The 57,671-nt window shown below is 26.9% G+C and carries 57 protein-coding genes, 2 tRNA genes, 1 pseudogene and 1 riboswitch (1 of these 61 running past the window's edge); of the genes and pseudogenes, 45 read left to right on the top strand and 15 right to left on the bottom strand.

All coding sequences use genetic code 11. The annotated features are described in order from the left end of the window. The 4 genes from QK892_RS11540 to QK892_RS11525 form a co-directional block, all read left to right on the top strand. Positions 1–497, top strand: partial view of a Tex family protein gene (locus QK892_RS11540; protein WP_317273701.1) — the final stretch only. Its footprint begins 1,678 nt before the window's first position; only the last 497 of its 2,175 coding nucleotides appear in the window; its start codon lies beyond the left edge, outside the window; the stop codon is at positions 495–497. 51 nt (positions 498–548) lie between these two features. Continuing rightward, a riboswitch (FMN riboswitch) is annotated at positions 549–666 on the top strand. A 202-nt stretch (positions 667–868) separates the two neighbouring features. Next, complete coding sequence (locus QK892_RS11535; RefSeq protein ID WP_317273700.1) at positions 869–1,471, top strand: ECF transporter S component; 603 nt, start codon at positions 869–871, stop codon at positions 1,469–1,471. A 165-nt stretch (positions 1,472–1,636) separates the two neighbouring features. Beyond that, on the top strand, positions 1,637–2,050 hold the full coding sequence (locus QK892_RS11530) for a MarR family winged helix-turn-helix transcriptional regulator (protein WP_317273699.1): 414 nt from the start codon (positions 1,637–1,639) through the stop codon (positions 2,048–2,050). Positions 2,051–2,108: 58 nt separating this feature from the next. Then, a complete protein-coding gene (locus QK892_RS11525) occupies positions 2,109–3,485 on the top strand; it encodes an MATE family efflux transporter (RefSeq protein WP_317273698.1) in 1,377 nt (458 codons plus the stop codon). 87 nt (positions 3,486–3,572) lie between these two features. Here the strand turns inward: QK892_RS11525 and rimI are convergent, their stop codons facing one another. Genes rimI through tsaE form a run of 3 tightly spaced genes read right to left on the bottom strand, consistent with a single transcriptional unit; the run spans position 3,573 to position 5,183 of the window. Further along, positions 3,573–4,025 (bottom strand): ribosomal protein S18-alanine N-acetyltransferase, encoded by a 453-nt coding sequence (gene rimI, locus QK892_RS11520; protein ID WP_317273697.1) that lies wholly within the window; start codon positions 4,023–4,025, stop codon positions 3,573–3,575. Further along, positions 4,009–4,725, bottom strand: a complete 717-nt coding sequence (gene tsaB, locus QK892_RS11515; protein WP_317273696.1) for a tRNA (adenosine(37)-N6)-threonylcarbamoyltransferase complex dimerization subunit type 1 TsaB — start codon at positions 4,723–4,725, stop codon at positions 4,009–4,011. The genes rimI and tsaB overlap by 17 nt, the downstream gene beginning before the upstream one ends. Continuing rightward, positions 4,722–5,183, bottom strand: coding sequence for a tRNA (adenosine(37)-N6)-threonylcarbamoyltransferase complex ATPase subunit type 1 TsaE (gene tsaE / locus QK892_RS11510; RefSeq protein ID WP_317273695.1), 462 nt, complete (start codon positions 5,181–5,183; stop codon positions 4,722–4,724). Before tsaE ends, tsaB begins: the two co-directional genes overlap by 4 nt. A gap of 188 nt (positions 5,184–5,371) precedes the next feature. Here tsaE and QK892_RS11505 point away from each other — a divergent pair, with 188 nt between their 5' ends. The 7 genes from QK892_RS11505 to trhA all read left to right on the top strand — a co-directional run bounded on the left by QK892_RS11505 (position 5,372) and on the right by trhA (position 13,755). Next, entirely contained in the window at positions 5,372–6,253 is an 882-nt protein-coding gene (locus QK892_RS11505) for a metal ABC transporter substrate-binding protein (protein ID WP_317273694.1), read from the top strand. Positions 6,254–6,292: 39 nt separating this feature from the next. Next, positions 6,293–6,368 (top strand) — tRNA-Trp (locus tag QK892_RS11500). Positions 6,369–6,448: 80 nt separating this feature from the next. Next, a tRNA-Trp gene (locus QK892_RS11495) sits at positions 6,449–6,524 on the top strand. A 146-nt stretch (positions 6,525–6,670) separates the two neighbouring features. Beyond that, positions 6,671–9,901, top strand: coding sequence for a ligand-binding sensor domain-containing protein (locus QK892_RS11490; protein WP_317273693.1), 3,231 nt, complete (start codon positions 6,671–6,673; stop codon positions 9,899–9,901). Between the two features lie 152 nt (positions 9,902–10,053). Further along, positions 10,054–10,899 carry a BglG family transcription antiterminator LicT gene (licT, locus tag QK892_RS11485; RefSeq protein WP_317273692.1) on the top strand — a complete coding sequence of 282 codons (846 nt, stop codon included), beginning with the start codon at positions 10,054–10,056 and terminating at the stop codon, positions 10,897–10,899. A gap of 88 nt (positions 10,900–10,987) precedes the next feature. Continuing rightward, positions 10,988–13,036 (top strand): glucose-specific PTS transporter subunit IIBC, encoded by a 2,049-nt coding sequence (gene ptsG / locus QK892_RS11480; protein WP_317273691.1) that lies wholly within the window; start codon positions 10,988–10,990, stop codon positions 13,034–13,036. Positions 13,037–13,071: 35 nt separating this feature from the next. Further along, complete coding sequence (gene trhA / locus QK892_RS11475) at positions 13,072–13,755, top strand: PAQR family membrane homeostasis protein TrhA (RefSeq protein ID WP_317273702.1); 684 nt, start codon at positions 13,072–13,074, stop codon at positions 13,753–13,755. A 91-nt stretch (positions 13,756–13,846) separates the two neighbouring features. On the opposite strand, the gene QK892_RS11470 is transcribed toward trhA, so the two are convergent. Continuing rightward, entirely contained in the window at positions 13,847–14,764 is a 918-nt protein-coding gene (locus tag QK892_RS11470; RefSeq protein ID WP_317273690.1) for a phosphatase domain-containing putative toxin, read from the bottom strand. Between the two features lie 216 nt (positions 14,765–14,980). On the opposite strand from QK892_RS11470, the gene QK892_RS11465 reads away from it, so the two are divergent. From QK892_RS11465 to QK892_RS11425, 9 genes are all read left to right on the top strand, one after another. Further along, positions 14,981–15,163, top strand: coding sequence for an alpha/beta-type small acid-soluble spore protein (locus QK892_RS11465; RefSeq protein WP_317273689.1), 183 nt, complete (start codon positions 14,981–14,983; stop codon positions 15,161–15,163). Positions 15,164–15,467: 304 nt separating this feature from the next. Then, positions 15,468–15,833, top strand: a complete 366-nt coding sequence (locus QK892_RS11460; protein WP_317273688.1) for a GntR family transcriptional regulator — start codon at positions 15,468–15,470, stop codon at positions 15,831–15,833. Position 15,834: 1 nt separating this feature from the next. Beyond that, on the top strand, positions 15,835–16,533 hold the full coding sequence (locus tag QK892_RS11455) for an ABC transporter ATP-binding protein (RefSeq protein WP_317273687.1): 699 nt from the start codon (positions 15,835–15,837) through the stop codon (positions 16,531–16,533). A gap of 18 nt (positions 16,534–16,551) precedes the next feature. Further along, positions 16,552–17,250 carry a hypothetical protein gene (locus QK892_RS11450; RefSeq protein WP_317273686.1) on the top strand — a complete coding sequence of 233 codons (699 nt, stop codon included), beginning with the start codon at positions 16,552–16,554 and terminating at the stop codon, positions 17,248–17,250. Between the two features lie 11 nt (positions 17,251–17,261). Next, on the top strand, positions 17,262–18,059 hold the full coding sequence (locus QK892_RS11445) for a DUF4097 family beta strand repeat-containing protein (RefSeq protein ID WP_317273685.1): 798 nt from the start codon (positions 17,262–17,264) through the stop codon (positions 18,057–18,059). 796 nt (positions 18,060–18,855) lie between these two features. Continuing rightward, positions 18,856–19,986, top strand: coding sequence for a metallophosphoesterase family protein (locus tag QK892_RS11440; protein WP_317273684.1), 1,131 nt, complete (start codon positions 18,856–18,858; stop codon positions 19,984–19,986). Then, positions 19,973–22,708: an AAA family ATPase gene (locus QK892_RS11435; RefSeq protein ID WP_317273683.1), complete on the top strand. Its 2,736-nt coding sequence runs from the start codon at positions 19,973–19,975 to the stop codon at positions 22,706–22,708. Before QK892_RS11440 ends, QK892_RS11435 begins: the two co-directional genes overlap by 14 nt. 90 nt (positions 22,709–22,798) lie before the next feature. Then, a complete protein-coding gene (locus tag QK892_RS11430) occupies positions 22,799–23,740 on the top strand; it encodes a metal ABC transporter substrate-binding protein (protein WP_317273682.1) in 942 nt (313 codons plus the stop codon). 123 nt (positions 23,741–23,863) lie between these two features. Continuing rightward, on the top strand, positions 23,864–25,675 hold the full coding sequence (locus tag QK892_RS11425) for a MutS-related protein (protein WP_317273681.1): 1,812 nt from the start codon (positions 23,864–23,866) through the stop codon (positions 25,673–25,675). A gap of 219 nt (positions 25,676–25,894) precedes the next feature. On the opposite strand, the gene QK892_RS11420 is transcribed toward QK892_RS11425, so the two are convergent. Next, positions 25,895–26,353 carry an NUDIX hydrolase gene (locus QK892_RS11420; protein ID WP_317273680.1) on the bottom strand — a complete coding sequence of 153 codons (459 nt, stop codon included), beginning with the start codon at positions 26,351–26,353 and terminating at the stop codon, positions 25,895–25,897. Positions 26,354–26,781: 428 nt separating this feature from the next. Here QK892_RS11420 and QK892_RS11415 point away from each other — a divergent pair, with 428 nt between their 5' ends. The 3 genes from QK892_RS11415 to yaaA all read left to right on the top strand — a co-directional run bounded on the left by QK892_RS11415 (position 26,782) and on the right by yaaA (position 28,996). After that, positions 26,782–27,699 (top strand): 3'-5' exonuclease, encoded by a 918-nt coding sequence (locus QK892_RS11415; RefSeq protein WP_317273679.1) that lies wholly within the window; start codon positions 26,782–26,784, stop codon positions 27,697–27,699. Positions 27,700–27,788: 89 nt separating this feature from the next. Beyond that, positions 27,789–28,205 carry a CBS domain-containing protein gene (locus tag QK892_RS11410; RefSeq protein ID WP_317273678.1) on the top strand — a complete coding sequence of 139 codons (417 nt, stop codon included), beginning with the start codon at positions 27,789–27,791 and terminating at the stop codon, positions 28,203–28,205. 23 nt (positions 28,206–28,228) lie between these two features. After that, positions 28,229–28,996 carry a peroxide stress protein YaaA gene (gene yaaA / locus QK892_RS11405; RefSeq protein WP_317273677.1) on the top strand — a complete coding sequence of 256 codons (768 nt, stop codon included), beginning with the start codon at positions 28,229–28,231 and terminating at the stop codon, positions 28,994–28,996. 18 nt (positions 28,997–29,014) lie between these two features. On the opposite strand, the gene QK892_RS11400 is transcribed toward yaaA, so the two are convergent. The 3 genes from QK892_RS11400 to QK892_RS11390 are packed head-to-tail and all read right to left on the bottom strand — an operon-like array spanning position 29,015 to position 30,907. Continuing rightward, entirely contained in the window at positions 29,015–29,665 is a 651-nt protein-coding gene (locus QK892_RS11400) for an ABC-2 transporter permease (protein WP_317273676.1), read from the bottom strand. Positions 29,666–29,668: 3 nt separating this feature from the next. Continuing rightward, positions 29,669–30,520, bottom strand: a complete 852-nt coding sequence (locus tag QK892_RS11395) for an ABC transporter ATP-binding protein (protein ID WP_317273675.1) — start codon at positions 30,518–30,520, stop codon at positions 29,669–29,671. Positions 30,521–30,532: 12 nt separating this feature from the next. Beyond that, the gene (locus QK892_RS11390) at positions 30,533–30,907 is read right to left on the bottom strand and encodes a GntR family transcriptional regulator (RefSeq protein ID WP_317273674.1); all 375 of its coding nucleotides are present in this window, start codon (positions 30,905–30,907) and stop codon (positions 30,533–30,535) included. Positions 30,908–31,079: 172 nt separating this feature from the next. On the opposite strand from QK892_RS11390, the gene QK892_RS11385 reads away from it, so the two are divergent. The 4 genes from QK892_RS11385 (at position 31,080) to QK892_RS11370 (ending at position 35,405) form a co-directional block, all read left to right on the top strand. Beyond that, the gene (locus tag QK892_RS11385; protein ID WP_317273673.1) at positions 31,080–31,904 is read left to right on the top strand and encodes a MerR family transcriptional regulator; all 825 of its coding nucleotides are present in this window, start codon (positions 31,080–31,082) and stop codon (positions 31,902–31,904) included. Positions 31,905–31,951: 47 nt separating this feature from the next. Further along, positions 31,952–32,929, top strand: coding sequence for a serine hydrolase domain-containing protein (locus QK892_RS11380; protein WP_317273672.1), 978 nt, complete (start codon positions 31,952–31,954; stop codon positions 32,927–32,929). Between the two features lie 420 nt (positions 32,930–33,349). Beyond that, on the top strand, positions 33,350–34,522 hold the full coding sequence (locus QK892_RS11375) for an RNA-guided endonuclease InsQ/TnpB family protein (RefSeq protein WP_317273671.1): 1,173 nt from the start codon (positions 33,350–33,352) through the stop codon (positions 34,520–34,522). 160 nt (positions 34,523–34,682) lie between these two features. Then, positions 34,683–35,405 carry an MBL fold metallo-hydrolase gene (locus QK892_RS11370; protein ID WP_317273670.1) on the top strand — a complete coding sequence of 241 codons (723 nt, stop codon included), beginning with the start codon at positions 34,683–34,685 and terminating at the stop codon, positions 35,403–35,405. Positions 35,406–35,530: 125 nt separating this feature from the next. Here the strand turns inward: QK892_RS11370 and QK892_RS11365 are convergent, their stop codons facing one another. Beyond that, on the bottom strand, positions 35,531–35,986 hold the full coding sequence (locus QK892_RS11365) for a hypothetical protein (protein WP_317273669.1): 456 nt from the start codon (positions 35,984–35,986) through the stop codon (positions 35,531–35,533). 63 nt (positions 35,987–36,049) lie between these two features. Next, positions 36,050–36,604, bottom strand: coding sequence for a CDP-alcohol phosphatidyltransferase family protein (locus QK892_RS11360; RefSeq protein WP_317273668.1), 555 nt, complete (start codon positions 36,602–36,604; stop codon positions 36,050–36,052). A gap of 245 nt (positions 36,605–36,849) precedes the next feature. Here QK892_RS11360 and QK892_RS11355 point away from each other — a divergent pair, with 245 nt between their 5' ends. Genes QK892_RS11355 through QK892_RS11345 form a run of 3 tightly spaced genes read left to right on the top strand, consistent with a single transcriptional unit; the run spans position 36,850 to position 38,786 of the window. Beyond that, a complete protein-coding gene (locus tag QK892_RS11355) occupies positions 36,850–37,275 on the top strand; it encodes a helix-turn-helix domain-containing protein (protein ID WP_317273667.1) in 426 nt (141 codons plus the stop codon). A 54-nt stretch (positions 37,276–37,329) separates the two neighbouring features. Further along, positions 37,330–38,058 carry an ABC transporter ATP-binding protein gene (locus QK892_RS11350; protein WP_317273666.1) on the top strand — a complete coding sequence of 243 codons (729 nt, stop codon included), beginning with the start codon at positions 37,330–37,332 and terminating at the stop codon, positions 38,056–38,058. Beyond that, a complete protein-coding gene (locus tag QK892_RS11345; protein WP_317273665.1) occupies positions 38,055–38,786 on the top strand; it encodes an ABC transporter permease in 732 nt (243 codons plus the stop codon). The genes QK892_RS11350 and QK892_RS11345 overlap by 4 nt, the downstream gene beginning before the upstream one ends. 210 nt (positions 38,787–38,996) lie before the next feature. On the opposite strand, the gene QK892_RS11340 is transcribed toward QK892_RS11345, so the two are convergent. After that, on the bottom strand, positions 38,997–39,872 hold the full coding sequence (locus QK892_RS11340) for a DMT family transporter (RefSeq protein ID WP_317273664.1): 876 nt from the start codon (positions 39,870–39,872) through the stop codon (positions 38,997–38,999). Between the two features lie 212 nt (positions 39,873–40,084). On the opposite strand from QK892_RS11340, the gene QK892_RS11335 reads away from it, so the two are divergent. The 13 genes and pseudogenes from QK892_RS11335 to QK892_RS11275 all read left to right on the top strand — a co-directional run bounded on the left by QK892_RS11335 (position 40,085) and on the right by QK892_RS11275 (position 54,041). Next, positions 40,085–41,008, top strand: a complete 924-nt coding sequence (locus tag QK892_RS11335; protein ID WP_317273663.1) for a MerR family transcriptional regulator — start codon at positions 40,085–40,087, stop codon at positions 41,006–41,008. A 633-nt stretch (positions 41,009–41,641) separates the two neighbouring features. Beyond that, positions 41,642–41,920: pseudogene (locus QK892_RS11330) on the top strand (ABC transporter ATP-binding protein); the annotation flags it as partial. Between the two features lie 375 nt (positions 41,921–42,295). After that, positions 42,296–43,546, top strand: a complete 1,251-nt coding sequence (locus QK892_RS11325) for an AAA family ATPase (RefSeq protein WP_317273662.1) — start codon at positions 42,296–42,298, stop codon at positions 43,544–43,546. Between the two features lies 1 nt (position 43,547). Then, positions 43,548–44,309, top strand: a complete 762-nt coding sequence (locus tag QK892_RS11320; protein ID WP_317273661.1) for a retron system putative HNH endonuclease — start codon at positions 43,548–43,550, stop codon at positions 44,307–44,309. A gap of 273 nt (positions 44,310–44,582) precedes the next feature. Continuing rightward, positions 44,583–44,837, top strand: coding sequence for a hypothetical protein (locus QK892_RS11315; protein WP_317273660.1), 255 nt, complete (start codon positions 44,583–44,585; stop codon positions 44,835–44,837). Positions 44,838–45,007: 170 nt separating this feature from the next. Further along, positions 45,008–46,444: an SIR2 family NAD-dependent protein deacylase gene (locus QK892_RS11310; protein WP_317273659.1), complete on the top strand. Its 1,437-nt coding sequence runs from the start codon at positions 45,008–45,010 to the stop codon at positions 46,442–46,444. A gap of 243 nt (positions 46,445–46,687) precedes the next feature. Further along, a complete protein-coding gene (locus tag QK892_RS11305) occupies positions 46,688–47,662 on the top strand; it encodes a hypothetical protein (RefSeq protein WP_317273658.1) in 975 nt (324 codons plus the stop codon). A 356-nt stretch (positions 47,663–48,018) separates the two neighbouring features. Then, positions 48,019–48,687, top strand: coding sequence for a response regulator transcription factor (locus QK892_RS11300; protein WP_317273657.1), 669 nt, complete (start codon positions 48,019–48,021; stop codon positions 48,685–48,687). Further along, positions 48,687–49,706: a sensor histidine kinase gene (locus QK892_RS11295; protein WP_317273656.1), complete on the top strand. Its 1,020-nt coding sequence runs from the start codon at positions 48,687–48,689 to the stop codon at positions 49,704–49,706. Before QK892_RS11300 ends, QK892_RS11295 begins: the two co-directional genes overlap by 1 nt. A gap of 91 nt (positions 49,707–49,797) precedes the next feature. Then, positions 49,798–50,550, top strand: a complete 753-nt coding sequence (locus tag QK892_RS11290; RefSeq protein WP_317273655.1) for an ABC transporter ATP-binding protein — start codon at positions 49,798–49,800, stop codon at positions 50,548–50,550. Beyond that, positions 50,550–52,493: an ABC transporter permease gene (locus tag QK892_RS11285; protein WP_317273654.1), complete on the top strand. Its 1,944-nt coding sequence runs from the start codon at positions 50,550–50,552 to the stop codon at positions 52,491–52,493. The genes QK892_RS11290 and QK892_RS11285 overlap by 1 nt, the downstream gene beginning before the upstream one ends. Positions 52,494–52,610: 117 nt before the next feature. Beyond that, entirely contained in the window at positions 52,611–53,441 is an 831-nt protein-coding gene (locus QK892_RS11280; protein WP_317273653.1) for an undecaprenyl-diphosphate phosphatase, read from the top strand. A 399-nt stretch (positions 53,442–53,840) separates the two neighbouring features. Further along, entirely contained in the window at positions 53,841–54,041 is a 201-nt protein-coding gene (locus tag QK892_RS11275; RefSeq protein WP_317273652.1) for a hypothetical protein, read from the top strand. Positions 54,042–54,338: 297 nt separating this feature from the next. On the opposite strand, the gene QK892_RS11270 is transcribed toward QK892_RS11275, so the two are convergent. Further along, the gene (locus QK892_RS11270; protein ID WP_317273651.1) at positions 54,339–54,506 is read right to left on the bottom strand and encodes a hypothetical protein; all 168 of its coding nucleotides are present in this window, start codon (positions 54,504–54,506) and stop codon (positions 54,339–54,341) included. Positions 54,507–54,732: 226 nt separating this feature from the next. Here QK892_RS11270 and QK892_RS11265 point away from each other — a divergent pair, with 226 nt between their 5' ends. Together QK892_RS11265 and QK892_RS11260 are read left to right on the top strand one after the other, a co-directional pair. Next, positions 54,733–54,981 carry an RpnC/YadD family protein gene (locus tag QK892_RS11265; protein ID WP_317273650.1) on the top strand — a complete coding sequence of 83 codons (249 nt, stop codon included), beginning with the start codon at positions 54,733–54,735 and terminating at the stop codon, positions 54,979–54,981. Between the two features lie 16 nt (positions 54,982–54,997). Further along, entirely contained in the window at positions 54,998–55,330 is a 333-nt protein-coding gene (locus QK892_RS11260) for an inorganic diphosphatase (RefSeq protein WP_317273649.1), read from the top strand. Between the two features lie 232 nt (positions 55,331–55,562). Here QK892_RS11260 and QK892_RS11255 read toward each other — a convergent pair whose 3' ends face one another. From QK892_RS11255 to QK892_RS11245, 3 genes are read right to left on the bottom strand one after another with little or no spacing between them, the layout of a single operon-like run. Further along, complete coding sequence (locus QK892_RS11255; RefSeq protein WP_317273648.1) at positions 55,563–56,210, bottom strand: DUF1292 domain-containing protein; 648 nt, start codon at positions 56,208–56,210, stop codon at positions 55,563–55,565. 8 nt (positions 56,211–56,218) lie between these two features. Beyond that, the gene (locus tag QK892_RS11250; RefSeq protein WP_317273647.1) at positions 56,219–56,872 is read right to left on the bottom strand and encodes a PspA/IM30 family protein; all 654 of its coding nucleotides are present in this window, start codon (positions 56,870–56,872) and stop codon (positions 56,219–56,221) included. Between the two features lie 14 nt (positions 56,873–56,886). Continuing rightward, positions 56,887–57,573, bottom strand: coding sequence for a hypothetical protein (locus tag QK892_RS11245; protein WP_317273646.1), 687 nt, complete (start codon positions 57,571–57,573; stop codon positions 56,887–56,889). Between the last annotated feature and the right edge of the window lie 98 nt (positions 57,574–57,671).

The raw sequence follows: 57,671 nt of genomic DNA, 5'->3' as shown, positions 1-57,671 counted from the left end.
ATCCAGAGTCATATGAAGTAGCTAGAAACTTAATAGCTTTACTTGGATATAATGATTATGATTTGAAAGAAAACAATCTTAAGGATATAGATGAAAGAGTAAAAGAAAAAGGAATAAAAAATATATCTAAAGATTTAGAAATTGGAGAGCTTACTTTAGAAGATATTATAAAAGAACTTAAAAAGCCAGGAAGAGATATAAGAGATGAACTTCCAAAACCTATTTTAAAAACTGGAGTTATAGATTTGAAGGATTTAAGCGAAGGTATGGTACTTATGGGAACTGTAAGAAATGTATCAGACTTCGGTGCCTTTGTAGATATAGGTGTACACCAAGATGGATTAGTTCATAAAAGTCAGATGGCAGATAGATTTGTAAAGCATCCATTAGATATAGTTAAGGTAGGAGATATTGTAAAAGTAAAGATTCTTGAAGTAGATAGTAAGAGAAATAGAATATCTTTATCTATGAAAGGAATAAAAGATGAAGATTGTTAAAAATATTACTTGTCAAAAATTAAAAACAGGAATATAATGATATTGTAAATAAATTATCTTCAGGGCGGGGCGAAATTCCCCACCGGCGGTATAGCCCGCGAGCTAAATTTTAGCATGATTCGGTGAAACTCCGAGGCCGACAGTACAGTCTGGATGAAAGAAGGTAAGGCGTTAGATATTGCTTGTTATGTATATTAATTAGCAAATCTTATTTCTTATGATTTCATACCCTGATGTAATTTTACATCAGGGTTTTTTATTTATTATGTAATATGTGAAATTTATAAGATTATAAGAGGAAATTGTTAAATTAATATCATTATTAAGCAACTAACCCATGCCCCAGAGGATATCTTTTGGGAGGAGATAAAATGAATAATCAACAAAACAAAAACCTAAACAAATTTATTAAAATTTCACTTTTAGGTGCCATAGCTGTGGTACTTATGTATTTCGACTTTCCGATACCATTTTTACCATTTCCATGGTTAAAAATTGATTTAAGTGATATTCCGGCACTTATGGGAGCTTTTGCTTTTGGCCCAATGGCAGGTGTTGTAATTGAATTATTAAAGAATTTATTAATTTTAATAGTCAAAGGTACTGGAACAGGTTTTGTTGGAGAGATGGCCAACTTTATAATAGGAGTTTCTCTCGTTGCTCCAGCTGCATGGGTTTATCATAGAAATAAGAGCAAGAAAACAGCTATACTTGGAATGATGTTAGGAACTATATGTATTGAAATTGTAGGAATTATAGCAAATGTGTACTTTTTACTACCAGCATATGGAATGAAAATGGCTCCAAGTGAAACACTTCAATATGTAACTATAGGTTTACTACCGTTTAATGGATTGAAGGCTATAATGGTATGTTCAATAACTTATGTACTATATAGAAAAGTATCACAAGCGATTTTTAAAGTAGATTCAAAATTAGATAATAGAGTAAAAGAGAACTTAAGTTCAATTTAATATAGAAAAGTTAAATTTTAAAGATAGGAGTAAGATTCCTATCTTTTTTATTATTTAATATTGAAAGTTGTTATTGAATATAATATAATGATATAGTTGCAAATGCAACTATATCATTATATTATAAATTAAAATCTATAATATTACTTTGCTTAGGAGATAACTATGGAAGAGATGAAATATGAAAATATTGCTAAATATATATCTGAAATTCAAAGAATGGGGAATATATTTTTTTTAAAAGAACTATCTCATCTAGGTTTAGGATATGGTCAATTTAATTTCTTAATGGAGCTCTATAGAAAAGATGGAGTAAGACAAGAGGATTTATCTTTAAATTTGAAGATAGATAAAGGAACAACAGCTAGGGCAGTTAAGAAATTGGAGATAGAAGGGTTTATAACAAGAGTCAATGACGATAAGGATAAAAGAGCTTACAGGTTATTTTTAACAGATAAAGGTCTTAAACATAAAAAAGAAATATGTAATGTTGCAAAAAGTTGGGAAGAGAATCTAACTAAAAACTTAACTTTTGAAGAAAAAGAAATAATTTTGAATTTGTTAAAAAAGTGCATCTAGATTATAGAAAATAACCTAGATTACTAACAGAGGAATAAAATAATAAGGAGGAGATTTAATGAGTACACAAGAAATGCTTGCAAATGAAAAAATAAGTAAATTATTATTAAAATATTCAGTACCGGCCATAATTGGTATGGTAGTTAATGCTTTATATAATGTAGTAGATAGAGTTTTTATAGGTAATATACCTGGAGTAGGTTCATTAGCTATTACAGGAGTAGGTGTAACAATGCCTATAACAACTATTATTCTAGGATTTTGTTTACTAGTGGGAGCTGGTGCAACTACAACTATTTCTATAAAACTAGGACAAGGAAAAAAAGAAGAAGCAGAAAAAGTAATAGGAAATGCTATAACTTTATCTATAATAATTGCAGTAATTTTAACTATAATAGGAATAGTTTTTGGAGAGTTTATTTTAACTAAATTTGGTGCAAGTGAGAGCACTTTATATTATGCAAAGTCATATATATACATAATACTATTAGGAACAGTATTTAATATGGTAGCATTTACTTTCAATAACACCATAAGAGGTGATGGAAATCCAAAGCTTGCAGCAACAATAATGGTAATTGGATGTTTAACTAATATAGTATTAGATGCGTTACTAATTTTCGGATTTAATATGGGAATTCAAGGAGCCGCTATTGCAACTGTAATTTCACAACTAATAACAGCTTTAATAGGTATTAGATATTATGTAAGTGGAAAATCAAATTTAAGATTTATAAAATCAAACTTAAAGTTAAATAAAAATATAGTTATAAAAATATTAGCAATAGGGGCATCACCATTTGCTATGCAAATTGCAGCAAGTTTAGTTCAAGTAATTTCTAATAATGTACTTAGAACTTATGGAACAGATATTGCAATAGGAGCAATGGCTACAATATCCTCTGTTAGCCTTATGTGTTTAATGCCTATTTTTGGGATAAACCAAGGGGCTCAACCTATAATCGGATTTAATTATGGTGCAAAACAAGAGAGTAGAGCACAGGAAGCGTATAAATTATCGCTTTTGGTGGCAACTATTATATTAGTAATAGCTTTCATATTAGTTCAAATTTCGCCAGAAGCTATAATAGGAATATTTAATAAAGATCCTAAATTCATGGATATTTCAGTTAAGGGATTAAGGATATATCTAATGATGTTACCTATAGTTGGAATTTCAATTACAGGTACAAATTATATTCAATCAATTGGGGACGCAAAAACTGCAATGTTATTAAGTTTATTAAGACAAGTGATATTATTAATTCCATTAATAGTAATCTTACCAAGAGTATTTGGATTAGGGTTAGATGGAGTTTGGATAGCACAACCATTAAGTGATTTACTAGCAACAGTTATAACAGGTATAATAGTACTTAAACATATGAAAAAGAAAGAAAAATATGAAGATATATTACTAGGAGAAGTAAATTAAGGAGCTGCTTAGGCAGCCCCTTTTTATTATATTATTAAATTTTAATATAATTTTTTATAGAGTTATATACTTGTATTTGAAAAAAAGTTATTCAAATATTATTTTGCTCATTAATATTGCATTTTCTTTATTATCTTCATAATAACCTTTTCTAATACCATCTACAGTAAAACCAAATTTTTTATAAAGGTTCTGAGCTGAGTAGTTAGATTCTCTAACTTCTAAATTTATTAAAGTACAATTTAAATCAGAACATAGATTTATTAATGAGGATAATAATTTACTTCCAATTCCCATGCCTCTATAATCTGGATGAACAGCTATATTAGTTATACTTCCTTCGCCTACTACTATCCAAATACCGACAAATCCAACTACTAAGTTTTCATCTTCATCTTTTGCAACTATATATTTTGCTAAAGGATTATTGATTTCATTATTAATTGATTCTATGCTCCAAGGAGTTGAAAATGAGGATTTAGATATATCATACACCTCGTTAACATCACTTGAAGTCATCAAATTATATGTTATTCTCATTTTTTAATGCTAACCTTTTTTCTAATTCTCTTTGAGCCTGAGGTTTTTTCAGGTAAAATGGAGATGAATTTAAGTCATCCTGTTCGTTATTTAATAGCATTTTTATTCCTAACTCTCCTAAAGAAGATGCTCTTATAATACTAAGATGATTTGGAGCAAAGATAGAATTTGGTAAATGTTCTAATAAATAATCTTTATGTTTATTTACTGCATCACCAGTAAATATAACCTTTTCTCCCTTTTCTTTTAACAATTCAATTAATTCGTCTAGTTCTAGAGCCGAATAATCTGTTAGTTTTTCTAAATTACCATCATTTCCTTTATAAAGGCAAGTATACACACTACTTCTTAATGCATCCATAATAGGACAAATAATGCCATCGAAGTTTATATTAGAGTATGCAAGGGCATCTAAGCTAGAAATACTTATATAAGGTTTATTTGCACCGAAGCTTAATCCTTTAATGGTAGCCATTCCTATTCTTAACCCTGTAAAGGAACCAGGGCCTTTTGAAACTACAAATCCGTCTACATCATCTATATCTAAGTCTGAATCTTTTAATAGCTTATCAGCCATATCCATAATCAAAGTAGAATGCTCTAATTTATTATTAATAGTATATTCTGCGATTAAATTATTCTCATCTAAAAGAGCAGCGGTAGCAACTTTTGATGCTGAATCTATACTTAAAACTATCATAAACTTAACTCCTTTATATAATTATATTTATCGCCATAAGGAGTTATAGTAATTTTTCTAAAATTTTCTCCTTTAGATAAATCTTTTTCAATTAATATATGTAAATATTCGCTAGGCAATATATCTTCTATGTAATTAGCCCATTCTATTACAGATACTCCATTTGAAAATATATAATCATCAAAACCTATGGCATAAATCTCATCAGGATCGCTAACCCTATATACATCGAAGTGATATAATTTTAGTCTTCCAGAATCATATTCATTAACTATTGTAAATGTTGGACTAGTTATATGATCATCTATATCTAGACCTTTAGCAATACCTTTAGTAATATGTGTTTTTCCAGTTCCTAAATCGCCAGTTAAACAAACTATATCGCCGGAATTTAACAACTTCCCGATAGCAAATCCAAGATTTGTTGTTTCTTCTATATCTTTAACATAAAAATGCATATGAAAACTCCTTTCTAAAGAATTTATATTAATATATATTCTATCTAAAATAAAGTGAAAAAGAAAGGTTAAAATATATATAGATCATTTAAGTTATAAATAATATGTAAAAGATTTGTAATTCTTTTTTTATCGTGATAGTATAAAATAATATAGTAGAATATTTTTATTCCTTGGAGGAAATTATTATGAAGAAGTTGACATATACGTTAGTCATTTTTACTTCTATACTATTTTTTGGATTAACATTTTCTTATAATCCTTTTATGGCAAATCCAACAGATGAACTAGATGAAAAAAAGGACACTTATTTAAATATATTAACAGTAAATAAAGAAATATATGATATGGTCAAGAATTTAGTAGGAGATAAGCATAATGTAGAGTATTTATTTAATAGTGAAAAGGAAATGAAAGAATTTGAAATAAATGAAAATGTTATAAATAATGTTTTAAATATGGATCTATTTATATACAATGGATTAGGATATGAAGAGTGGATAGATGAAATACTAGAGAACTCAAAAAATTCTGATGTAGGAGTTATTAATGCTAGTAGAGGAATAAGGCCCATTACTCAATCTTTATCAAAGGAAAATGAAGAAAATCCGTATTATTTAGTTGGATTTAATGAATATAAGATAGCATTATATAATATAAAGATTGCATTACAAGAAAGAGATATTGAAAATAGAAGTTATTACGAAGATAATTATAATAGTATTACTCAAGGATTAGACGAATTCTTAAGTGAATCAAAAGAAGAATTAAATAAGTACAAGGGTTATTCTATATTTACTAATACAGATAAATTTGATTATTTATTTAGAGAACTTGAAATACAGGTAAATAAAGTTAAAGATATCAAAGAAGAAATAAAAGAAGATGAATTTAAAAATATTATTTTTATTTATGATAAAGAGAATGAAGATTTAAGCAAATTGAAGAGTGAAATTAAAAAGGAATATACTTTTGTGGGGCTAAACTCTGAAGTTGATGGCAATGTATTAACTAAAAATCTTAGTGATATTATTAAAGTAATAAAAAATTATAATAATATTAGTAGTTGATTTTTGAATATACATAAGATATAATAGTTATTGTTGCAAAGGGGTATAGCTCAATTGGTAGAGTAGCGGTCTCCAAAACCGTTGGTTGTGGGTTCGATTCCTACTGCCCCTGCCAGTCAGTAATTTTAAATTGCTGACTTTTTTATTTTTTTATTGACAAGAATTAAATTGTCATGATAGAATAGTCTCTGTCGAAGGGGTATAGCTCAATTGGTAGAGTAGCGGTCTCCAAAACCGTTGGTTGTGGGTTCGATTCCTACTGCCCCTGCCAAATCAAGAAAAAGGCTAAAAATTATGTTTTTAGCCTTTTTCTTTTTAGTTTTTTTTGTAAGAAATGTTTATTTTATATAAAAATTTCTTCTTATAGTATATAATATTTACTATAGATTAATCGTTGTTTTATGGAGAATAGGTTATATGAGAAAAAAGGTAAAGAGAATAATGAGTATTTCAATACTTGCTATATGTATTTTTAATAATTTATGTTTAAGAACTAGTGCATTAAGCAATGATGAAAATAATATCACATTTAGAAGAATAACTGTAGAAGATGGATTATCTCAAACTACAGTCCAATATATATTTCAAGATAGTAAGGGATATATGTGGATAGCTACAATAGATGGTTTAAATAGGTACAATGGGCATGATTTTAAAGTATATAAATATAGTGATAGAAATGAAGATAGCATAAGCATGAATTATATTTCAGCTGTAAATGAAGATGAGGATGGCAACATTTGGGTTGGGACATCTAGTGGTTTAAACAAAATAGATAGCGAAACAGAGGAGATAACGACTTATTTGTCAGGGGTCTATGGGTGTAAGTTATCTAATGATAACATAACAGAAATATTAATAGATTCAAACAAAGATATATATATAGCAACTACAGATGGATTAAACCTATATGATAAAAGAAATGATAATTTTATAAGGATTTATGGAGAGAGTGATGATAATAATAATTTAACTAGCCAAGATATTTATTCTATAGATGAAGATTTATACGGGGATTTATGGATAGGAACCAAAGAGGGTTTGAATAAAGTCAACAGAAAGACAAATGAAATCACTAACTACTATGCTAATGGATTAAGTAATTCTATATCAGAAAATTTTATATTTAAGATATACGCTGATGATAGCAATAATTTATGGATAGGTACTTATGATAGTGGTTTGGATAAGTTGGATATAGAAACAAATAAGATAGAACATTATAAACACGATCCAAGTGATGATAATTCTATTTCTGGAAATTCTATAAGATACATATTAAAAGACAGTAACAATAAAGTTTGGGTGGCAACTAATAATGGATTAAGTATGTTAGAGGAAGAAAATAATGGATTTATAAATTATAGATCTAAAATATATGATCCTCAGAGCTTGGTTAGTGATGATATCTTAAGTTTAGTTGAAGATAATTCTGGAGCTATTTGGATTGGAACTTACGATGGAATAAGTATTTTCAATGGTAAAAATTCTTTCATAAATTATAAAAGAGATTATTTTAATAGTAATTCTCTAAGTAGCAATATGGTTGCTGGAATACATAAAGATGATGAAGGACTTATTTGGGTTGGGACCGTTCAGGATGGAATAAATGTTATAGATAGAGAAAATAACAGTATAAATAAATATAAAGCATCAAGTAATGAAAATTCACTTAGTAATAATAATATAAGAGATATAACAGGTATTGATGATGAGATTTGGATAGCTACTGAAAATGGATTAACAAAGTATGATAAGAAAACTAAAAAGTTCACAAAATATTTTCATGAAGGTGAGAATTCATTAATATCAAATGATGTAAGAAGTTTGTATATAGATAAAGATGGGGATCTTTGGATAACAACAGATGATGGGGTATGCATATTCGATAGAAAAAGTAATTTTAAATCTTATAAGCAGTTATTTTTAGATAATGAAATATCTGAAAAAGTGTTTTCAGGAATAACTCAAGATAAGGATGGAGAAATATGGATTGGATCTTCTTTAAATGGAGGATTAATTAGAATAAATAAGGATACCGAAATAATTAAGGCATACAGAAATGAATCAAATAACGAAAAAAGTATAAGTTTTAATGTAGTAAAAACTATTGCAGTAGATGATAATAATACAGTTTGGGTTGGAACTCAATATGGATTAAATAAATTTAATAGAGAAGATGAAACATTCACAAGATATGATGAAAGTGATGGATTGACTAATAATTTTATTTATGGAATTTTAGTAGATGATGAAAATAATTTATGGATAAGTACAAATTATGGGATATCCAAATATGACGTAAAACTTGATAAATTTATTAATTATGATGACACAGATGGGCTACAAGGAAATGAATTTAATGGTTATTCATTTCATAAGGCAAATGATGGTGAGATGTTTTTTGGTGGTACAAATGGAATTACTACATTTTATCCACAAAATTTAGAAGAAAAAAATTTTTTACCTAAAGTAGTTATAGGAAGTGCATATACAAATCAAGATGAGCTTTTAGATAAAGAAAAGATAAAATTAAGTTATAAGAATAATAACATCTATTTTGATTTCTTTTTGCCTGATTATGCAAATGTAAAGAGGATACAGTATGCTCATAAATTGGTTGGGCTTGATAAAGAGTGGATATTATCTGATAATAGAAATTATGTTAATTATACAAATCTAGATGCTGGAGATTATATTTTTATGGTAAGTGCAAGAAACTCTACAGGAGATTGGAGTGAGCCAACGAGTATAGAATTTACAGTAGAAGTAAAACCATGGAAAAGTCCTATTGCATATATGACTTACTTACTGCTTGCATTTGTTATAGTATATATAACTTGGAATAGGGTTAAAATACTAGATACTTTAGTGGAGCAACGAACTAATGAATTAAATAAAAAACTTAATGAGAATGAAGAACTTTATAATAAGTTGATTAAAAATGAAAAGTATAAAAATAATTATTTTATTAATTTATCTCATGAACTTAGAACACCTTTAAATGTTATTATCTCAGTAGAGCAACTTGTAACTAAATTAAATGGGGATAAAAAAAATATTAGTAGGGACAAATTAAATTACTACATGGACACAGTAAAAAGAAACTCAGATAGGTTACTTAAATTAATTAATAATATAATCGATACATCTAAAATTGAAGCTGGATCATATAGATTAGATATTAAGGAACATAACATAGTTTATTTAGTAGAGGATGTAGTCTTATCTATGAAGGATTATATTGAATCAAAAGGAATTGAATTAATTATAGATCCTGAAATGGAAGAAAAGATAATAGAATGCGATGAAGGTGAAATAGAGAAATGTATAGTTAATCTTGTTGGCAATGCTGTAAAATTTACTGAAGCTGGAGGAAGGATAGAGGTAAGAATAAGAGATTTCGGGAACTCAGTAAAAATATCAGTAAAAGACACAGGAGTTGGGATAGATAGAAAATATCATAAGGCGATATTTGATAGATTCGGGCAAGCGTATAATAATATATCTGAAGAATTTGGTGGAAGTGGGCTAGGACTAACGTTAACAAAGCAATTAGTAACTTTACATAAAGGCAAGATTTATGTTGAAAGTGAAGTTGATAAAGGTAGTGAGTTTATAATTATTTTACCTACAAAACAGAGATAATCTATTAATATTGACAGTAGTTATTTACAATGATAAGATATATTTATTAAGTATGTGGATTGTTACTGGAATACAGGCAATACCTAAATTGGAGTGTTATAATATACTCTAATTTAGGTATTTTATTTTCCAAGGTTAAGGAGAATGTTAAGATGATTGTTGAAAAAATATTGAACAATAATGTTGTTGTATCAATAGATCCTAATACTAAAAAAGAAGTCATTATTATGGGGTCCGGAATTGCATTTAAAAGAAAGGTTGGTCAAGAAATTGAAGAAGATAAGATAGAAAAAATATTTGTTGTAGATGATAAGAGAATGGGAAATAAATTAAAGAAGCTAATAAATCAAATCCCAGATGGGATATTTGAGTTAGCACATGAAATAATTTCTTACTCTGTTAAAAAGTTAAATAGAAAATTAGATAAACAAATATATATATCTTTAGCTGATCATATAGCCTTTGCTATAAAAAGATACAAAAACAATGTACAAATTAAAAATGACCTATTAGACGAAATAAGAAGAATTCATAAAGAAGAATTCTCAGTAGCCTTATGGGCAGTAGATTATATTAATAAGAGATTAAATATTAATTTACCAGAAGATGAAGCAGCATTCATAGCTTTACATTTAGTTAATGCAAGTTATCAAGAAACTTCAAAGGAATCGGTTACTGCAACTAATATAATAAAAGGTGTTTTAAACATTATCAGATATTATTACTCAGTTGAATTTGATGAGGATGATTTAAATTATGATAGGTTATTAACACATTTGAAATATTTTGCAAAAAGAGTAGTGACAAATAATCAAAACAAGGATAATAGTGGAGAGTTTTTAAATATAGCCCAAAAAAGTTACCCTGAGGCATATGATTGTGCTCAAAAAGTTAAATCATATGTAGAAGCTAACTATGATTATAATGTTACTGACGATGAAATAGTTTATTTAACTATGCATATACATAGAGTTATTTCTGTTTTAAGAAGTAAATAAAATAAAATAAAATTGATATTTATAGGATTTTGTGGACTTAAGTAGTGTTTAGCTTAAGTCCTTATTTGAATTAAATTGGGAGGAAACAATGGATATTGGTATGTTATTCAAAAAGTCCTTTGGAGTCTTGCAGAGGATAGGGAAATCCTTAACTTTACCTATAGCATTATTGCCAGTAGCAGGATTATTAATGGGAATAGGAACTTTATTTGAAAATCAAGATTTCTTAAATATATTTCCTATATTAGCAGGAGATAATTTTCAAATGATAGCTGATATAATGTCTTCATCAGGAAACATTATATTTACTAATTTGCCTTTGATATTTGCTGTAGGAGTAGCAATTGGGATGACATCAGGAGATGGAGTTGCAGCATTAGCTGCAATAGTAGGTTTCTTAATAATGAATATAACTACAGGTATAGTTGCTAGAATAGATATAACACAAGTAGAAACAAATCCAATGTACACAACTATACTAGGAATACCTACTTTACCTACTGGTGTTTTTGGGGGAATTATTATTGGGATAATTTCGGCAATAATATATGAAAAATTTTATGATATAAAATTGCCAGAATTTTTAGGTTTCTTTTCTGGAAAGAGATTTGTACCAATCGTAGCAGCATTCTCAGGAGTTATATTAGGAACTATTATGGCTATTATTTGGCCACCTATTCAAAACTTTTTCTTAGAGTTCTCTAGAAGTATTATAAGTACTAATGAAACTATTTCAGCCTTTATTTTTGGTGTTATAGAAAGAGCATTAATACCATTTGGATTACATCATATTTGGTATACTCCTTTTTGGTATCAATTCGGAGAATATATAAATTCAGCAGGTCAATTAATAGTGGGAGATCAATCTATATTTTTTGCACAACTTAAAGATGGAGTAGAGTTTACAGCTGGTACGTTTATGACTGGGAAATATCCATTTATGATGTTTGGAATTCCAGCTGCAGCTCTTGCTATGTACCATGAAGCTGATAAAGGAAAGAAAAAGTTAGTTGCAGGAATCTTATTTTCTGGAGCATTAACATCATTCTTAACTGGAATCACTGAACCTATTGAATTTTTATTTCTCTTCGTAGCACCAGTTTTATTTGCAATTCATTGTATATTTGCTGGGTTATCATTTATGATAATGCAAATGCTAAATGTTAAAATAGGACTAACTTTTTCTGGTGGGCTTATAGATTTTATATTATTTGGTGTTATACCAAATAGGACTAATTGGTTCTGGGTTATTATAGTAGGTGGTATATTTGCTGTAATATATTATTTTGGCTTTAGATTTATAATAAGAAAGTTGGATTTAAAAACTCCAGGAAGAGAAGATGATGAAAATAATGTAAGAATAGATATATCTAATGAAAATACTCCTTATGAAATATTAGATGCCTTCGGTGGTGCTAAAAATATAAAATATTTAGATTCATGTATAACTAGGCTAAGAGTGACAGTTAATAAGTTATCATCAGTAAATAGAGATAAGTTGAAGGCTTTAGGCGCCGCAGATTTAATGATTATAGGAAATAATATTCAAGCCATTTTTGGACCTCAATCTGATATTATTAAAGAACAGATAAAGGATATTATGAGTGGGAAAGAAATAGTAGTAAAGAAGAAAAATAAAGTAGAAGAAATGAAAAGTGGTATAAAAACAGAGTCATTAATAAAAATTCCTCTTTCAGGAAGGCTTTTAAGACTCGAAGAAGTTCCAGATGAAATATTCTCTATGAAATTAATTGGAGATGGATTCGCAATAAATCCTAGTAGCAATATTCTAAGATCACCAGTAAAAGGGATGATAATCACATTAGCAAAAGAAAAACACTCAATAACAATTAGAACTTTAGATGGATATGATATACTAATACATATAGGAATAGATAGTTTAAAGTTAAGAGGAGAGGGGTTTAAAGCTTTTGTAGAAGAGGGAGATATTGTTAATGAGGACGATATATTAATAGAATTTCCATTAGAACTAATTAGAGAAAAGGCAAAGTCTCCTATAACTCCAATTATCTTTAAAGGATTAGAAAATGATAGGTTTATATATTTTGAAAACGATAAGGAGGTTGAAAGTGGAGAAGAGGGTGTAGTACAAATACATAGACTACAAAAAGAATAATATTATGGGAATTGAGATATAATTATTAAAGAAAAATTATTGGGAGGTGCTTTGGTATTAAAAAAGAAGAAGTAGTATATAATTTTTATACTAAAGGAGAAGAAATAGCAAATGCTGTGACTCATGGGGTAGGAGCTATACTATCAATTGTAGGAAGTATATTTTTAGTAGTGGAATCACTAAAAACTTCTAATAATTATGCAATTACTGGAGTATGGATTTATTGTATATCACTAATAACACTTTATCTAGGCTCTACTTTATATCATAGTATACCTGGTAGATTAATAAAGAAAATACTTAGAATTTTAGATCATTCATCAATATATTTATTGATAACTGGAACATATACACCAATTATATTGATTTTGATGAATAGTGATAAGAAGTCTTTGTATATACTTATTGCACTATGGATTATAGCAATTCTTGGTATATTATTTAAAGTGTTTTGGGTCGATAGGTTTGGAGCTCTATCAACTATTTTATATATACTTATGGGATGGACTATTGTAATAAATATAAAGGCAGTACTAATTTTAGTACCCTCCAATATTCTAATGCTTATAGTCTTAGGCGGTATTGTTTATACAGTGGGGTGTATATTTTATGCAATGGATAAAATGCCATATAATCATTTCATTTGGCATTTATTCGTTATGTCAGGTAGTGCTTTACACTATGTTGCTATTTATTTAGGAATACTATATATAAGTTAGTCAATACATTCAGTTTTGAAATGCACCTATTAATTTTACAATGACTTGGAGCAGAGCTGCGGGGTAAGTGAAATTATATAGGTGCACTTTTTTAATTCGAATTTTCTACAGAGTCTTTTTCAGGTAAAGGGGCACTTTCAATAAAATAATCTGTAATATTTTTTAACCAGCTAGAGTAGTTAGTCTCAAAATTTGTATTTTTATTTTCTAATGTATAGTTATAGAAGTACTCCAAAAATGTTGCTCTTGCAGTATTATCAGTAAGTACAATCCCTCCAACTGTGATTTGATCATTAAGTATAGTTGATAAAGATAAATTTCTTTCGTTTTTCATCATTTGATACATGGCCATAAACATAGTAGTTCTTCCATCTCCAGCATCACAGTGAAATAGTAAATGTATATCATCATCAATATTTTTTATAAAAGAAATAAAATCATCTACAGTTTCTGGTGTTGGGATAGAGTTATCTTTAACTGCAAATCTTTTATATCCCAAACTATTATTGTTGCAGAGTGTATGTTCATTTAAAATTATAGAAGCTTTTATAGACTCTAAATATTCTCCTGTAACTTTAAAAATAGGTATATTTTCATTTAATGGCAGCTCAGAAAGGACTACTTCTTCAGAGTTTTCTGTTTCAGAAGAATTTAAGTTGTTATTAATTATTTGATAGAAACTATAATATCTTATGGGGCTATCATCAAAAAATCCATGAGATTCCTGTCTTAGGTCTATTATAGTTATTTTAGGATCATTTATTGCAACTTTTATATTATCTATTTGACTAGGTCTAAATTGTGCAGTGCCAGAAATATTTAAATCTTCTATTATTCTAAATCTTGGTGGTAACTTATAATTTTTTTTAGAATCTAATATTAGAAACTTATCTGACATAAAGGGAAGATTAGTTGGAAAATCTACACTAGCCTTTGTTACTATTAAGAAATTAGAAGAAAATAAAGTTACAAGTAAAGTAAATATAGAAACTTTTATCTTAGATTTCATATTAAAACCTCCTTATAGTAGTATTTTGTTCACTATTAATTTAAATATCCTTTTATAAAAATAAAAAGAAAAAACATTCTAGCTTATCCATTAATTGCTAGGAATATAAAAGCTAGCTCGGGTTAATATAATAGTGTAAACATTAAACTTTCAAATGTGAGGGAGTTCCATTTAAAAGTTAGTTTACAAAACCAACAGCCAAAGGAGGAATTACAAATGGCAAAAACATTAGTTCCAGAAGCAAGAAAGGGATTAAGTACATTTAAAAATGAAGTTGCAGGAGAATTAGGAGTTCCATTTACTGATTACAATGGAAACCTAACTTCAAAACAATGTGGTTCCGTTGGTGGCGAAATGGTAAAAAGAATGGTAGAACAATACGAACATTCAATAAAATAGCCACAGGAACAAAGAACACAAGGTTTTAATAACAGGATGGATATACCGCCAAAGAATATCGTAGTTGTACCGTTCTAAAAAAGGGAGAAGCCTTTATTAAAATAAAAATTTAATTTTTATTTTAATAGGCTTCTTTCTTTTATTAAAATAAATTGGTATCTTAGCAAACAAAAGAGATTTAAAGCATATAGAATATAAATCTATATAACGACTAATTACAAAGATATATGAAGATAGCAAGTATACATGTACTAGTGTACTATGTAATTAACACACTAGTACTGTATAGAAAGGAGATAAATTTATGGTGTTTGAATTAAATTCAAAAGAACCTATATATCTTCAAATAATTGCTTTTATGAAAAAGAAAATAGTTTCTGGGGAATTAAAAGGAGGCGAAAGAGTGTTGTCAGTTAGAGAGTATGCAAATGAAATTAAAGTTAATCCTAACACAATACAAAAGGTTTATAATGAGCTAGAAAACCAAGGACTAATTTATACACAAAGAGGTATAGGAAAATTTGTAACTGAGGATAATGAAAAGATTAAGTCTTTAAGGAAAGAATTATTTAATGAAACTATAGATAAATTTATAGAAGATTCGAAAGCATTAGGCTTTACTAAGGAGAATATATTAGCAATTATATCAGAGAGATATAAGGAGGATTAAAGTGGAAAATTTATTAGAGGTTAATAATATAAGTAAAAGGATAAATGGAAGAGAAATATTAAAGGATATAAGCTTTAATTTAGAAAAGGGAAAGGTTCTAGGAATAATGGGACCAAACGGGCAAGGTAAAACAACATTATTAAACACTATTCAAGGTTTTCTTAAGGCTGATAATGGTGAAATTAAGATAGATGGAAATGAATTAGGATTTGATACTAAAAAAGATATAGCTTTTTTACAGGATACAAATATTTTTAATAAGTCTATGAGAATAAAGGATGCTATTAATTTGTATAGTGATTTTTTCAATGACTTTAGTAAGGAAAAGATGGATTACTACTTAAACTTTATGAATTTAGATAAATCTTTAAGAATAAGAGAGTTGTCTAAGGGAATGATGGAGAAGTTTAATTTATCATTGACCTTAAGTAGAGATACTAAACTTTATATGTTAGATGAACCAATATCAGGAGTAGATCCTGTTTCAAGAGAAAAAATACTAGATGCAATTCTAGATAAATTATCTGAAGATAGTTCTATGATAATAACTACTCATTATATAGGAGAACTTGAAAGAATTTTTGATGAAGTAATATTCTTAGGTGAGGGAATGGTAATAGAACAGGGAGATGCTGAAGAGCTTAGAGCTAAATATAAAGGTTCTATTGATGAGATTTATAGAAAAATCTTCGCAGAATAATAAGGAATGAGGTTTAATATGAGAAATATAATAAATTTATTAAAATATAACTTTGGTAAATATCATACAAGAAAAAGCTTAATATTATATATAGTTGGGTTAGTCATTTTGCTTTTTAATTCTATTGGTATTATTACTAAAGTACCAATAATTAGCCAAATTATGTCATTTGTAAATGTAGGCTTTATTGTTACTTTTTTATCCATTAACTTCATATGGTCTATTTTTAAATTTCAATCACAGATATCTAAGGAAAAGGGGAAATTATTATTTACCTTTCCTGTAAAATCTTCTGAATTTATAATAGCTAAAATTATGGAGTTCATTATACTTCAAGGGATAATAGTTTTTGTTGCATCTCTATCCTCTTTATTTACAAAGGGTGATTTCATGAATTTAACTAATATATCATCTATAGCAGTAATGTTTGGTACAACAGTTGCTTATATTATTATTATATCTTATACAATAATATGTTCATCATATATAAACAATAAAGCGTTACGTATATTTGCGATAATAATAGGTGGAGGAACAATTCAATTAATTGTTCAAGGCATTATTAAAATAGTAACATGGTTTTTACCATATATTTATATGGAAGTGGGTAGTTTTATTGAAATTGATGTAATATCATTACTTTTAAATTTTGCTTGGATTGCTTTTATCACTTGGTTAGCCATTGATTATTTAGACAAAAAATTAGATATTATCTAGGGGGAAATAAAATGAAAAAAATTATTAATATTGTATTAGCAATAACCTTAACTTCTTTACTTGGAGGATGTGGAATTAGATTTGGAATAGAAAGTAGAAGAGGTAGCTGGAACACTGATAATTCAACAGGTTCATATGAAAAGGTTGATATTTCAGAGGACATGAATGAAATTAGTAAATTAGATATTAGTATAAGCGTAAGTAATGTTAAAATTAATTACTATGATGGATCAGATATAAAGATTTCAGGAAACTTAAGTAAATACTCTAAGGGTATAAAGACAGAAAGAAAATCTGATAAGTTAATAATAATAGAAGAGTCAGAGAAAACTATTAAGGTTATGGATAATTCTAAAAGCGATTTAACAATAGATGTTCCAAGAAGCTTTAATGGAGATTTAGACTTAGATTTAGGTGTAGGTGAATACGAAATCAATGATTTAGTATTAAATAATGTTGATATAGAAAACGGAGTTGGAGACTTAACCTTAAATGAAATATCCTTCAATGAGTTAGATTTAGAAAGTGGAGTTGGTAATACAACTTTAGAAACAAGTAAAAAAACAGGAGAAATTAGCATTAAGGGTGGCATTGGTGAAACAAATGTTTCCTTAGGAGATATAAATGGAAATTTAAAGTTTGAAGGAGGAGTAGGAAGTGCAAGAATTAGAGTTCCAGATAATGCACCAATAAATATAACTTCATCATCTGGGCTTGGAGATGCCAAAATAAAAGCAAAAACATCAGGAGATGCAAAATATACCTTTGATCTTGAGGTTGGAATTGGAGACGTAGAAGTAACAAACTAAAAAGTGAAACTTTTTAGTAATGTAAAATGAAAAATGTAAAATGTAGAACTTAAGAAAAAACTTCTTAAGAAGTTTTGAAGGCATTTAAAAAGGACCAATGTAATTTGGTCCTTTTGTTTCGTTATTTATTAAAATTGCAAAGCAATTTATTAATGAAAGAATTATAAAATTAAGGAATGAAAAAATTAAGGTGAAAAATCCTTAAGGATTTTTGAATAATAGTGTTTTTCACAATTTAACTTAAGTTTTGCAAAGCAAGACCTCCTTAATTCTTTCATTTTCATTATTAAATATAAGTGTGCATAATAGATATTCATATTATATATTATTATTGGTGTATAATGCCATAAGTACAAAAAATATATAAGAAATAAAAAGTTAATTAAATATGAAAATATAATGCTAGTGTGACTTGGAGCTTGCGACAGACTTAAAATAATATTAATAGTTAAATGGCAATAATAATATTCAAAGTGATTTTCATAACTCCGAATGAAATGAGGAGTTATTACCTTTAGTCTATGAGTCTATAGATATTATGTTCTGGCGACTTGGAGCTTGCGACAGACTTAAAATAATATTAATAGTTAAATGTCAATAATAATATTCAAGGCAATTTTATAATTCCGAATAAAATGAGGAATTATTACCTTTAGGTTTAGGAGATGAGAATATAATGCTAGTGTGACTTGGAGCTTGCGACGGAACAGCTAGTATTATATTCTCATCTCCCTTGTATAAGGAGTTTAAAAATGATAAAATAGAACAAAAGTTCGCAGGATTTAAAGGTGATAATATGAGGAAAATTAAGATATTACAAGCAGGAGATTTACATTTTGACACTCCATTTAAAGATCTAGATAAAAATATATCTATAATAAGTAAAGAGGAACTTTTAGAAGTTTTCAGCAAGATAATAGATACAACTATGGAAAATTCTGTTGATATTTTATTATTGACTGGGGATATTTTTGACAATCTAACTATAAATAAGAAAACATTAATATTTATTAAGAATCAAATTGAAAGAATAAGTAACATAAGAGTATTTATATCACCTGGAAATCATGATCCTTATAATGAAAAATCATTTTATAAGATGATAAATTGGCCAGATAATGTTCATATATTTAAAGGTAATATTGAGCATGTAATTTTAGAAGATTTAAATACTGTAGTTTGGGGTGCTGCTTTTAATGAATATCATGTAAGAAAAAGCATGCTAAAAGATGTTAATATTAAAGAAAATTACATTAACATAATGACTATTCATGGAGATATCTCTAATACAGATGAAGGAAATGAATATAATCCAATTACAATAAAAGATATTGAAAATAGTAGATTAGATTATATTGCTATTGGACATAGACATAACTTTAGTGGGATTTTAAGAGAAAATAATACTTTTTATGCCTATGCAGGGTGTCCACAAGGAAGAGGATTTGATGAACTTGGAGATAAAGGGATTATTCTTGGTGAAGTAACTAAGGGAGCAGTTGATTTAAGATTTATTAGAACATCTAAAAGAAATTATTATGTTGAAGAAATAGATATAAGTAATTCAGTTAGCTATGATGAAGTAAGATTAAAAATAATATCATCTATTAGTGATGAAGAAAGAAAAAACAATTTATATAAGATTATACTCAAGGGAGAAATAGAATCCTATATTAATCTTAAGGAAGATGTAATATTAGAAAAAATAAAAAATGATTTTTATTTTGTAAAGGTTATTGATAAGACAGAAGTTAAATTAGATTTTGATAAAATATCAAAAGACTATTCTATCAAAGGTGTTTATGCAAAAAAGTTATTAGAAAAAATGAAAGAGGAAGAGTGTAACAAAGAGATTTTACAAATGGCATTAAAATTAGGAATACAATCTCTATCCCAAGAGGAAGTGAATTTAAATGATTATAGATAAAATTAATATAATTTCTTTTGCTGGACTAAAAGATAAAGAAATTTATTTGAAAGATAAAATTAATTTGATTTATGGAGAAAATGAAAAGGGTAAAAGTACTATTCAAAACTTTATCAGGATTTGGCTTTATGGAATGAATTCTAAAAGGACAAAGGATTTGAAGAGTAATGATAGAGTAAGATTTACCCCTGTAGATGGTGAAAAAATAAGAGGAGAGTTATACGTAACTCATAATAATAGAAAATATATAATTAGAAGAAGCTTTGGAGCAACTAAAAAAGAAGACACATCTGAAATATTAGATGCAGAAAGTGGAGAAATTGTTACTGAAATTCCTAAGGATGAACCAGGAAGATACTTTTTTAATGTAAATTCATCTACATTCTTTAAAACCTTATTTATAAATCAATTAGGAGTATCGATTTCTAAAGATAAGGAAGAAGAAATAATCGATAAAGCAGCTAATTTACTTGATGATGAGGATACTAATATATCTGCTCAAAAGTCATTAGAAAGACTTGAAGCTATAAAAAAGTCTATATCTACAGTTAGAAAAACTGGAGAACTAGATATATTGAGAAATAGGCTTAATGACCTTAATCAGGAAAAGTATGAAGGGTATAAGTTATCAGAAGAAAACATAGATAAAGAAAATACTTTAATACACCTAAGAGAAAAAAGAAATGATTTAAGAACAGAGATAAAAAATCTAGATATCTATAAAAAATATTTAAAAAAATCAAAATTACAAAAAGAATATGAGGAAATAACACAATATCTAAAGAAAAGAGAAGAGTTGAAGAAAAAAGAAAGATATATAGAAGAGAGCATTTCTTCAAGGAATGGAATTATAGATGAGGTTTTACTTAATGATATAAAGGATGAAAACTCTCTTTATTTTAGTCTATTAGATATGAAATGTGAGGAAGAAAAAAGTTTAAGTAAAAGCAAAGAAATATATTCTTCTAAAAGAGAAAGTTATGAAAGTTTACTTTTTATTGAAAATCTATCAAGTGAAGATAAAAATTCTTTTATAAAAGCAGTAATGGAGAGAGATAACTTAATAGAAAAAATCAATAATTATGATGAGTTAAATAAGGAGATAGACTTAATAAGAAGTGATATTTATAAAAAAGAAAGTTTTATAGGAAGTGCAATAAACTTTAAAGGAATTAGGGATAATATAGGTCAGTTATTAGAGAAGTATGAAGATAAACTTAAAGAACTTAAATTTAGAGCAGAAAATTATAGCAACCAATCTAATATAGAAAATAAAGAACTAAAAAATAAGTTTAAAGTATTTTCTTTAGCAACTATTATAAATCTATTTTTATTGGTATTTCTAATAATATTCTATAGAGAAAATATGTTATTAGTTGGATTTACTGCGGGGATTTTAGTTCTTTTAGCATATAAATCTATTACATTAAAAATAGAACTTGGAAGTGAAAGTAAATCAGTTTTAAATATTAAATCTTTAGAGGATGAGATAAGAAGTATAGAAAAAGAAATATTTAAGCATACGAAATTAGTTGAAGCAGTATCTTATGAAGATTTTATTAAAAAGTTAAAGCTCTTTGATGATTATAATATTTATTTAGAGAAACAAAATATAAAAATATCAGAGAAAGAAGCTCAAATAAGATATTTAAATATAGAGGTAGTTAAAGAAAGCTACAAAAGAAATGAAGATTTCATAAGTAGTATTTTAAAGGTTGCTAATACTGATGATGTTAAAACTGTACTAGGAATGCTTTCAAAGTATGAAGAGGTTAATAAAGAGGTATTATCATTAAAAATCGATATAGAAAAAGAAGAAAAATCTATTGAAAAATTAGAGAAGGAATTAAATATTAGAGAAAAAAGAATAAGAGAAAAGTTAGAATATATAGGGCTAGAAAATATAGACTTATATGAGTTAGAAGAAAAATTACTAGAAATTAAAGATAAGATTAAACAAAAAGATGAAATTTTAAAAACATTAGAGAATATAGAAGGTGCATATAAGGCTTTAACGAAGGACAAGGATATAGAATCTATAAAAGAAGATTTGAAGGATATAATAAATGAAAATATCAACTATAGTTATTCATCAGAAGAGGAGATAGACAATCAAGTTTCTTTAAAGTCTCATGAATTAATTGAAGTTGAAAAGGAAATTAAGGATGTTGAAAATCATCTAAATAATAGATTTTTAGGTAAAAGAACAATACCATTAATAGAAGAAGAAATTGAAGCTGTTAAAGAAAAAATTAATAAATTAGAAAAGTTACTTAAAGCTACAGAAATAGCAATAGAGAGTATGAATGAGTCAATTAGAGAGGTTAGAGGAAACTTTGGAAATGTACTTAATTCAAATGTAATTGAATATTTTAAAACTTTAACTAACAAGGAATATGAAGATGTCATGGTATCGGATTCTTATGATATGAAAGTAAGAAAGGGAAGGGACATCTTACCTGGAGCTATATTAAGTAACGGAGCTAATGATCAACTGTATTTATCATTAAGATTATCTTTTATAAATATGATTTATAGGGGGATGGAATTCCCGGTAATATTAGATGATACTTTTGTCCAGTATGACGATATAAGAACAGAGAATGCACTAGATTTATTAATAGATTCTAATTTTAGTCAATTGATTATATTTACATGCCAAGGAAGAGAAAGAAATATATTTAATGAAAAAGATATAGAGTTTAATTATATTAATCTATAATAATGGTTATAATACTATTGACATTAGAAATATTAGGATATACAATAAACCTATAATAATGCAAATCATTTGCATAAACGAGGTGTAATAATGAAGAAAAAAATAATAAGTTTAGGACTTATTTTAGGTATATTAATTTCTTTTTCTGGATGTGTAAGTAAGGATTTAGAAGATAATGATGGTGAAAGATTAAGAGTTGGAGTTACTATAAATCCATTAAAGGATTTTGCAGAAGCTATTGGTGGAGATAAAGTAGAAGTGTTTTCTATAATTCCTGATGGGAGCGATGCACATAACTTTGATCCAAAGCCAAGAGATTCACAGAAATTAATTAACTCTGACATATTTATATATAATGGACTTGATATGGAAGAATGGATAGACTCTGTTTTAGGAACTATAGAGGGAAAAGATGTAAAAGTTTTAGAAGCAAGTAATGGTATTGAGGCAATAAATATTTCAGAAGAAGATTCTCATGATTATGATGACGAAGAGCATGGCGAAGAAGAACATGAGCATGATGGAGTAGATCCTCACGTATGGTTAAGCATAGATAACGCTATTATACAGGCAGAAAATATAAAAAATACTTTTATAGAAGTAGATCCAGAAAATAAGGAATATTATGAAGCAAATTTTGAAGTTTTAAAAAGTGATTTTGATTTATTACATGATGAATATGAAAATAAATTTAAGGAATTAACTAATAAAAATTTTGTTACTGGACATGCAGCCTTCGCATATTTATGTAAAGACTTTGGATTAATTCAAAAAAGTATAACTGGTATTTTTGATGACGAAGGTGAAGTAAGACCTAAAGATTTAGAAGCATTAGTAAGTTATAGTAAGGAAAATGGAGTGAAGGTAATATTTAATGAGTCTACTTCAAGTGGTGATAATGCTGAAACTTTAGCCAATGAAGTTGGAGCTAAGGTAGTAAAAGTTTATAGTCTTGAAACAAAAGAAGATAATATGAGTTACATAGAAGGTATGAGATATAACTTAGAGACAATATATAATTCACTAAAATAATAGAAATTAGTTTTGAAGTGGATATATGTAATTTGCGGTGACTTGGAGAGAATCTGAGGTCATAAGTAAAGATACATATATCCACTTTATTATGGTAAAATAATCTAGTGAGGTGGTGTATATATGAATAATGCATTAAACTTTTATAAAGAGGAGATTGCAAACAAAAGTGAGGATATAAAAAGTTCAAATAGTACAATTAATATAATTTCAATTATAAGATTAGTAATAGTTATACTAACTATTCTTGCAGGATATTATTTTTACAAGAATGAAAATATATTGCTTTTAGTTTCATCTATTATTTTGGGGTTTTTAATATTTATTATTGTAGCTATTTTCCATAATAGAGCTATAAAGAAAAAGAAGGAATGTCAACTATATATATCTATTAATAATAGAGGAATAGATAGGATAAATGGAACTTTTAAGGAACAACAAGATAAAGGTGAAGAGTTTTTAAATGATAAGCACCCATTTACGAGTGATTTAGATATCTTTGGAAGAAATTCATTATTTCAAATGATAAACTCTACTAAAACTAAATTTGGTAGAGAGAAATTAAGTGAGATAATCTCTTTAAAAGATATACCTAATAAAGAAGAAATAATAAGTAAACAAGAAGCTATAAAAGAATTAGGCGAGAAAGTTAAGTGGAGACAGGAATTAGAGATAAAATCAACCTTTAAGAAAAGTGGGATAAAGGATGTTGATGAATTATTAAAATGGGCAGTATCTAAGAAAGAAATAAAACCATTATTAAAAATAGTCCCATATATATTTATAGCTATAACAATTATCTCTATTTTATTAGTAATTTTAAGGATTTTACCTATAACATATTTAATTTTAGTATTTATGATCAATTATCTAGTTGTAAAGATTCTAACTAAGGATCTTGCTGAAGTAATTTCTTTATTTAGTAGCCATAAAAAAGATATTGAATCTTATGCTAATATATTTAGCTTAATAGAAAAGGAAGAATTTAAATCTGATTTATTAAACGGATTGAAGAAAAAACTAGTAAATGAAAATAAAAGCGCTTTAAAGGAAATTAAAGCTTTAAAGTCATTAGTAGATTGGCTAGGAGATAGCAGTGGAAATGCTTATTATTTAATCTTAAATGTAACTATTCTGTCAGATACATTTATTTTAAGAAACTTAGAAGATTGGAGAAGGTCAAATGGAAGTAATCTTAAAGAGTGGCTTGAGGTTATGGGAGAATTTGAGGCCTTATCAAGTATTGCTAATTTAGCCTTTGATTTTGATACATGGAGTTTTCCAGAAATAAGTGAAGATGATAGCGTAGAAGGGGTATCTGTAGCTCATCCTATGCTAGGAGAAAAAGCAGTTTCTAATAGCTTCAATTTAAATTCAAAGAACGGAAGAAGTATAAAAGTTGCTTTAATTACAGGCTCTAATATGTCTGGTAAGAGTACTTTTTTAAGAACTGTAGGACTAAATTTACTATTAAGTTATATTGGAGCACCAGTTTGTGCTAAAAAGTTTAAATGCAGTATTTTTAGTTTATATACTTGCATGAGGACTAAAGATAATTTAGAAGAAAGTATATCTTCTTTTTATGCGGAGATATTGAGAATAAAAATATTGATAGAAGCAGCTAAAAAAGGAGAAAAGGTATTTTTCTTATTAGATGAAATTTTTAAAGGAACAAATTCAAGAGATAGGCATGAGGGAGCTAAAGTTCTTATAAATCAATTAGTCAATAATGGATCTATGGGATTAGTTTCAACACATGACTTAGAACTTTGCGATTTAGAAGATACTAGAAAGTGGCTTACTAATTATAATTTCCAAGAATACTATGAAGATAATAAGATAAAGTTTGATTATAAGCTAAGAGAAGGAAAGAGTAAGACTCAAAATGCAGTACATCTAATGAAACTTGCCGGAATAAACTTTGATGACAATTAGCCAATGAAATGAGGAATTATTACCATTAGGTCCAAGGGGAAAATATATGATGCTAGTGTGACTTGGAGCTTACTACGTTAAGTTAAGCCTTTGTTTTAAACTTATGTTAAGAATGGAAAGTATAAAAGTGGATAAATTAAATTAATTCAATTTAATTTATCCACTTTTAATTCGCAATAGATTAAGATTCTCCTAATAATCTGAACACAAAGCTAGAATTTATCTATTTCCGACATTAAAGGTATCCTCTTTAATTATTTCAAATGGATCTATTCCAAAACCGAAACAATTAACTTTATCAATTCCTGATAACATATTTTCTAACCTTTTTTTAGTCAAAGGTAAAGTTATCATTTCCAATGCATCTTGTTTTTTTACCCACTTAACTTCTGAACTTTCATTGCTTGTGGTAAGTTCACCTTTGATATATTTACAAGAAAAATCGATATTTACAATATCTTTATCCACGTTTTTACATAAGCCAATAAAGCCTGTAATTTCAACTTCTACTCCTGATTCCTCTTTTATTTCTCTAATTAGAGCCTCTTGAAATGTTTCTCCTGGTTCAACCATTCCACCTGGATATTCCCATCCTCTCCAAGGACTATTTATTAATAATATTTCGCCATTATCATTACTGATCAACCCAGCCACAGAAACAAAATGTGTATAATTCATTAAATTTTTACCTCCCCAAACTCATATTTATCGATTAGTTTATTAATAACCAACTCGTATAAAAATTCAATTGTGCAATAAATATATATTTAAATTATATATTTATTTAGAATACAATTCTATAAAAACAATATATCTTTAATAAAAAGAATAGTAATTACAAACATTTAAATAAAAATGAGCCTAAGTTAAAATAAAGTATAAATAACAGATTATAAAAAGTATTAAATAGAGTAATTTTTATAATTCCGAAGTATTGAGGAATTATTACCTTTAGTTAGGAGTATGTAAATATCGTATGAGGGCGACTTGGAGCTTGCGACGGAGCAACGAATATAATATTTATCTCTTATTTATGGGAATTATAGTGAAAAATATTTGGAAAAATGGCATAATATACTTATAATCATAAAAATGAGAGGTATAAAATGGCATTTATAATAATTGATTTGGAGTTTAATAATTTAGAAGGCATACATAAGTATTATCCTAATTTATTTACAGAGTATCCAAGCCTTGAAAATGCTGACTTGGATAATGAAATAATAGAAATAGGTGCAATAAAATTGGATAATTATATGAAGCCACTTGATGAGTTTAAAGCATATATTAAACCATCTGTAATTCCGATTTTAAACCCTAAAATTTCTGAAATAACTAATATAACTGAAGAGGATTTAGAGAATGGATTATCTTTTAAAGATGGAATTGAAGAATTATCAAAATTAATTGATGAAGGAGACATAATATGCTCTTGGGCAAAAGATGATATAATTCAAATAATAAATAATGCAATATACTACAAGTATGAAAACTTAAATTGGTTAAAGAATTATTTGGACTTACAAGAGTATTCTACTAAGATTTTAGCAAAGAAAAAATCTTTAAGCTTAAGAAATGCCTTAGAAGAATTAAAGATTAGGGTAGATAATAATAAGTTGCATGATGCATTGAATGATGCAAAATACACAGCTGAGGTATTTAAGAGAATATATAATTCAAGGGTTCTTAAAAATTATATAATTAAGGATATATATAATATGCCTGCAATGGATATAAAAAATTTAAATGAATATGAATTGGATAGAAAACAAATAGAATGTAAATGTCCTAAATGTAATGCAGATATAGAACTTGAATACGATTTTATTCCTGTTAAGTGGAGATTTATAGCTATCGGTAAATGTTCAAAATGCAAAAATAAAATTTTAGATGAAGTTATAGTTAAACAAACTTTCAGTGGAGACGAGGTCTATAATGAAATTGTTAGTATAATTGATGAGATAGAGTATATTAATTATACATATAAGATTAAAAAACTAGAGAATAAATTAATTAACTATTAAAATTTAAAATAGTTAATTAATTAATGGGTAGATATGATAAAATGTATATATGACTTGGTTTTAAATTAAAGTATGGGAGAAGATGAATTATGAATATTGCATTTTTTTTAACACCTAAAAATGAGGTTATATATGAATCTTTAGATGCAACAATGAGACAAGTTATAGAACGAATGGAGCATCATGGATATACAGCAATACCATTAATAGATAAAGAAGGAAAGTATGTTGGAACATTAACTGAAGGAGATTTGCTTTGGAAACTGAAGAATACTCCAGATTTAAATTTTAGAAATACTGAAAATGTTAAGATTAAGGATGTACCAAGAAAAAGAAAACATAAAAGCGTTTCAATAAACGCTGATGTAGAAAGCTTAATATTTTTAGCAACAAGTCAAAATTTTGTTCCTGTAATCGATGATGAGGGTATTTTTATAGGAATAATTAAAAGAAGTGATATAATAAATTATTGTTATAATGAAATGAGTAAAAAACAAATAGTTTAATATAAGATAAAAGGAGGAAGAGTATGATAATTGTTATTTCTCCTGCAAAAACTTTAGATTTTGAAACAAAAGAAAGTAACTTACCAATGAGTGAGCCTAGGTTTTTAGAAAAGTCGCAGGAAATAATTAATGAAATTGTAAATTATGATAGTTATTCACTAGAAAAGCTAATGAAAATAAGCACGAAGTTAGCTACTTTAAATGTAGATAGATTCCAAAAGTGGACTAAAAGTTTAGATACAGCAAAACAAGCATTGCTGGCATTTAAAGGTGAAGTATTTAGAGGGATAGATGTAGGAAGTTTAGCAGATTCTGAACTTTTTTATGCTAATGAGCATTTAAGAATATTATCAGGTTTATACGGAGTATTAAGACCTTTTGACGGCATTAATGAATATAGACTAGAAATGGGCACTAAGCTTAAAGTAAATGGTTTAAAAGATTTATATGAATTCTGGGGTACAACCTTAGAGGAAAGTATAATAGAAGAATTAAAGGACCACAAAGATAAAACAATAATAAATTTAGCATCAAATGAATACTTTACAGCTATAGAAGGATTAAGAAAAAATCCTAATGTAAAGGTAATAACTCCTATATTTAAAGAACTAAGAGGAGAAGAGTATAAGATAATATCTTTTAATGCTAAAAAGGCAAGAGGAATTATGTCTAGATATATAATTCAACAGGAAATAGAAGATATAGAAGAATTAAAGAAGTTAGATGTAGATGGATATATATACAACGAAGAAATGTCTACAGAAAAAGACTTAGTATTCACAAGAGAATAGTGTCGTGCTAGCACGACACTATTCTTTTATTTCTTTATTTAAATACAATTTTAAACTTATAAATATAGATATTAATAATGCAACGATACTTAAAATAATCGATAAAATAGGTAATCCGATTTTGCTAATAATGCTGATAATATTGTTTATAATATCAGGAGTTTCATTAAGCTTTGATACTATTGATACAGGTATTGTAGATATAACCATAACAATCATAGTCATAAGAACTCTTCCTTTATTTATACCAAACCTTAAAACTAAAGGAATTATTACAGCTACTGATAATACAGCTGATATTATATTTGTAGGTAATAATAATTCTAATGGCATTTTTTCTGCTGAATTTATATTTATTGATATAAAGTAAACTACAAGTATTACTATTAAAGATAATAAAATGCTTATAATACCAAATAAATATCTAGATATAACATATTCACTTTTCTTTACTGGAAGATATGATATTAAATAATCTACATTATTATTATCTTCATAAGCCATTACTTGATATAAAGTTAATAATACACTTATTCCTAATAATATATTTAAAAAGAATGGGTTAAATATAGCTATTCCTATCCATATTATCCATACATAATATATTTGCTTATATACTGCTTTTAAATTTATTAAACTCATCTTTGTAAGATTTATAACATTATTCATATGCTACCTCCTAGTATAATACATTAAAATATCCTCAAGATTTGCTTTGTCATATACAACTTCTTCACCAAAGATATCAAATGCTTCTTTATAGTCAGAAGTTAATCCATCAAATCCAAAAGAATTTTCTTTATATGAGATAAGAGATTTTTTGGTCTCATCATTTAATAAATCTTTATTACCACGTATTATTCTATGACTTTCTAGTAAGCTATCTTTATCTCCATTTAATATGATTTTTCCATCATATATAAATACTAAATAGTCACAAACTTTATCTAAATCTGAAGTTATATGAGTAGAGTAGAATACTGTTACACCATCTTTATCTATATGCTCTTGTAAAACTTCTATAAATTCATTTCTAACTATTGGATCTAAGTTGGCTGTTGGTTCATCCATAATTAGTAGCTTTGGATGATGACAAAGTGCCATTATAAGCTCGAACTTTTTTTGTTGTCCTTTAGAACATTCCTTATATAATTTATTTTCATCTATATCAAATTTCTTTAAATAATGCTTATATAAAATATCATCCCAATTCTTATAAAATGAAGATAAGCTCTTTTTTATATCCTTTAATTTAACTTCCTTCATATATCCAGAAATATCACCTATATAACCTATAGTTTCTTTTATAGATAAATCATCAGTTTTATATTCCTTATCAAAGATTTTTATAGTTCCAGTATCTTTATTTAGCATATTCATAATTAGTTTTATAGTAGTAGTTTTACCATTACCATTAGGACCTATAAATCCAGTTATAAATCCCTTTTTAATATCTAAATTATCTATATTTAAAGTAAATTTATCTAAGGTTTTGCTCAAATTTCTAATTTCTATAGCATTCATAAATATGTCCTCCTATACTTCTTCATATATACTCTTAAAGATTTCAAGACCTTCTTCTAATGTAATTCCAACTGCTTTTGCTTGCTTTATAATTTCCTCTAATTTATTTTCTATATTATAAAGTGTTATTTCTTTTAATCTTTCGGTATTTTGATTTGATACAAAAGTACCTTTTCCAACGATAGTTTCTATAAATCCGTCTTTCTCTAATTCCTCATAAGCTCTTTTAGTTGTTATAATACTTACTTTTAATTCTTTTGCTAAATTTCTTATAGATGGCAGACCATCTCCAGGATTTAAACTTCCATTAATTATTTGATTTTTTATTTGTGTTCCTATTTGTTCATACAGTGGTACTGTTGAAGTATTACTTATATTTATATTCAATGTATCACCTCTCTTAAGTGTAATTATAGTGTGCATATAAAATATATACACTATAATAACACTTTGCATATTTTATGTCTAGATTTTTTTATTTAAGATAAATTAACATATTGACTTTACCCTTAGGGAAAGATGTAGGATAAAGATATAGAGATTGAAAGGAGGGGATTATATGCTATCTATTGGCGACTTTTCAAAGATATGCAATGTATCTACAAAAACACTTAGATATTATGCCGAAATAGGATTAATTCTGCCTAATGAAATTAATAATGAGAACGGTTATAGATATTATTCCATTGGACAATTAGAAACTATGTTATTTATAAAGCGTCTAAAAGCATATAATTTTTCTTTAGAGCAAATAAAAGCTATTATACAATCAGAAGAATTACAAGATGAAAAACTTTATTTATCACTTATAGAAAAGAAAAAAGAAATTGATAAACAAGTACAAGAATTAAATTTAATTTCAGAAGAGCTAAATAATGATATATCAAATTTAAAACAAGGTAAATCAATTATGTCATACATGGAAGATCTTGATGTTAAGCTTGTAGAAGTAGCACCTATGAACCTTTTATATATTAGAAAAATGGTTCAAAAGCATGAATTTGTTGATGAATATGGTAATTGTTTTAATAAACTATTTAAAAAGATTAATGAAGATAAATTAACTATAACTAATCCTCCTATGGTACTTTTCCATAGTTCAGAATATAGTCCATTTGGTTTGGATACTGAATTTGCAATTCCTATAAAAGAATGTATTAAAGGTACTAGAGGTTTTAATCCTGGATTGTGTTTAAAAACAGTTTTAAAGGGACCTTATTCAGATTTATCATCTGTATATGTTAAACAAATTGAATATGCAGAGAAAGAAGGATATGTATGTAAAGATGCCCTCTTTGAAGTATATGTAAATGATCCAACTATGGTTGAAAGTGAAAATGATATTATAACAGAAATTTATTATCCTGTTAAAAAGATAAGATAACTACTTAGATTAATAACTTAAAAATCATATAGTAAAGGAAGGATTATATGAATAAAGAAAAAGTAATTAAATTAGAAGATAAAATAAATAAAGCTTATAGCAATATTACTGGAATTGTTGTATTAAAAGATGGGGAAGTAAAGTATGAGAATTATTTTAATGGATGCGATAGTAAAAGTACAATCCATGTGTATTCAGTAACAAAAAGTATTATTTCAATATTAATAGGTATTGCAATAGATAAAGGATATATTAAAAGTATTAATGATAAAGTATTAGATTATTTCCCAGATTATAAAGTTAAGAAAAGAGAAAAAACAATACAAAATATTACACTTAAAGATTTGATTACAATGACAGCTCCATATAAATATATAATTCCACCATATATAAAATATTTTACTAGTGATGATATGCTAAAGTTTAGTCTAGATTACTTAGGGGGATTAGGTAAGATAGGAAGGTTTAAATATACTCCACTTATAGGTCCTGATATTTTGTCAGGTATTCTTGCAAATGCAACTGGACAATCAGTTCTTGATTTTGCAAGAGAAAATTTATTCTCACCACTTGGAATTAACATTGAAGGAAGTATTAAATTTAATAGCAAAGAAGAACAACTAGCATTTAATGAAGCTACAAATATTAGTGGGTGGGTAAGTGATAAAGCAGGAACAAATACAGCTGGTTGGGGACTTACTTTATCACCTATGGATATGGCTAAGATAGGTCAATTATACTTAGATGGTGGCATATATAATAGAAAACAAATTGTATCTAAAGAATGGATAGAAGAAAGTACTAAGGAACATAGTCGCTGGAAAAAACTTAATCTTCCATATGGATATTTATGGTGGGTTAATAATGATAGCGATAAAGGCTTTGCAGCTATGGGAGACGGTGGAAATGTTATTTATGTTAATATAACAAAAAATATTGTTGTAGCTATTACAGCATTATTTAAACCTAATATAACTGATAGAATAGAATTTATTAAAGAGTATATTGAGCCAATATTTAATTAGTAATTAGATTAATAAATTACTTATGATAATTAAAAGTGAAGTTAAGATGTTGAGTTAAATTAAAAATATGGACGGTTTATTAATTAAATTAATTTATAACTATTCTTAGTAGAAATATAAATTTTATTAAATACCTATTGTTTAGATTATAAAGAATTATTAATTAATATTTTTGAGCCAGTACTACAAATGTTATATGACTTGAAATTTTAGGGGAAGATATATTTAAATTGAGATTTCTAAAGTATAAAGAGAATTGTTATTAAAACTATTAAAAAATATTCCTTAAATTTTTAAAATCTATTATTGTAGGAGTATTAATTTTAAAGTAAATAAAGGAGGATGTTGTTAGTTGTTAAAAACATAGGTAAAAGTAGTTGTATGTAGTAAAATTTACTTATAGAAAAGAAGTGAGTGTATTTGAAAAAAGCATACAAAATAGAAATTAAGCCGACAGAGGAACAAAAAATTAAAATACATCAAACTATTGGTGTTAGTAGGTTTATTTATAATTTTTATATTGCACATAACAAAGAGGTTTATGAAAAAGAAAAGAAATTTGTTAGTGGCATGAGTTTTGCAAAGTGGCTTAATAATGAATATGTTCCGAATAATCCAGATAAAGAATGGATTAAAAAAGTATCTTCTAAAGCTACTAAACAAGCTATTATGAATGGAGAAAAGGCATTTAAGAATTTCTTTAAAGGGAAAAGTAGTTTCCCAAAATTCAAGAAGAAGAAACATCAAGATGTAAAAGCTTATTTTCCTAAAAATAATAAGACTGACTGGACTATTGAAAGACATAGGATTAAAGTACCTACTTTAGGTTGGGTTAAGTTAAAGGAATTTGGATACATTCCAGTTAATTCAATAGTTAAAAGTGGTACAGTAAGTCAAAAGGCTAATAAATATTTTGTTTCAGTTTTGGTTGAGGAAGATATTAAAAAAGATGATAAATCAGATAATCAGCCTTATTCAGAAGGTTTAGGATTAGATTTGGGATTAAAGAGTTTTATGTTTTGTAGTGATGGTTCTTACAAAAAGAATATTAATAAAACTAAAACAGTTAAAAAATTAGAGAAGAAATTAAAAAGAGAACAAAGAAGACTTTCAAGGAAATATGAAAGTTTAAAATTAAGAAATAAAAAAGAGAAAGGAGAAGCTACTCGTCGAAATATCCAAAAACAAATAGTTAAGGTACAAAAACTTCATCAAAGACTTACTAATATTAGAACTGACTATATAAATAAAATAGTCTATGAGTTAATAGAACAAAAACCAAGTTTTATAACTATCGAAGATTTAAATATTAAAGGAATGATGATGAATAAACATTTAGCTAAGGCAATAGCTGGACAGAAATTTTACGAATTTAAAACTAAGCTTATTTCAAAAGCATATCAAAATAATATAGAGATAAGAGTTGTTGATAGATGGTATCCAAGTAGTAAAATCTGTAGTTGCTGTGGAGCATATAAAAAAGATTTAAAATTATCAGATAGAGTTTACAGATGCAGTTGTGGACTTTCAATGGATAGAGATTTAAATGCTTCAATTAATTTAGCTAATGCAGAAGAATATAAGATAGCTTAATCAAAACAAGCACTTATATGTGTACCCAAGGCTATTGGGGAATTAACGACTGTGGAGTGCCATATAAACTGTAGTAGCTTAGGCGAGGTAGGGTACGATGAGACAGTAAAAATCTCAATATGGATACATTTAACCATATTTTGAGTAGCAGCATTAAACTATGAAAATAAAAGAAAATATTTATGTATTAGAATTACCAAATATTAATCCACAAAGTAAGGATTTTGTTTATCCTACAGTAATAAAAGATAAAGATAATCTTACATTAATAGATACTGGTTATCCAGGACAAATTGATTATATTAAAGCTGAATTAGAAAAAGATGGACTTGATGTAAATAATATAAAAACAATAATACTAACCCATCATGATATAGACCATATGGGAAATGTTAAAGCTATTTTAAAATTAGTGTCTAATATTGAAGTAATTACTTTTGACAAAGAGGCTGATTACATTAATGGTAGCAAAACTCCATATAAGGTAGAATATATGGAGAAAAACTTAAATAAACTAGATGAAAAAGGTAGGGAGTTTTATAATCTTTTTAAATTATTCTATGATAATAACAAAATAGATGTTATTAAAACAGTAAATGATAATGATGTAATCAATAAAGGGGAAGCTATTAGAGTTATTGCAACGCCAGGTCATACATTAGGTCATATGTCTTTATATATAGATAAATATAAATTATTAATTGCTGGAGATTTATTAATAAGTAAGGCTGGAGAAGTAACTACTTGCCCAAAAGAGCTTAATTATGATAATGATATGTATTTAAAATCCATTAATAAGATTAAAAAGCTAGATATTGAAACAGTCATATGTTTTCATGGCGGTGTATCTGTTCTAGGAAACAATTTGAAACTTGGTCTATAGTATTTCTGTTCTTTTTAAAGCTAGTATTATCAATACTTTTAACAATATAAAAATTGATAATTATTATCAATTTTTATAGTTGTTGAGTACAAATTTTTATTATGTAGTATTTTCCTTATATATAACTATACAATGAAATTCATAATTCCATATAGTACATGACATATCATAAATATAGTTGATGCTATAAGTGCAACTATATTTTTTCGCTCTATAGAAAGTAGTATAAATGCTACACAGGGAGCAATACATAAATCTAAAATTATAACTGAATTTACAATGCCTATATAGTATAAAATCCATCCTATAAAATATATAATTATGCAAATAATAATCCACTTAAGCCATGGTTTTTTAATTAGCTTTTGGCATTGTTTATTTTTAATTATACATAAAGACATAATCGTAATTACTTGAAAAATTGAAGCAATAATATCTATTACTGGAGTTAGAGATTCATTCCTCAATATATCATTTGAAGTTGGAACTGCAAACCATATAAAATTTGGAATCATAATTATCAAGAATAAAAGTAATCCTAAAATATCAAAGCCAATTTTATAATTTTTTATTTCAAACATTATCTCACCTACCAATCTTAGTTGTTCATATAATATCAAAAATAATGTTACTTGCCATTATAATTATATTTTAAAAATACTCCTGCAATTCGTATTAAGTTCTTTAGTCGATACTATAATTATTAATTCTTCTATGGATGATAAAATTGCACTTGTACTTAATATAATAGCTGTTATGTTAAAATTAAATATTACACAAAAAACTGGAGTAATAAATAGCAACAATCCTGTCAATTTATTTGCATAAGTATGTAAGGATGTAAAAGCACAGAACTTTTTCAAACCAATTAAATAAGCTAAGATACGTATAAAAGTAACAACAGCTATGCATATCCAAACATAAGAAGGTATTTTTATAATAGGGATTAACACAATGATTATTGAACTTAGAAAAATTATATCTGCAATACTATCGAGTTTTGCTCCAAATTCACTTTCCTGTTTCATACTCCTTGCAACAAATCCATCTAATATATCACTAATTCCACATACTACATATAATATCCAAAATAATAATGTAAAAGGTTTTGTAAGTACTATAAAACCTGAACATACAATCCGCATAATCGTAATTTTGTTTTGTAAGTTTTTAATAAAATCACCTCTGTGAATTCCCATTTATATATATGTTATCAGATATATACATAATTTATATTATAATAATATTGCATAATAATTTATACTTTAAAATATTCTATAAACAATTAATAATAAAAGAAAACATAGACTAATAAAAAATTTAAGTTAATGCTGGCTTATGAATAATATTAATAATGTATAAAAATATATATATTAATGTTAATGTTGGTTGATAGAAAATAAGGATTAAATTATATAAAATAAGTATGAGGAGTATGAAAAATATGATTAGTAAGAATTTAAAAAGTTTAAGAAAAAGGTATCAGTATACCCAAGATGATATAGCAGAGAAGCTTAATGTTTCTAGGCAATCAATAGCAAAGTGGGAAAGTGGGGAATCTACTCCAGATATATATAATTGTATTAGTCTTGCAGAATTATTTAATGTTAAGTTAGATGATTTAGTTAATCATTCTGAAGAGGAATCAGGACTTGTAGTACCACCTAAGGGTAAGTATTTCTTTGGCACAGTTTTAGTTGGAGAAAGAGGACAAATTGTAATTCCCAAAGAGGCAAGAGATAAATTTAAGATAAGTTCAGGAGATAAATTGTTGATACTAGGAGATGAAGATAGAGGAATTGCAATTGTTCATGAAAGAGATTTAATAAACTTTATTGGAATGATGGGAATGCCAATAAAGGAGGATTAAGTTATAAAAAAAGATTAATGTGTTTATATACTTTAAGAGATGGGGGAATGTATTATGGAAGCTATAAAGACTGTTAATTTAACAAAGCAATATAAAAATTTTATAGCTGTTGATAAATTAAATTTACAAATTAAGCAAGGAGAACTATTTTCTTTACTTGGTGTTAATGGGGCAGGGAAAACTACAACAATAAAAATGCTTTCTTGCCTTACAAAACCAACAAGTGGAGATGCCTTTGTTGGTGGGAATAGTATTATTCAGAATGAAGCAAATGTTAAAGAGATTATTAGTGTTTCCCCTCAAGAAACAGCAGTTGCTCCAAATTTATCTGTTAAAGAAAATTTAGAACTTATATGTGGCATTCATAGATTTTCAAAGGAAAAAAGCAAAGAAAAAATTAAAGAGCTTTCAGAGCAGTTTGATTTGCAAACTATTCTAGATAAGAGAGCAGGAAAACTTTCAGGTGGTTGGCAACGAAGAGTAAGTATTGCAATGGCTCTTATAAGTGAACCTAAAATATTATTTCTTGATGAGCCTACTTTAGGACTTGATGTTATTGCACGAAGTGAGCTTTGGGATATTCTTCGTTCTTTAAAAGGGAAGGTTACTATTATACTTACAACACACTATATGGAAGAGGCAGAAGCACTTTCTGATAGAATTGGAATTATGAAAAATGGGAAGTTATTAGCAATAGGAACTGCTAGTGAGCTTATTGAAAAAACAGCTACAGATAGATTTGAAAATGCCTTTATTTCAATAGTAAAGGAGGGGAAAATATGAGAATGCTTACATTTTCAAAAAGATGTGCAAAGGAAATTTTAAGGGATCCACTTAATATAATGTTTGGATTAGGTTTTCCTATTGTATTGATACTACTTCTTAGTGCAATACAAGCCAATGTTCCAGTAAGTTTATTTGAAATTGAAAGTTTAACACCAGGTATTACTGTATTTGGGCTTTCATTTATGACACTTTTCTCTGCTACACTAGTTGCTAAAGATAGAGAAAGTGCTTTACTACAAAGGCTATATACCAGTCCTCTAAAAGCTATTGATTTTATTTTAGGATATATGTTACCAATTTTACCTATTGCAATAGCACAATGTGCAATTTGCTATATTGTAGCAATATTTCTAGGCTTACCAATTACAATAAATATTATATATGCTATTTTAATGATTATTCCAATGGCAATTTTCCACATTGCACTTGGACTTTTATGTGGAAGTATTTTCAATGTAAAGCAAGTTGGTGGAATTTGTGGTGCATTGCTTACAAATTTATGTGGTTGGTTTTCTGGAGTATGGTTTGACTTAGAACTGGTAGGTGGTATATTTGGTAAAATAGCAAATTTACTACCATTCGTTCATGCAGTAGAACTAGAAAGAGCTATGATAAATGGAGATTTTGTAGGAGCAATATCAAGTGTTTATCCTGTTGCTATATATGCAATTATCACAGTAATTACCGCTGTCTTAATGTTTTTATGGCAGATGAAAAGACAATAAGTTTGATAAATATGAAGGACAAGATTACTATAAACAATTAAACTTAAGAGTAAATTGTAATTATTTTTAATATAAAAAATGAGCTATGGATAATGAAAATTTAATTCATTATGCGATGGCTCTTTTTTATTAGTATTTATGAATTAAGAGGTAGTTTATGATAAGTTCTCTGGCTTTGAAGCATCAATCATAAGTAATGGGAGTGGCAATTTAAGGATGATCTTTTGGTGTAATTTCATTCCAAAGAGTAAATCCTAAAATTAAAAATCCACCTATTATCTGCCAAGCTGTCATTGTTTCCCCTAAAATAGTAACTGAAATAACAACTGCAACTAAAGGATCTATATAACTAAGAATAGCAGCTTTTTGTCCAGGCAATTCTTTCAAAGATGAAAAATACATACAGTATGTTACTCCTGTATGAATAAGTCCAACAATTAATAGATTAACCCATCCAATACTATTTAAATTACCTAAAGTTACTCCACTAGTTGACATAACATAAGGAATTAAAATTATAATTGCAGAAATAAATTGTAAAAAGGTTCTATGAATTCCTTCAACATTTTTAATAAATTTGTTAAGTAGAACAACAGTAGCGTAAAATACTGCTGCACCTAATCCAAATAAAATACCTATAAAGTCACTTCCACCACCTATATCACCAATACCAGTAATCATAACAAGTCCCAAGGTAGACATGATAAAGCAAATAATTTGTTTTTTAGTTAATTTTTCGTGGAAAAGAATAGGGCAGACAATTGTTACGATAACAGGAGCAAAATAATAGCTTAATGTTGCAGCTGAAACTGTAGTGTACTTATATGCCTGAAATAAAAGAATCCAGTTAATACCCATTGCTACTCCTGATGCAATCAATAAAGGGACTTCTTTTTTTATATTTGCAAATGGTATCTTTTGTTTAGTTACTATAAGAAATATAGCAATTAATAGAGCTGCTAAAATAGCACGATACAATGCAAGTTCTCCAGATGATACGGAGATGTTTCGTACAAAAGGTCCTAATGTACCGAATATTATCATTGACGCCACAAGCATCAAGCGAGGGCTTTTTAGTTGTTTCATACAGAATCCTCCCAATATGTAAATTATTGTGATTTATTAATTGAGTCAATTATATAATTTTTTATTGACTCTATCAACTATATAGAAGAGCTATAATATTTATAGAGAAGATTATTTACAGCTAACTTAAATGCTTAAATATAAGAAGAATAAATTTTTATATTGACTGAAACCTAAGGTCTTAGATTAATATTAAGAAGAGAGGTGATGATATGTTAATTAATGAAGTATGCAGTTCAACTGGATTAACTAAAAAAGCAATTTGTTATTACGAAAAACAAGGTTTGTTAAAGCCTAAAAAAGGTAGTAATGGATACAGAGAATACTTAGAGTCAGATATAGTTTTATTAAATGAGATTTCACTATATAGAAAGTTAGATATACCAATTAAAGACATTAAAATAATAATAAAGAGTACAGATAAAAAAACAACTCTTAATAATGTTATGGAAGATAAGTTTAAAAAAGAAATTCAATTAAAAATGCAAAAAAGTTATTTGGAAAGAATTATGATGAGTGATTTCAATGAAACTATCATAAGTGAGTTAAATGAAGAAATAATTAATATTGAAAAAAGTAATGGAGAATTCATTAGCAAAGAGTTAATTAGGGCTTTTCCAAGTGGATTAGGAAGATATTTAGCATATCACTTTAAACCTTATTTAAATGAGCCTTTAGATACAGTGGAGAAATATAGAGCATGGATCGAAATAGTTGATTTTCTAGATAATATGCCTGAAATTAAAATACCTAGAATCATTGAAATAGGTTATGAAAATACAAACAATGAAATGCATGAACAGGTTAATGAAAATATTATGAATGAAATGAATAAGATACTTAATGCTACAGAGGAAGAGTTAGAAGAATATAAGAAAAAACTATTAACAAATATAGAAAAATTAAATGATGAATCATTATTAAAAGTAATGAATCCATTCTATAAATTTAAAAAGCAAATCAATGACTTTTTTAGTAGTAGTGGATATTACGATATCTTTTTACCTAATATGAAGATAATAAGTAGTGATTATAGAGAATATCATGATAAGCTTACAGAGCTGAATGATAGATTATATAAAGAATTAGGAATTAAGTATGATGAAAATATGAGAGTAATAATAGATAAAGATTAATTTGAGTAATATACTTTTAAATAAAAAAAGATACAAGTTTATCTTTTATAATAAATTTATATAATATAAGTGAGATCCTAAATCTATGATTTGTGATAGTCGCATTCTCAGAGAGTTAATTTTGTTTTAGGGCTATTGGATTAAATTAATTGAATATTAATTTAGATAAGTATATATGTTTTCAGTAAGATAATCCTATTTAAGTATGAAATATTTAACTAGGATTATCTCATTTTTATGTAAAGTTATAAAGCATGAAAAAAATATTTATTACATTGAGTGGAAAAGGTTATGTTTTCATTATGAAATATGGCAGTGGTGCTAATATTTCTATGTAGTTTTTAATATAGAAAAAATTAAATCAATAAAATAGAGTAATTTTTAAGATAGTATAAACCCTATCTTATTTTTTATAAAAATTTACAGCATATGACGAGAAAACTGTTCTAAAAATATTAATGTACTGTAACTAAATGTATTTTTATTTAATAAAAGCATTAAAGGCAATATAACTATGTTTAAAGAATTTAATATAGATAAAGTTAAAAGAACTATTAATATTAGTGGATTATCAAATTTAATAAGTGAGAAGGGCTTAGATTATAAATGTGATTAAGAAGGAAGAAATTATCAGGAGGAGAAAAGCAACGTATTTCTATTGCAATATGTTTACTTAGAGTAAAACCTATATTATTAATGGATGTGGCTACAGCTGCATTAGATAATCAAATAGCATTCCAAATAGAAAATGATATCCTTAGTATTAGTGGATTAACAAGAATAATTGTCACTCACAAATTAGAAGAAACTTTGTTAGATAAATATGATGAAATAGTTGTTTCAAAAGAAGGGCAAGTTGAAGAAAAGGGAACATTTAAAGAACTTATGGAATTAAGGGGATATCTCTATTAATTATATAATGTTACAAAGGTAATCTAATTTGAATAGTAGTATATTTATATAAGATTAAATATGAAATGATACTAATAAAAATATACTTAAAGAAAAATGAAATAAAGATATTATAATTTCTTTTATAAATTAAGTGCTAATGATTAATATATAGAATTTAGAATAATGAAAAATGAACCATATCACAAATAAATGAGGTTTATAGTCTTAAATATGAATATGGCTTACTTAAGACTACTCTTACGTGTAAAAATATAGCATCATAAACTACTTTGAATAGAATACTATACAGTTTTAAAATGGAAATATATGATAAAATTAAATTATGTTATATAATTTAATTTAGTAGAGGTATAGATAATGAGGGGGATATTTATGAGTCATAGTTATATTAAAAATTTGCATGTAAAAGGATTTAGGTATTTTAATGAATTAAATGTAGAGTTTAATAAAGGCTTTAATTTTATAGTAGGTAAAAATGGATGTGGAAAAACGTCATTGCTAAGAGCTATAATTTTGTCTTATTCTGAATATGGGCAGGAGGATTCAAGATACGAAGAAAATTTTGAAACTTGGATAGATATAGTGAGAAATAATGAAGTAGATAGAATAGGAGTAGTCCCGAATAGACAATATTGTAATATCAAAAATTTATATAGGAGTTTTCCAAATATAAGCAGTTTGATACAGCCACCTAGTAATGGGGTGAGCAATACATATTATAGATTTGATATAAATAAAATTAATTTTTGTCCAATGGTTTTAGGAGCATTTAGGAGAATAGAATATAAAGCTATTGAAGGAATGAGGAGAGAATTAAATGTAGATGACTCTAGACAAGAATATATAAGGAATGCAGCGAATAATTTGAATGGGGGGATTTTACCAAATGTTAAACAATGGATGATTAATAGATATTTTCAAATTGATAAGGATTGGGCAATTATAGAGAGACAAAACTGGGAGTGGTTAATTTTTAATTTGAGTAAATTAGGTCCAGCTAATGTAGATTTTGAATTTGTCTCAATCGAAAGAGAATTAGAACCAAAATTCAGAGTTGATGATAAAATTTGTTATTTGGAAGAGTTATCATCAGGGTTTCAATCAGTATTATCAATTGTTTTAAGTATTTTTGAATGGATAGAAAGAACTAATACTGGAGAAGACATGATAGTAAAAAATGCTAAAGGAACTGTAATAATTGATGAGATAGATGTACATTTACATCCTGAGTGGCAATTAACATTAAGGAGTTCACTACAAAATATATTTCCTAATGTACAGTTTATTGTTACAACTCATTCACCACATATGATAGCTACGGCGCGCGATGGAGAAATAATAATTTTAGATTCTATAGATAGTGGAGTTATAAATGTAAATACTAACAATAGAAGTTATAGTGGGTGGAATACAGACCAAATATTAGAAGATGTAATGGGAGTTTCAAGTTTATCTAATAAGGTATACGAAGTATTAGTTAGTGAAGGTATGAAGGCTGTTGAGGAAAAAAAAATTGGCAAACTTAGGGAGATATTACAAAGTCTCCAAAGAGTATCACATCCATCTGATACAATAGCTTCAGTATTAAAAATAAAATTAGCAGAGCTACAATTGGAGGATTAATATGATTAGAATAATTAAGTCATCTGAGCCACCAAGTATATTAAAGGATAATTGTAGTGTCTGGACAAAAAAATTAGATGATGCTGTGAATAAATATGGGGCATATTCAAAAATTCCTAAAGCTGAGAAAGAAAAATTATTAAAATACTACAGAGAGAAAGATATACAGGATGAGTTGGCGAAAGCAAGTTATGGGAAATGTGCATTTTGCGAATGTGTACCTTCAGAAGGAGGAAATCTCGAGGTAGAACATTTTGTACCTAAGTCTTTATATCATAAGCTTACATTTGAGTGGGATAACTTATTACCTATTTGTAGAAAATGCAATGATTCAAAATCTAATCATGATACAATTAAAGAGCCAATATTAAACCCATCAATTGATGATACTGAAAAGTATATAGATTTTAATTTAATTAATATGGTAGCAAAAGGGGATAAAGTGTATTATGAAAAAGCATCATTAACAATAGATGTATGTAGCTTAAATGGAACTAGACTATTGAAAGCTAGAGCTGACTTATTAGTTAGATTATCTGAGTATCAACAAAAATTATCACAGTATTTAAAAGAAATTGAACAAGCATCTACCGAAAGAATTAAATCAAATAAAATACGTAAACTCAAAGAATCTATTGAAACAATTGAAGAGTTAGGAGATAAAAGTGAAAAATACTCATTGTTTAGCAAGAGATTTTTAGAGAAAAGTCAAGAGTATTTTGAGGCGAAAGAAATATTAAATAATATAAATAATGATAATTAAGAAGGGTTAAAAACCTCACTTAGAGGTGTTACGGAGAACCGTATCACAAATAAATGAGGTTTTAGTATTAATTCTTGAAGTTACTTGGTTAAGGCTATACTTATAGGTACAAATATCTTATCATAAGTAATATATTAAGAAATAGAGAAAGTAAAATCATGAGTCATTACATATGATAATATTTAAAATAATAATTTATCAGTGGAGATAAGTTAAGAAATAAATTTAATTATAGATGATAGATCAGTAAAATATATAAGTAATGGAGAAGGTATGCCTTTTTTTATTTATGTTAGGAAGTGTTTCAATAGATATTTTAAATTTAGTTATAGTAATATAAGACTTGCAACTAGTGAAAAAAGAAAAAGAATATATAATATAAAAATTAGCTTAGAAAATTGTTGGACAGTTGCAATTAATAAAAAGGCTAGAAAAGAGGCAAAGAAATTATTCAGTAATACTGGAGACTTTAATTTTGAAGCTATTAATAATAAAATTTACGAGGTGAGGTTTGCTAATTTATTTTGATGAAATTTACAATAAATATATATAAGGAATATATATTTAATAACTAATATGGTATAATTTTGAAGCAGAAATACTAAATATTTATTGCAAGTATATTAAATACAAGAAGGTATATTAAGTATTTTATTTAATATTAATGATTGGAAGTATAGAATAGGGGGGAATAAATAATGTATGAAGAGGGTATAAAAGATGAAATACAAAGTAAGGGGATAATGAGTGAATGGCTAAATAAGGAAATAGTATGTGAAGAGTTAAGTAGGGAAATAGTATTTGAAAAACTATTTGATTCATATAATTATGGGAATTTAGGGATGTTTGTTGGAGCAGGATTTTCTAAGGGGGTTTTTGGTGGAAGTGGTGAACCAGCATTAAATTGGTTTGAACTAATAAATAAAGTAAGTAAAAAGTTAGAATTGGATTTCCCTGATAAAAATGATTTAATAGGGATATCATTACCAGAATTATCGACTATATTATGTAAACAATTACAAAGCAGGTATAAAAATAGCTATTATGATGCTAAGTCGATATTTAAGGAGAAGGTGTGTGAGGTATCAAACTGGATACCAAATGAAGAAAGAATATGTGTATTTAGGGAGCTGTTTGATAAAATTCAGCCAAATTGGATAATTACTACCAATTATGATTTAGTATTAGAGTCAATATTGACAGGGAAATGTAAAAGCTTAAGTCCGCTTAATTACCTATCTGCACCTAAGGGGATTATTCCAATATACCATATACATGGGACAAGACTGGATAAGGATTCAATAATTATAACACAAGATGACTATATTCCACTTTTTAGACCAAATGAATATAGGCAATCTAAGTTAGCTATGACAATTAGGGAATCTACCACATTAGTTCTGGGATATAGCTTGGGAGATATGAATGTTTTATCATCTTTAGATTGGTCAAAAAATATATACACAGAAAAAAATGAATATCCATATGATATAGTGCAAGCTTTTTGGACATCGGAGCCTAAGGAGAATCCTTATAGGGATGAAAATGGCAATATAATAATAGAGATATGCGATATACGAGATTTTTTAGAGGAATTAAGTGATTATTTAATTGATAAGAAGAAAGAATATGATAATATGTCGAATGAATTAGAGATTCTTTGTGGAAGACTAATTGAAGATGATGAAGAATTAATAGAAAAGTTCATAAGTAAAAGAGAGTTTAGAGCAGAACTATTAGATTTAGTATCTAAGTTCGAATATAACATGATTAATTCGTACATAGAATTTTTGATAAGATGTCTTAGTAGGGTATATAAAAAAACAACTATGGATGGTAATTTCACTGCATATGATAATTACTTGAAAATTGTACTGGATATTATTGTTAAATACGATTATAATAAAATGCCTCCAAGATTATTTCAATATATAACTAAGGAATTGGATTGGGTATTAGCAAAGGTTGGGCAGAATGCTAATACATATTGTGTTGGAAAGAGCTTTAAAGCTACCGACACGTGGCATAAAGAAAAGAAATACATACCAGAAGATATGGTAAGACAATTATATAATTATTCTCAACAAAATTATCTTTGGAATTTAAAATTCTTTATGAATGATTTATGTAAATAGTGGATATCTAAAAATCTTACTTGCCACTGATATGAGAAACATATCACAAGTAAGTGCGGTTATTACTTTAAGTTTATAAATATTGTTTGGTAATAAGGAATTAAAAAGTTCATTATAACTCTAGTTTGGGTTTAATTTGTATAGATTGAAAAAATAATAGCATTATACTGGGAAATGATATTTAAAATATATTTAGCAAAGTTGTAGCAAAAGTAAAAGGGTATAAAGGAGAGTGCATCTTTAATGTTACTTAAATCTGATAAAATAATGAGTGGATTAATAACAAAAATTTTGGAAGAATCATGGAAGTATGGTAAGTATATTACATTAGATACGCTTAGAAATATACATAACTTATTGGTTAAGTATGATTTGAAACATAATGAAATTTTCTCAGAAGTAGTGGTAAAAATATATGTTGATATTAAGAATATAAGAAAAGAATCTGACCGTAATATTGACTATATAGAGCACTCAGGATTTATTTTAGATGAAAATATTTATGCAGCTAATGGAAGGTTTAATTATATCTATAGAGCAAAGGGAAATCGAACGATTTGGTTTGAGAATGGTGTAATAAAAGAATATTCAGTGTATTGTACAATAGATAACAATGGATTTTACTTTTCATTAGAAGAATTAGATTGTTTGAATTTTAGTAGTTCTGAGGCAGAGCAATTTTTGAAAAAAGATTATGATAGTCCGATATATAAATTAAAACACATTGAATATATATTGAAACGTTTAATGAATATAAATAAAGTTTATATGAAAGATTATTATATAGAGTATTTAATGAACCCACCGGATGTTGCTGTTTTATCCGAATTTTCAAAGAAGCTGAGGTTAGAAATTTGGGAGTCTATATTTAGTTTAGGTAAACGTGCAATAAATGGGAATGAAGATGAGAGAAATTTATTTAAGTACTGTATAGAACTAATGGCAAGTATAGATATAGACGTAGATTCAAAAAGTCTTATTGATTTTTTTGCAGATATAATTAAATATAATGGAAATAAATATAATTTAAATATAGAATGGATAATTGAAACAATGGAAACGATAGGAAATAAAATGGATAAAAATACAGATAAACTAAGTAGAAAAATGGAAGAATTATCAAAAGGAGATATTATAGAACTTAAACCAGGTATTGGTGGAATAAGTCTAAATTTAAATGAGGTTGGACGAAGGGTAAAAAAGAAAATAAAAAAATAAAAGTTGTAATTAGAGGTAGTCATATTTTTATGAAAATCTTTATGATTAGAAGAAAGAAGTTGTATATAGTAATTTAGAAAAAACTCATTTTCTACTGTCGCAGAGAACCGTACCATAAATAGTATGACAAGCTTATTTTATTAAAAACTTACTGATTAGAATTAATATTATATGGGGTTGCTTTAAATAATTCTTATAGTCTTAGAAATGCATATATAAGTGTATATATTAAGTTAAAAAGCGCTTAATATATACACTTATTTTATTATAATCACAATTATTAAAAATACATTTAATAGTAAAACTATGGTAATATTTTATTAGAAAATATAGATACTAAGTTAGAGGTGAATACTTTGAAGAAAATACTATTGATTGAGGATGATATAGATTTAGCTAGAGAGTTATCTTTATCATTGAGGAAATGGGCTTTTGAAGTAGAGTTAATAGATAAATTTGATGATATAGTGAAGGAAGTTATAGATAAAAAACCAAGTCTTGTATTAATGGATGTTAATTTACCTTTTTATGATGGCTTTTATTGGTGCGAAAAAATAAGAGAAATTTCAAAGGTTCCTATAATATTTTTATCTTCAAGGGATTCTAATATGGATATTATTATGGGAATGAATAATGGTGGAGATGATTATATTACAAAGCCTTTTTCTGTAGAGGTATTAATTTCAAAGATTAATGCTTTACTTAGGAGAAGTTATGATTATGTAAGTTCTGATTCGCTAGTTTATTATAATGATGCAGTTTTAGATATTGAAAGATGTATTTTTAGATACAAGGATAAGGAGCTTGAGCTTACTAAGAATGAAATTAAAATATTATCTTTACTTATAAAGAATAAGGGAAAGGTAGTATCAAGAGATAAAATTATGATGAGTCTTTGGGATGATGATGAATTTGTAAATGACAATACTTTAACTGTAAATATAACGAGGCTTAGAGGTAAGTTAAAGGATATAGGAGTTGAAGATTTTATAAAAACTAAGAAGGGGTTAGGGTATATGGTGTAGTGAAAACTAAAGATTTTTTTAAAGAAAGGTTATCAGTTTTTATTTATAGCGGAGTATTATTTTTAATAATTAATTTGTATCTTTTTTCTTTGAACAGTATAAAAAATATAAGTGATTTAATATATTTAGATATTTTGATTATAACTGTATTTATTATATTTACTATTTTAGATTATAGAAAATTTAAAGATAGATACAGCTCAATAATAGAATTAATAGAGGAAGAAAAAGATATTGATAGCTATTGTATAGAGGATGATTTTTTTGAGGGGAAAATAATTAATTATATTATAGATTATAAAGATAATAAACTTAGAAATGAAACTAAATCTTGTGAAGAGCAGTTAAAGGATATGGAAGAATATATTTCAAGGTGGGTTCATGAGATAAAGCTTCCCTTAAGTGCAATGAAAATAATTTTAGATAGAGATAGTGATGATATGATTTCATCTATAGAAAATGAGTTAGAAAAAATGAACTTCTTAGTTAATTCAGTTATGTATGGGAGTAGGGCTACAGCTTCAGCAGAAGATATTTTTATAAAAGAAGAAAATTTAAAGGATATTGTAAGAACAGCAGTAAAAAATAATGCTTTCTTTTTAATTAGAAATAATATAAGTCTAGAGCTGGATAATTTAGATTTTAAAGTTTATACCGATAAAAAGTGGATTACATATATTTTAGGACAGCTTATAAATAACTCTATAAAATATTCAAAGGAGAATGGAGTTATTAAATTTAGTGCTGGAGAAAAAGAAAAATATATTGAATTAAAAATAAAAGATAATGGAATAGGAATAGATGAAGAAGATTTGGATAGAGTTTTTAATAAAGGCTTTACAGGTAGTAATGGTAGAAACTCAGTTTATAAATCTACAGGAATGGGGCTATATTTTTCTAAGAAAATAATTGATAAGTTAGAACATAGCATAGAAGTTGAATCAGTAAAAGATAATTATACTTTATTTACAATTAAGTTCTATAAAATATCAGATTATCTTAGTGTTACGAAAATGTAACATTAGAACTTTAAAAGTAATGTTAAGCGAAGGAATCCATAATGAAAAACTATTAAAATAATTATATAGTTTGAATTTGGAGGTAAAAAATATGAAGGAAGTATTGAAGCTAAAAGATGTATCTAAGGAATATGGAACTAGAGGATTTAAATCTAAAGTTTTAAATAATATATCTTTAAATGTAAATGAAGGAGATTTTATATCTATAATGGGACCTTCAGGAGCTGGAAAAACAACTTTACTTAATCTTATATCTACTTTAGATAAACCAACTAAAGGAGAAATTTTATTAGACAATATAGATGTAGTAAAAGTTAAGAATAAAGACTTATCAAAATTAAGAAGAGAAAAAATAGGCTTTATATTTCAAGATTATAACCTTTTAGATAATATGAACCTTATGGATAATATAGCTTTGCCACTTGCATTAGGTAGAAAGAAAAGTAAAGAAATTGAAGATGAAGTAAGAAGAATATCTAGAATCTTTGGATTAGAAGAGCATTTAAAGAAATACCCTTATGAGTTATCAGGAGGACAGAAACAAAGAGGGGCTGCTGCAAGAGCATTAATAACTAAGCCTAAAATAATATTTGCAGATGAGCCAACAGGTGCTTTAGATTCTAAATCATCCTCAGATCTTTTGGAATCATTAAAAAGAGCAAATGAAGAGGAAAATGCAACTATAGTAATGGTTACACATGATGCATTATGTGCAAGTTATTCAAAGTCTGTTTATATGTTAAGTGATGGAGAAATAAAATGTAGATTAGATTCTAGTAATAATAAAAAGGAGTTTTATGGAAAAATAATCGATATGTTAGCGGCTATGGGAGGTGCTAAGTAATGAGTATTTTTTCTATAGCCTACAATAACTTTAAAAATAATATTAAAGTTTATGGAATGTTTTTTATATCAATGATATTTTCAGTAGCAATACTAAGTAACCTTTTTATTCTTATACAAGGTGAATCTTTTTCAAGCTTAGGAGCTATAAATGAAAATAATACAAAAGTTCTTACTTATGCAACAGCGGTAGTACTTATTGTCTTTATGATATTTTTTATATGGTATGCTACTAACATATTTTTAAAGAATAGAAAAAAAGAAATTGGAATATATACTTTCATGGGGATAGACTCATATACAACAGGTAAGATTTATTTTGTTGAAGTAATGCTTATAGGAATAACTTCATGTTTATTAGGTATAGGTATAGGTATTTTATCATCAAAGCTATTTCAAATGGTAATATTTAAGTTTGCAGGTTTCAATATTGATATAAAATTTAATATAGAACCAAGAGCTATTATATTAACTGTAATAATATTTATGGTTATATTTTTATTTATGAGCATAAAAGGTTTTATAAATATTATAAGAAGTAATGTTATAGAGCTTTTAAATGCAAATAAGAAACAAGAGAAAATGCCTAAAATTAATTTTATAATTTACTTAATAGCACTTTTGTCTTTAATTACAATAGGTGTAGGATATAGATTTGCAGTTACAACAGGTTCATCAGGAAATGTATTTAATGCTTTTAAAGCTTTAGTATTAGTATTAATAGGAACTTATGGGCTTTTTGGTAGTGTAATTCCTATAATATTTAATCTTTTAATAAAGCATAAAAATATTTTATATAAAGGTGAAAATATAATTACAATAAATAATTTAGCATATAGATTAAGAAAAAATTCAACAACATATGCAACAATTGCAGGGGTTACAGCTTGCGCTATAACAGTTCTTGGAACAGCGGCATCTATGAAAACGCTATATGATAATGCTGAAAGAAATTCTATGCTTTATACTTTTGCCTTTGCTTCAGAAGATAGCATTAAAAAAGATACTATAAATAATATTATTTCTAAAGTAAGTAAAGAAGAGTATGTAGTAGATAATAAGGTTTTAATAATAGATTCATCAGAAAATGGTTCTATTCTTTCAGGGAGTGAATTATTTAATATAGGAAAATTAAAAACAAACGTATTACCGTATAGTGAAGCTAAAGAAATTTTTAATATAATTACCAATAAAAAAGGTGAAAATTTATTAGAAGAAAATGAGCTTAAGGATAACAATGCTATTTATCTTCAAAGGCCTGGAACATTAATGAGTCTTGCTAGCAATCCATTATCTATAACTATAGGAGATATTAATTTAGAGATATTAGAATATACAAGAACAGAGCTTTTAGGAACTTCATTAAACAACGGAACTTTTATAGTAAGTGATGATATGTATAATAATCTTAAAGCTTATGGCACAGAGATAAATTTTTATGGAGTTAAATATAGTGATGAAAAGTCAGTAGAAAATAAAATTGAAAATATAACAAATGAATTAGAAAATGCTGAGGTTATTACCGACAATAGTTTAGCTTATTATGGGGCATATGACCTTGCTTCTGTATCTTGGTTAAAGATTGTCTACGCAATAGGATCATTTTTATTTTTAGTATTTATTTTAGCAGATGGAAGTATAATTTATATGAAAATATATAGCGATGCTAATGAAGATAAAGAAAAATACAATACATTATTAAAGATTGGTGCTGATAAAAAGGATATAAATAAAGTAATAAAGAAAGAAGTAATGATGTTTTATATATTACCACTTATTGTAGGAGCAATTCATAGTTTCTTTGCAATAAAGGTACTGAGCGATTTTATGAGTGAAAACTTATTTGTTGTTTACTTAATAAGCCTTTTAGTTTGTATTTTGATCTTTGGATTATTAGCAAGTTTATCTATAAGTACTTTTAAAAAGATTATTAAGATTAAATAAAATAATTAAAAAGATTCTTAAGATTAAATAAAACAATTAAAAAGATTCAAAAAACAGTGTTATAGCATGGTATAATATATGAAACAGAGCAAGTAGACTATATTTGGAGGGAATTAAATGGAGTTTTTAGAAATTATTAAAGCCATAATACTTGGAGTTGTAGAAGGAATTACAGAGTGGCTTCCTGTAAGTAGTACAGGTCATATGATATTAGTAGATGAATTTTTAAAGCTTAAAGTATCACCAGAATTTATGGAGATGTTTTTAGTAGTTATTCAGCTTGGTGCTATTATGGCAGTTGTTATTTTATATTGGAAAAAGATTTTCCCGTTTAAGTTTGATAAAAAGGGAATGCATATAGAAAAAGAAACTTTCTCTATGTGGTTTAAGATAATAGTTGCATGTTTACCAGCAGCAGTAGTAGGACTTTTATTTGACGATCAGCTTAATGAATTATTCTATAACCCAACTACAGTAGCAGTAATGCTTATTATCTTTGGTATATTATTTATTGTTGTTGAAAATTACAATAAAGGTAAAAGACCAACTATTACAAGTTTAGCTGATATAACATATACATCTGCAATAATAATAGGTGTATGGCAACTTATAGCGGCAGTGTTCCCAGGAACTTCACGTTCTGGTGCAACAATAGTAGGTGCATTATTAATAGGTGTATCTAGAACTATAGCAGCTGAATTTACATTCTTCCTTGCTATACCAGTTATGTTTGGTGCAAGTGCATTAAAATTACTTAAGTTTGGATTTAACTTTACAGGAAGTGAGATTATGCTATTAACTGTTGGATTAGTTGTTGCTTTTGTAGTATCAGTAATAGCAATTAAATTCTTAATGGCATATATCAAGAAGAATGATTTCAAATTCTTTGGATGGTATAGAATTGTTCTTGGAATAATAGTTCTTGCATATTTCTATATAATTAAATAAAGAAAGTCTATAAGTTTATTAGCCTTAGGTATTGATATAAAATGCTTAAGGCTATTTTTATTATTGAAAATTAGATATATTGCACTTGTGTCAGTTCTATTTATATAAATTAAGTAATATTTTTAAAGTGAAATGTAAATACTAATTTAACGGAGGTACCTTATGTAATATGAAGTATCAAGTGGACAACGCGTACTTGTTTCTGTTGATCGCAAAAATAATGAACGTACAAGAACCGCTATTATACAAGCGAAAGAAAAACGGTACCTATTGAAGAGGTATTTTTATATGTAAATGAATTTTTAGATTTGATAAAAGGCAACGTGGATAATCAGAAAAGTCAAGTTAATAGAATAGAACTTGATGGTATTGAACATGAGGTTGTCAATAGTGGAATAATTGTTAAAAACTGCAATTGGGAAGAACCTAAATGGGGTGGAAAGAGATACAAGTTTTACGATAGCAAATATGATGTCATTAAAAAAGTATTTGATTTTTAAGATAAAAAAGAGAAAAGAAATCGAGACAGCAGTAGGAAATTACCTAATAGATAAAGGGGTTCCAATTATTGATTATTATTCACATAATAATTTTTTATAATAAATTCTTTATGAATTAAGAAAGAGATAGGTAAATTGGAATTCAATAGTCTTATAAATTACAATTTATATTATTAATATTAAAAATTTAAAATAAAAAATTATACAGGTTTATTTTTTATAAAAATTTGCTATAATATAAGTGAGATTCTAAATCTATGATTTAGTAAAATCGAACTTATGCAAAGCTAAATAAGAAAAGCTTAGTGTTGGTAGCACTAAGCAATCCTTAGAACATTTATTTTGTTTTAGGGCTATTGGATGAATTAAATATGTATTTAATTAAGAGTTTAAAGCACTATTCTTTGTCGGATGGGTGCTTTTTCTCTTTGCTATTAAGTTCTATATGAAGGCCAAGAAAATTAATCTTAATTATTAACTTAGAAACAAAAATATTATATTTTAAAACCAATCTAATAATATAAATAGCAATTAAGCCTTTTATAATTAATTCTAGCATATCCAATACCACCCCCTAACTATGATGAAGTATCACCAATAGTCCAAGGAGGATAAAATGTTCAAAACCCCCGTAGACATCCACTACGGAATTTCTAAATAATATTTTAGAATTATACCATAATTATGTAGAAAATAAACAGAAGAATAAATGGTAAAATCTCATTTGTTTATGATAACATGAAGCGTATTTGTGGAGAAACAAAATAACTACATTGAAGGAGTTGATTAGTTTGGATACAGCAATAGAGAAAGCTGAACAAAAAATCGAATACTTAAGTAGTGATGAAGAAACTATGAGAATTTACTATGAGAGAGAAAGATCACTTCATGAAAGAGCTAATATGATTAGTTCAGCAGAAAAAAAAGCAAAATTGGAAATCGCTAAAAATTTATTAGACATTTTAGATAATGAAACTATAGCAGATAAAACAGGATTAGATATAGAGGAAATTAAAGTATTAAGAGATAAAAAATATTAGGATAGGAGAATATTATATGGAATATTATTTGGGTAATTTTATTAAGGTTAAAATTGATAGACCATTAGGCTCCAAGCATCCTAAACATAACTTTATATACTCATTAAATTATGGATTTATTCCTAATACTATATCAGGAGATGGTGAAGAAATTGATGTATATATTATTGGAGAGTTTGAACCTTTAGAAACATACGAAGGATATGTTGTAGCAATAATAAAAAGAATAAATGATATCGAAGATAAATTAGTAGTTTGCAAAGAATTAAATAAATATAACAAAGAGCAAATAAAGGCGCTAGTAGAATTTCAAGAAAGATTTTTTGAAACTACAATAATAACTTATTAGACAATATGATGAATAAAAATAAATTTTTATAATAGCAGAGAATTATATATATTAAATAGAACCCATTAACCAAAAGCCAATGGGTTCTATGTTTTTATTTATTTAATTTAAAATTCCGTAAGGAATTTTCACATTACTTAATTTCTGATAACTCAGCTCCTCTGAGTTATTTCAAAAATTATGCATTATGCATTACGCATTAGCTATTATGCATTAACCATTGTGCGAAGCACTAAGCTTGCTCATAAGTCTCAACCACTAAATTGAATTCTTCTTCATCAGTAATTTCACCAAAATCATCAGATGAAATACCTGGATAGTAATATAGAAGAAGCTTATCACTATTATCCATTAAATTTTCAAGTGCTATATAAAGTTTATCATCGATACAATTCTCTATAGTTGCAAGAACTTTATACCTATTAGATTTTCCGGTGTTATTGTTAGTAAGATCTAAAATAAAGTTCTTATGAAAACGTACATTTAAATTAGACTTATCACAAGATTTTATATAAGAATTCACCCTGCATCCACTACAACTTTTGAAATCACACTCTTTAATACAATTAAGACAGGTACACTTAGAACAATCTTGCATTTGATTAAATACTTCTAAATTATCTTGCTTATATTTTTCTAATTTTAGTACACTATCATCTTTACTAAAAAAACGAAATTTTTTATTTTTACTTGAATATTCTGCATCATCTAGCATGTCTATATAATTTTTTAATATAGGAAGCTTTGAATAATATTTTCTTCTTCTTAAAAAGGCTGAATCAAGGAAAGGGCTAACTTCACTTATAGCATAAGTGATTTCAGTAAAAGTTTTTCCTATAGTATCCCTTTCGTTATTAATGAAATCTATTGTATTAGACATTTAATCACCTAATTATTATTTCTATACTTTTCAAGTTCTAAATCTAAGTCAACAGTATCTAAAGCTTCAAATTCACTTTCAAATGTATCTACATTTCTAAGCTCATTTAAGCCATTAGCTAAAGCTTCATGCTTTTGAATTTTTCTTTCTATACTATCTATTTCTATAGAGTTAGATTTAGTTTGAACATTTGCAAGAACCTCATTAACTTTTTGACTAGCCTTAGCATTGCTATATCTAGCAGCAGCTTCATCTCTATAGTTTCTAGTTTTATCTATTTCAGCTTCTAAGGCAGCAAGATTTTTCTTAATTGTATCAGCTTGATTTCTTGCAGCTTCATAACTAGTTTTTAAACTTTCTAATTTCTTTTCAGATTCAATTTTTCTAGATAAGGCTCTTTTAGCTAGGTCTTCATTATTCTTTGATAAAGCTAATTTAACTTTATCTTCATAGTCTTTAACTTCAACTTCGCAAGCTTCCATTTTCTTTTTTATTTCATGAGCATTACCTATTATTTGAGCCGAGTTTAATTTTGCAGTATTTAATTGTTTTTCCATATCTCTAAGTTTTTGATCTAATAATTCTATTGGATTTTCCATTTCATCTAAAGTAGAATTCACTTTAGATTTCAACATGTTTGACATTCTTGTAAAGATACCCATAAATATCCTCCTAATTAATATTTTCTTCTCTTTAAATAAATTCTTATTACATTAACTATAATTATGAATATTACGGCCATTGTAATTATGGAGCCGAAGGATGTTCCCCCTCCTCCAGATCTAAGACCTAGGTTCCTCATTGCAGATAGGCCATAGAGTACATCTCCTAATGAGAAGCCACTATCATAATCATCGTAGTTACCATAATTTGATGATTGATTATTATAATCTTTATCTTGGGTTGTGCTATTTTTGTCTGAAGTACTGTAGGATCCAGAAGAGAAACCCTTTGAAGCTCCAGATTTACCTTTGTCTACATTAGTACTATATGAACCACTCTTAAAATTTCCAGAGTTGCTACTAGAACTACTTTCACTCTTAGAACTATTAGAACTAGAGCTACTAGAAGAGCTAGAACTCTTAAAGGAACCACTTTTGAAGCTACTAGTAGAATTTTTTACATTTGATTTTCCACCACTTGATTTAAAACTACTAGAGCTTTTAGAACTACTAGAACTCTTAAATCCACTAGAACTTTTAAAACTACCACTCTTACCTTTGGCAGATACTGTAACTTCTCCATGAGTGATGCTATCAAAAATAGGAATAGTGTCTATAAGAAAACTAGAAGTTAAAAAGATTAAGGATAAAAATAAGCTAAATAATATTTTTTTATAGTTATGTTTTTTTATAAAGTTCACCTCCAAGAAAAGATTATGAATTAATTTTATATAAAAAATATAAAGTTTTCAAAACTCAATTAAGCCTAAAAAATAGTAAATTATTTAATAAATAGATA

Source organism: Clostridium lamae, from assembly GCF_033043255.1.
Classification (GTDB): Bacteria; Bacillota; Clostridia; order Clostridiales; family Clostridiaceae; genus Clostridium; species Clostridium lamae.
Note: the sequence above shows the minus strand (reverse complement) of the source record. Positions and strands in the feature narration are given on the sequence as shown.

What these genes read in the sequence shown, in the direction of transcription:
- QK892_RS11535 (WP_317273700.1), top strand. Translation starts at nt 869, where the DNA reads ATGAATAATCAACAAAACAAAAACCTAAACAAATTTATTAAAATTTCA.
- QK892_RS11530 (WP_317273699.1), top strand. Translation starts at nt 1,637, where the DNA reads ATGGAAGAGATGAAATATGAAAATATTGCTAAATATATATCTGAAATT.
- QK892_RS11525 (WP_317273698.1), top strand. Translation starts at nt 2,109, where the DNA reads ATGAGTACACAAGAAATGCTTGCAAATGAAAAAATAAGTAAATTATTA.
- rimI (WP_317273697.1), bottom strand. Translation starts at nt 4,025, where the DNA reads ATGAGAATAACATATAATTTGATGACTTCAAGTGATGTTAACGAGGTG.
- tsaB (WP_317273696.1), bottom strand. Translation starts at nt 4,725, where the DNA reads ATGATAGTTTTAAGTATAGATTCAGCATCAAAAGTTGCTACCGCTGCT.
- tsaE (WP_317273695.1), bottom strand. Translation starts at nt 5,183, where the DNA reads ATGCATTTTTATGTTAAAGATATAGAAGAAACAACAAATCTTGGATTT.
- QK892_RS11505 (WP_317273694.1), top strand. Translation starts at nt 5,372, where the DNA reads ATGAAGAAGTTGACATATACGTTAGTCATTTTTACTTCTATACTATTT.
- QK892_RS11490 (WP_317273693.1), top strand. Translation starts at nt 6,671, where the DNA reads ATGAGAAAAAAGGTAAAGAGAATAATGAGTATTTCAATACTTGCTATA.
- licT (WP_317273692.1), top strand. Translation starts at nt 10,054, where the DNA reads ATGATTGTTGAAAAAATATTGAACAATAATGTTGTTGTATCAATAGAT.
- ptsG (WP_317273691.1), top strand. Translation starts at nt 10,988, where the DNA reads ATGGATATTGGTATGTTATTCAAAAAGTCCTTTGGAGTCTTGCAGAGG.
- QK892_RS11470 (WP_317273690.1), bottom strand. Translation starts at nt 14,764, where the DNA reads ATGAAATCTAAGATAAAAGTTTCTATATTTACTTTACTTGTAACTTTA.
- QK892_RS11465 (WP_317273689.1), top strand. Translation starts at nt 14,981, where the DNA reads ATGGCAAAAACATTAGTTCCAGAAGCAAGAAAGGGATTAAGTACATTT.
- QK892_RS11460 (WP_317273688.1), top strand. Translation starts at nt 15,468, where the DNA reads ATGGTGTTTGAATTAAATTCAAAAGAACCTATATATCTTCAAATAATT.
- QK892_RS11450 (WP_317273686.1), top strand. Translation starts at nt 16,552, where the DNA reads ATGAGAAATATAATAAATTTATTAAAATATAACTTTGGTAAATATCAT.
- QK892_RS11445 (WP_317273685.1), top strand. Translation starts at nt 17,262, where the DNA reads ATGAAAAAAATTATTAATATTGTATTAGCAATAACCTTAACTTCTTTA.
- QK892_RS11440 (WP_317273684.1), top strand. Translation starts at nt 18,856, where the DNA reads ATGAGGAAAATTAAGATATTACAAGCAGGAGATTTACATTTTGACACT.
- QK892_RS11435 (WP_317273683.1), top strand. Translation starts at nt 19,973, where the DNA reads ATGATTATAGATAAAATTAATATAATTTCTTTTGCTGGACTAAAAGAT.
- QK892_RS11430 (WP_317273682.1), top strand. Translation starts at nt 22,799, where the DNA reads ATGAAGAAAAAAATAATAAGTTTAGGACTTATTTTAGGTATATTAATT.
- QK892_RS11425 (WP_317273681.1), top strand. Translation starts at nt 23,864, where the DNA reads ATGAATAATGCATTAAACTTTTATAAAGAGGAGATTGCAAACAAAAGT.
- QK892_RS11420 (WP_317273680.1), bottom strand. Translation starts at nt 26,353, where the DNA reads ATGAATTATACACATTTTGTTTCTGTGGCTGGGTTGATCAGTAATGAT.
- QK892_RS11415 (WP_317273679.1), top strand. Translation starts at nt 26,782, where the DNA reads ATGGCATTTATAATAATTGATTTGGAGTTTAATAATTTAGAAGGCATA.
- QK892_RS11410 (WP_317273678.1), top strand. Translation starts at nt 27,789, where the DNA reads ATGAATATTGCATTTTTTTTAACACCTAAAAATGAGGTTATATATGAA.
- yaaA (WP_317273677.1), top strand. Translation starts at nt 28,229, where the DNA reads ATGATAATTGTTATTTCTCCTGCAAAAACTTTAGATTTTGAAACAAAA.
- QK892_RS11400 (WP_317273676.1), bottom strand. Translation starts at nt 29,665, where the DNA reads ATGAATAATGTTATAAATCTTACAAAGATGAGTTTAATAAATTTAAAA.
- QK892_RS11395 (WP_317273675.1), bottom strand. Translation starts at nt 30,520, where the DNA reads ATGAATGCTATAGAAATTAGAAATTTGAGCAAAACCTTAGATAAATTT.
- QK892_RS11385 (WP_317273673.1), top strand. Translation starts at nt 31,080, where the DNA reads ATGCTATCTATTGGCGACTTTTCAAAGATATGCAATGTATCTACAAAA.
- QK892_RS11380 (WP_317273672.1), top strand. Translation starts at nt 31,952, where the DNA reads ATGAATAAAGAAAAAGTAATTAAATTAGAAGATAAAATAAATAAAGCT.
- QK892_RS11370 (WP_317273670.1), top strand. Translation starts at nt 34,683, where the DNA reads ATGAAAATAAAAGAAAATATTTATGTATTAGAATTACCAAATATTAAT.
- QK892_RS11365 (WP_317273669.1), bottom strand. Translation starts at nt 35,986, where the DNA reads ATGTTTGAAATAAAAAATTATAAAATTGGCTTTGATATTTTAGGATTA.
- QK892_RS11360 (WP_317273668.1), bottom strand. Translation starts at nt 36,604, where the DNA reads ATGGGAATTCACAGAGGTGATTTTATTAAAAACTTACAAAACAAAATT.
- QK892_RS11355 (WP_317273667.1), top strand. Translation starts at nt 36,850, where the DNA reads ATGATTAGTAAGAATTTAAAAAGTTTAAGAAAAAGGTATCAGTATACC.
- QK892_RS11350 (WP_317273666.1), top strand. Translation starts at nt 37,330, where the DNA reads ATGGAAGCTATAAAGACTGTTAATTTAACAAAGCAATATAAAAATTTT.
- QK892_RS11345 (WP_317273665.1), top strand. Translation starts at nt 38,055, where the DNA reads ATGAGAATGCTTACATTTTCAAAAAGATGTGCAAAGGAAATTTTAAGG.
- QK892_RS11340 (WP_317273664.1), bottom strand. Translation starts at nt 39,872, where the DNA reads ATGAAACAACTAAAAAGCCCTCGCTTGATGCTTGTGGCGTCAATGATA.
- QK892_RS11335 (WP_317273663.1), top strand. Translation starts at nt 40,085, where the DNA reads ATGTTAATTAATGAAGTATGCAGTTCAACTGGATTAACTAAAAAAGCA.
- QK892_RS11325 (WP_317273662.1), top strand. Translation starts at nt 42,296, where the DNA reads ATGAGTCATAGTTATATTAAAAATTTGCATGTAAAAGGATTTAGGTAT.
- QK892_RS11320 (WP_317273661.1), top strand. Translation starts at nt 43,548, where the DNA reads ATGATTAGAATAATTAAGTCATCTGAGCCACCAAGTATATTAAAGGAT.
- QK892_RS11315 (WP_317273660.1), top strand. Translation starts at nt 44,583, where the DNA reads ATGCCTTTTTTTATTTATGTTAGGAAGTGTTTCAATAGATATTTTAAA.
- QK892_RS11310 (WP_317273659.1), top strand. Translation starts at nt 45,008, where the DNA reads ATGTATGAAGAGGGTATAAAAGATGAAATACAAAGTAAGGGGATAATG.
- QK892_RS11305 (WP_317273658.1), top strand. Translation starts at nt 46,688, where the DNA reads ATGTTACTTAAATCTGATAAAATAATGAGTGGATTAATAACAAAAATT.
- QK892_RS11290 (WP_317273655.1), top strand. Translation starts at nt 49,798, where the DNA reads ATGAAGGAAGTATTGAAGCTAAAAGATGTATCTAAGGAATATGGAACT.
- QK892_RS11285 (WP_317273654.1), top strand. Translation starts at nt 50,550, where the DNA reads ATGAGTATTTTTTCTATAGCCTACAATAACTTTAAAAATAATATTAAA.
- QK892_RS11280 (WP_317273653.1), top strand. Translation starts at nt 52,611, where the DNA reads ATGGAGTTTTTAGAAATTATTAAAGCCATAATACTTGGAGTTGTAGAA.
- QK892_RS11260 (WP_317273649.1), top strand. Translation starts at nt 54,998, where the DNA reads ATGGAATATTATTTGGGTAATTTTATTAAGGTTAAAATTGATAGACCA.
- QK892_RS11255 (WP_317273648.1), bottom strand. Translation starts at nt 56,210, where the DNA reads ATGTCTAATACAATAGATTTCATTAATAACGAAAGGGATACTATAGGA.
- QK892_RS11250 (WP_317273647.1), bottom strand. Translation starts at nt 56,872, where the DNA reads ATGGGTATCTTTACAAGAATGTCAAACATGTTGAAATCTAAAGTGAAT.